At 72.3% G+C, this 56,806-nt stretch carries 52 protein-coding genes (2 of these 52 only partly in view); 29 read left to right on the plus strand and 23 right to left on the minus strand.

What is annotated here, in order from left to right:
• Both R3E98_02745 and R3E98_02750 read right to left on the minus strand, forming a co-directional pair.
• On the minus strand, positions 1–122 hold the start of the coding sequence (locus R3E98_02745; GenBank protein MEZ4422302.1) for a hypothetical protein. Its footprint begins 343 nt before the window's first position; 122 of the gene's 465 nt are visible here — the first part of the coding sequence; it begins with the start codon at positions 120–122; its stop codon lies off the left edge, out of view.
• A 431-nt stretch (positions 123–553) separates the two neighbouring features.
• Complete coding sequence (locus R3E98_02750) at positions 554–1,213, minus strand: hypothetical protein (GenBank protein MEZ4422303.1); 660 nt, start codon at positions 1,211–1,213, stop codon at positions 554–556.
• Positions 1,214–1,479: 266 nt separating this feature from the next.
• On the opposite strand from R3E98_02750, the gene R3E98_02755 reads away from it, so the two are divergent.
• The 9 genes from R3E98_02755 to R3E98_02795 all read left to right on the plus strand — a co-directional run bounded on the left by R3E98_02755 (position 1,480) and on the right by R3E98_02795 (position 10,338).
• A complete protein-coding gene (locus R3E98_02755; protein MEZ4422304.1) occupies positions 1,480–2,016 on the plus strand; it encodes a 3-hydroxyanthranilate 3,4-dioxygenase in 537 nt (178 codons plus the stop codon).
• A complete protein-coding gene (locus tag R3E98_02760; protein ID MEZ4422305.1) occupies positions 2,013–3,041 on the plus strand; it encodes an amidohydrolase family protein in 1,029 nt (342 codons plus the stop codon). The genes R3E98_02755 and R3E98_02760 overlap by 4 nt, the downstream gene beginning before the upstream one ends.
• Positions 3,038–4,333: a kynureninase gene (kynU, locus tag R3E98_02765; GenBank protein ID MEZ4422306.1), complete on the plus strand. Its 1,296-nt coding sequence runs from the start codon at positions 3,038–3,040 to the stop codon at positions 4,331–4,333. Before R3E98_02760 ends, kynU begins: the two co-directional genes overlap by 4 nt.
• A complete protein-coding gene (locus R3E98_02770; GenBank protein MEZ4422307.1) occupies positions 4,330–5,643 on the plus strand; it encodes an NAD(P)/FAD-dependent oxidoreductase in 1,314 nt (437 codons plus the stop codon). The genes kynU and R3E98_02770 overlap by 4 nt, the downstream gene beginning before the upstream one ends.
• A 5-nt stretch (positions 5,644–5,648) precedes the next feature.
• Positions 5,649–6,431, plus strand: a complete 783-nt coding sequence (locus R3E98_02775; GenBank protein ID MEZ4422308.1) for a tryptophan 2,3-dioxygenase family protein — start codon at positions 5,649–5,651, stop codon at positions 6,429–6,431.
• Complete coding sequence (locus R3E98_02780) at positions 6,431–7,060, plus strand: cyclase family protein (protein MEZ4422309.1); 630 nt, start codon at positions 6,431–6,433, stop codon at positions 7,058–7,060. The genes R3E98_02775 and R3E98_02780 overlap by 1 nt, the downstream gene beginning before the upstream one ends.
• 8 nt (positions 7,061–7,068) lie before the next feature.
• Entirely contained in the window at positions 7,069–8,268 is a 1,200-nt protein-coding gene (locus tag R3E98_02785; protein ID MEZ4422310.1) for a class I SAM-dependent methyltransferase, read from the plus strand.
• Between the two features lie 328 nt (positions 8,269–8,596).
• Positions 8,597–9,391, plus strand: coding sequence for a hypothetical protein (locus R3E98_02790; protein MEZ4422311.1), 795 nt, complete (start codon positions 8,597–8,599; stop codon positions 9,389–9,391).
• A gap of 101 nt (positions 9,392–9,492) precedes the next feature.
• Positions 9,493–10,338, plus strand: coding sequence for an HNH endonuclease (locus R3E98_02795; GenBank protein MEZ4422312.1), 846 nt, complete (start codon positions 9,493–9,495; stop codon positions 10,336–10,338).
• Positions 10,339–10,413: 75 nt separating this feature from the next.
• Here R3E98_02795 and R3E98_02800 read toward each other — a convergent pair whose 3' ends face one another.
• From R3E98_02800 to R3E98_02810, 3 genes are read right to left on the minus strand one after another with little or no spacing between them, the layout of a single operon-like run.
• Positions 10,414–10,641 (minus strand): DUF2905 family protein, encoded by a 228-nt coding sequence (locus R3E98_02800; GenBank protein ID MEZ4422313.1) that lies wholly within the window; start codon positions 10,639–10,641, stop codon positions 10,414–10,416.
• Positions 10,638–11,090 (minus strand): Rid family hydrolase, encoded by a 453-nt coding sequence (locus tag R3E98_02805; GenBank protein MEZ4422314.1) that lies wholly within the window; start codon positions 11,088–11,090, stop codon positions 10,638–10,640. Before R3E98_02805 ends, R3E98_02800 begins: the two co-directional genes overlap by 4 nt.
• Positions 11,087–12,532 (minus strand): aldehyde dehydrogenase, encoded by a 1,446-nt coding sequence (locus R3E98_02810; protein ID MEZ4422315.1) that lies wholly within the window; start codon positions 12,530–12,532, stop codon positions 11,087–11,089. Before R3E98_02810 ends, R3E98_02805 begins: the two co-directional genes overlap by 4 nt.
• Before the next feature lie 592 nt (positions 12,533–13,124).
• Here R3E98_02810 and R3E98_02815 point away from each other — a divergent pair.
• Entirely contained in the window at positions 13,125–13,349 is a 225-nt protein-coding gene (locus R3E98_02815) for a DUF4926 domain-containing protein (protein MEZ4422316.1), read from the plus strand.
• 9 nt (positions 13,350–13,358) lie between these two features.
• On the opposite strand, the gene R3E98_02820 is transcribed toward R3E98_02815, so the two are convergent.
• On the minus strand, positions 13,359–14,153 hold the full coding sequence (locus R3E98_02820) for an SDR family oxidoreductase (protein MEZ4422317.1): 795 nt from the start codon (positions 14,151–14,153) through the stop codon (positions 13,359–13,361).
• A 199-nt stretch (positions 14,154–14,352) separates the two neighbouring features.
• Here R3E98_02820 and R3E98_02825 point away from each other — a divergent pair, with 199 nt between their 5' ends.
• Positions 14,353–14,559: a type II toxin-antitoxin system HicB family antitoxin gene (locus R3E98_02825; GenBank protein ID MEZ4422318.1), complete on the plus strand. Its 207-nt coding sequence runs from the start codon at positions 14,353–14,355 to the stop codon at positions 14,557–14,559.
• Between the two features lie 2 nt (positions 14,560–14,561).
• Positions 14,562–14,789, plus strand: a complete 228-nt coding sequence (locus R3E98_02830; protein MEZ4422319.1) for a type II toxin-antitoxin system HicA family toxin — start codon at positions 14,562–14,564, stop codon at positions 14,787–14,789.
• A 37-nt stretch (positions 14,790–14,826) separates the two neighbouring features.
• On the opposite strand, the gene R3E98_02835 is transcribed toward R3E98_02830, so the two are convergent.
• From R3E98_02835 to R3E98_02850, 4 genes are all read right to left on the minus strand, one after another.
• Positions 14,827–15,861 carry a hypothetical protein gene (locus R3E98_02835; GenBank protein ID MEZ4422320.1) on the minus strand — a complete coding sequence of 345 codons (1,035 nt, stop codon included), beginning with the start codon at positions 15,859–15,861 and terminating at the stop codon, positions 14,827–14,829.
• A 249-nt stretch (positions 15,862–16,110) separates the two neighbouring features.
• The gene (locus tag R3E98_02840; GenBank protein MEZ4422321.1) at positions 16,111–17,316 is read right to left on the minus strand and encodes a serine hydrolase domain-containing protein; all 1,206 of its coding nucleotides are present in this window, start codon (positions 17,314–17,316) and stop codon (positions 16,111–16,113) included.
• 110 nt (positions 17,317–17,426) lie between these two features.
• Complete coding sequence (locus tag R3E98_02845; protein ID MEZ4422322.1) at positions 17,427–18,737, minus strand: M20/M25/M40 family metallo-hydrolase; 1,311 nt, start codon at positions 18,735–18,737, stop codon at positions 17,427–17,429.
• Positions 18,734–19,006 carry a hypothetical protein gene (locus R3E98_02850; GenBank protein ID MEZ4422323.1) on the minus strand — a complete coding sequence of 91 codons (273 nt, stop codon included), beginning with the start codon at positions 19,004–19,006 and terminating at the stop codon, positions 18,734–18,736. Before R3E98_02850 ends, R3E98_02845 begins: the two co-directional genes overlap by 4 nt.
• Positions 19,007–19,170: 164 nt before the next feature.
• Here R3E98_02850 and R3E98_02855 point away from each other — a divergent pair, with 164 nt between their 5' ends.
• Positions 19,171–20,142, plus strand: a complete 972-nt coding sequence (locus tag R3E98_02855; protein MEZ4422324.1) for an ornithine cyclodeaminase family protein — start codon at positions 19,171–19,173, stop codon at positions 20,140–20,142.
• A gap of 59 nt (positions 20,143–20,201) precedes the next feature.
• Here the strand turns inward: R3E98_02855 and R3E98_02860 are convergent, their stop codons facing one another.
• Positions 20,202–21,695 (minus strand): DUF222 domain-containing protein, encoded by a 1,494-nt coding sequence (locus R3E98_02860; GenBank protein ID MEZ4422325.1) that lies wholly within the window; start codon positions 21,693–21,695, stop codon positions 20,202–20,204.
• Positions 21,696–22,322: 627 nt separating this feature from the next.
• Positions 22,323–23,117: a DUF1207 domain-containing protein gene (locus tag R3E98_02865; GenBank protein MEZ4422326.1), complete on the minus strand. Its 795-nt coding sequence runs from the start codon at positions 23,115–23,117 to the stop codon at positions 22,323–22,325.
• A gap of 186 nt (positions 23,118–23,303) precedes the next feature.
• Here R3E98_02865 and R3E98_02870 point away from each other — a divergent pair, with 186 nt between their 5' ends.
• Genes R3E98_02870 through R3E98_02885 form a run of 4 tightly spaced genes read left to right on the plus strand, consistent with a single transcriptional unit; the run spans position 23,304 to position 27,745 of the window.
• The gene (locus tag R3E98_02870) at positions 23,304–23,831 is read left to right on the plus strand and encodes a sigma-70 family RNA polymerase sigma factor (protein MEZ4422327.1); all 528 of its coding nucleotides are present in this window, start codon (positions 23,304–23,306) and stop codon (positions 23,829–23,831) included.
• On the plus strand, positions 23,818–24,735 hold the full coding sequence (locus R3E98_02875; GenBank protein MEZ4422328.1) for a hypothetical protein: 918 nt from the start codon (positions 23,818–23,820) through the stop codon (positions 24,733–24,735). The genes R3E98_02870 and R3E98_02875 overlap by 14 nt, the downstream gene beginning before the upstream one ends.
• Before the next feature lie 8 nt (positions 24,736–24,743).
• On the plus strand, positions 24,744–27,029 hold the full coding sequence (locus R3E98_02880; GenBank protein ID MEZ4422329.1) for a TonB-dependent receptor: 2,286 nt from the start codon (positions 24,744–24,746) through the stop codon (positions 27,027–27,029).
• The gene (locus R3E98_02885) at positions 27,026–27,745 is read left to right on the plus strand and encodes a uracil-DNA glycosylase (GenBank protein ID MEZ4422330.1); all 720 of its coding nucleotides are present in this window, start codon (positions 27,026–27,028) and stop codon (positions 27,743–27,745) included. The genes R3E98_02880 and R3E98_02885 overlap by 4 nt, the downstream gene beginning before the upstream one ends.
• A 16-nt stretch (positions 27,746–27,761) precedes the next feature.
• Here the strand turns inward: R3E98_02885 and R3E98_02890 are convergent, their stop codons facing one another.
• Positions 27,762–28,871, minus strand: coding sequence for a hypothetical protein (locus tag R3E98_02890; protein ID MEZ4422331.1), 1,110 nt, complete (start codon positions 28,869–28,871; stop codon positions 27,762–27,764).
• Between the two features lie 170 nt (positions 28,872–29,041).
• Between R3E98_02890 and R3E98_02895 the strand changes: the two genes are divergently transcribed.
• Positions 29,042–29,644 (plus strand): DUF937 domain-containing protein, encoded by a 603-nt coding sequence (locus R3E98_02895; GenBank protein ID MEZ4422332.1) that lies wholly within the window; start codon positions 29,042–29,044, stop codon positions 29,642–29,644.
• A 37-nt stretch (positions 29,645–29,681) separates the two neighbouring features.
• On the plus strand, positions 29,682–30,164 hold the full coding sequence (gene lysM / locus R3E98_02900; GenBank protein MEZ4422333.1) for a peptidoglycan-binding protein LysM: 483 nt from the start codon (positions 29,682–29,684) through the stop codon (positions 30,162–30,164).
• Between the two features lie 175 nt (positions 30,165–30,339).
• On the opposite strand, the gene R3E98_02905 is transcribed toward lysM, so the two are convergent.
• The gene (locus R3E98_02905) at positions 30,340–31,119 is read right to left on the minus strand and encodes a DUF1295 domain-containing protein (GenBank protein ID MEZ4422334.1); all 780 of its coding nucleotides are present in this window, start codon (positions 31,117–31,119) and stop codon (positions 30,340–30,342) included.
• A 165-nt stretch (positions 31,120–31,284) separates the two neighbouring features.
• Between R3E98_02905 and R3E98_02910 the strand changes: the two genes are divergently transcribed.
• From R3E98_02910 to R3E98_02920, 3 genes are read left to right on the plus strand one after another with little or no spacing between them, the layout of a single operon-like run.
• Positions 31,285–31,548 carry a DUF4212 domain-containing protein gene (locus tag R3E98_02910; GenBank protein MEZ4422335.1) on the plus strand — a complete coding sequence of 88 codons (264 nt, stop codon included), beginning with the start codon at positions 31,285–31,287 and terminating at the stop codon, positions 31,546–31,548.
• A complete protein-coding gene (locus R3E98_02915; protein ID MEZ4422336.1) occupies positions 31,545–33,248 on the plus strand; it encodes a sodium:solute symporter family protein in 1,704 nt (567 codons plus the stop codon). Before R3E98_02910 ends, R3E98_02915 begins: the two co-directional genes overlap by 4 nt.
• A complete protein-coding gene (locus tag R3E98_02920; GenBank protein ID MEZ4422337.1) occupies positions 33,245–33,901 on the plus strand; it encodes a pyridoxamine 5'-phosphate oxidase family protein in 657 nt (218 codons plus the stop codon). Before R3E98_02915 ends, R3E98_02920 begins: the two co-directional genes overlap by 4 nt.
• A 114-nt stretch (positions 33,902–34,015) precedes the next feature.
• On the opposite strand, the gene R3E98_02925 is transcribed toward R3E98_02920, so the two are convergent.
• Positions 34,016–35,068 carry a lyase gene (locus R3E98_02925; GenBank protein MEZ4422338.1) on the minus strand — a complete coding sequence of 351 codons (1,053 nt, stop codon included), beginning with the start codon at positions 35,066–35,068 and terminating at the stop codon, positions 34,016–34,018.
• Positions 35,065–36,462: an amidohydrolase family protein gene (locus tag R3E98_02930; GenBank protein MEZ4422339.1), complete on the minus strand. Its 1,398-nt coding sequence runs from the start codon at positions 36,460–36,462 to the stop codon at positions 35,065–35,067. Before R3E98_02930 ends, R3E98_02925 begins: the two co-directional genes overlap by 4 nt.
• Before the next feature lie 209 nt (positions 36,463–36,671).
• On the opposite strand from R3E98_02930, the gene R3E98_02935 reads away from it, so the two are divergent.
• Both R3E98_02935 and R3E98_02940 read left to right on the plus strand, forming a co-directional pair.
• Entirely contained in the window at positions 36,672–37,508 is an 837-nt protein-coding gene (locus R3E98_02935; protein ID MEZ4422340.1) for a DUF4159 domain-containing protein, read from the plus strand.
• Positions 37,509–37,560: 52 nt separating this feature from the next.
• Positions 37,561–40,032, plus strand: coding sequence for a CehA/McbA family metallohydrolase (locus R3E98_02940; GenBank protein MEZ4422341.1), 2,472 nt, complete (start codon positions 37,561–37,563; stop codon positions 40,030–40,032).
• Positions 40,033–40,035: 3 nt separating this feature from the next.
• Here R3E98_02940 and R3E98_02945 read toward each other — a convergent pair whose 3' ends face one another.
• The 5 genes from R3E98_02945 to R3E98_02965 form a co-directional block, all read right to left on the minus strand.
• Entirely contained in the window at positions 40,036–41,079 is a 1,044-nt protein-coding gene (locus tag R3E98_02945) for an SDR family oxidoreductase (GenBank protein ID MEZ4422342.1), read from the minus strand.
• Positions 41,076–42,245: a PQQ-dependent sugar dehydrogenase gene (locus R3E98_02950; protein MEZ4422343.1), complete on the minus strand. Its 1,170-nt coding sequence runs from the start codon at positions 42,243–42,245 to the stop codon at positions 41,076–41,078. Before R3E98_02950 ends, R3E98_02945 begins: the two co-directional genes overlap by 4 nt.
• Positions 42,246–42,410: 165 nt before the next feature.
• Positions 42,411–42,848 (minus strand): flavin reductase family protein, encoded by a 438-nt coding sequence (locus R3E98_02955; GenBank protein MEZ4422344.1) that lies wholly within the window; start codon positions 42,846–42,848, stop codon positions 42,411–42,413.
• 68 nt (positions 42,849–42,916) lie between these two features.
• Positions 42,917–45,913 carry a hypothetical protein gene (locus R3E98_02960; protein ID MEZ4422345.1) on the minus strand — a complete coding sequence of 999 codons (2,997 nt, stop codon included), beginning with the start codon at positions 45,911–45,913 and terminating at the stop codon, positions 42,917–42,919.
• A 125-nt stretch (positions 45,914–46,038) separates the two neighbouring features.
• On the minus strand, positions 46,039–47,040 hold the full coding sequence (locus R3E98_02965) for an MBL fold metallo-hydrolase (protein MEZ4422346.1): 1,002 nt from the start codon (positions 47,038–47,040) through the stop codon (positions 46,039–46,041).
• 123 nt (positions 47,041–47,163) lie between these two features.
• On the opposite strand from R3E98_02965, the gene R3E98_02970 reads away from it, so the two are divergent.
• Positions 47,164–50,058, plus strand: coding sequence for a HEAT repeat domain-containing protein (locus R3E98_02970; GenBank protein MEZ4422347.1), 2,895 nt, complete (start codon positions 47,164–47,166; stop codon positions 50,056–50,058).
• Positions 50,059–50,086: 28 nt separating this feature from the next.
• Here R3E98_02970 and R3E98_02975 read toward each other — a convergent pair whose 3' ends face one another.
• Positions 50,087–51,184 carry a hypothetical protein gene (locus R3E98_02975; GenBank protein ID MEZ4422348.1) on the minus strand — a complete coding sequence of 366 codons (1,098 nt, stop codon included), beginning with the start codon at positions 51,182–51,184 and terminating at the stop codon, positions 50,087–50,089.
• A 211-nt stretch (positions 51,185–51,395) separates the two neighbouring features.
• Here R3E98_02975 and R3E98_02980 point away from each other — a divergent pair, with 211 nt between their 5' ends.
• From R3E98_02980 to R3E98_02995, 4 genes are read left to right on the plus strand one after another with little or no spacing between them, the layout of a single operon-like run.
• Positions 51,396–51,857 (plus strand): Rid family hydrolase, encoded by a 462-nt coding sequence (locus tag R3E98_02980; GenBank protein MEZ4422349.1) that lies wholly within the window; start codon positions 51,396–51,398, stop codon positions 51,855–51,857.
• 34 nt (positions 51,858–51,891) lie between these two features.
• On the plus strand, positions 51,892–54,087 hold the full coding sequence (locus R3E98_02985) for a DUF2723 domain-containing protein (GenBank protein ID MEZ4422350.1): 2,196 nt from the start codon (positions 51,892–51,894) through the stop codon (positions 54,085–54,087).
• Between the two features lie 44 nt (positions 54,088–54,131).
• Complete coding sequence (gene moeB, locus R3E98_02990; protein MEZ4422351.1) at positions 54,132–55,274, plus strand: molybdopterin-synthase adenylyltransferase MoeB; 1,143 nt, start codon at positions 54,132–54,134, stop codon at positions 55,272–55,274.
• Complete coding sequence (locus tag R3E98_02995) at positions 55,271–56,536, plus strand: NAD(P)/FAD-dependent oxidoreductase (protein MEZ4422352.1); 1,266 nt, start codon at positions 55,271–55,273, stop codon at positions 56,534–56,536. Before moeB ends, R3E98_02995 begins: the two co-directional genes overlap by 4 nt.
• Before the next feature lie 55 nt (positions 56,537–56,591).
• Here the strand turns inward: R3E98_02995 and R3E98_03000 are convergent, their stop codons facing one another.
• A protein-coding gene (locus tag R3E98_03000) for a dehydrogenase E1 component subunit alpha/beta (protein ID MEZ4422353.1) crosses the window boundary here: on the minus strand, positions 56,592–56,806 show its 3' portion. 1,924 nt of this gene lie beyond the right edge of the window; 215 of the gene's 2,139 nt are visible here — the last part of the coding sequence; its start codon lies beyond the right edge, outside the window; the stop codon is at positions 56,592–56,594.

The following is a 56,806-nucleotide window of genomic DNA, read 5'->3' on the forward strand; positions in this document are numbered from 1 at the left end:
GCGGAGGGCCCGGTGGGGGTCGGCGGAGGCGCACCACCCCCGTCGCAGCCGATCAGGAGGAGCGCCAGCCCGAGGGCCGACGTCCGCCCCATCCGCTGCGAAGGAAGACGTGTTGCGCGCAAACACCAACGTCCGTTGGAGGAAGGAAACAGGTGCGCGGCCTCGCAAAATCCAGACCCTGCGGAGACCACGCCACGAAGCGCGGATCCGTGGGGTGGAGGTGCTCCCGACGCCCGCATTTACAGGGATTTTCTTGCAGACCGGCAGGCACGACGTAGTGCCTCGAATCGGGGGACGGGTGGGCCGATTCGCGGCACGTACGGATGTGGCGTGCGCGCCTCGATCCGAGAAGGGTGACGCGGGGATCGTGAATCGCGCGCGAAGAGACGGCCGCGGGCGAGCCGCGTGTGCGTGGGCCTGCGCCTGGCTTCAGCGCGTCGTGACCCGAGCCGTCGCGGACCCGGGCCTCAGGGGCCTCAGCGCGCGGAGACCGCGCGCCGTCGGGGACCCTGGCCTCAGCGCGTGGTGACCGCGCGCCGTCGGGACCGCAGCCTCAGCGCGTCGTGACCCCGATGCTCAGCTGGATCAGGCTCAGGTTCACGTCCCGGGAGATGACGTCGCCCTCCTCGTTCTCCATGCGGCCGAACGAGCTGGCGTGCACGGTGATCGCGGGCGTCAGCACCCACGAGCCGCCGGTCGGCAACTCGTAGCCCAGCCCCACGATGGCCCCGAAGGAGCGCGAGCGGGCCTCGTTGTCGTCGTCGTCCGTGGCCCGGTAGATGAGCACGGACGGGCCCGCCTTGAAGAACAGGCCGCGCTGCCGGGGATGGAAGTACGTGGCCAGCGAGAGGGAGCCCACCTTCTGGTTGAGGCCCAGGTCATCCTTGAGCCACCCCGTCCCCTCGAGCCCCACCCGGGTCCGAGGAGACACGGTGCCCCCGACCTGCACGTAGGCGGCGAGCCCGGTGGCGCGCTCGGCCGTGCAGACCTGGCAGGTGATCCGCGTGGAGGAGCCCCCCACACCGCCGCCCACCCACAGACCGTCCCGCAGGGACTGCCCGGCGAGGGGGGCCGGCAGCACCAGCAGGAGCGCGAGGATCGGCAGGACGGGCACGAAGATCCGCGGGACGCGCGCGGCGAGCGGATGAGGCCGCGCGGACCCCGGCAGGGCGCGCGCCGGGAGCGGCAGCGGACGGGCGATGGACACGGGCATCGAGGCTCCGCGGAAGCGGGGGATCTGGCGACCCCGGAGCACGATCCAGACCGCGGGGCCCCCCTGCGGCGCCGCCGCCGCGCTCCCCCGGCGGCTCGGCCCACACCGATCCCCGCGCTCCACGCCATCGCGCCGTTCCCCGCCGCCGCGCTCCCCCCGCCGCTGCGCTGCTCCCCCCAGCCCGTTCGGTTGACGCTCGAAACGGCGGATCGGTACAATCCGGCCCAGCCGCACCCGGTTCCGCACCCCAGGAAGGGAAGCCGCCGATGTCGACCCTCGGACGCTCGTTCAACCTCAACGAGTGGATCAACGCCAACCGCGAGGAGATGAAGCCTCCGGTGGGCAACAAGGTCATCTGGAAGGACTCCAAGATGATGGTCATGCTCATCGCCGGACCCAACCAGCGGAACGACTACCACATCACCCCCAGCGAGGAGTTCTTCCACCAGCTCCAGGGGGACATGATCCTGAAGCTCATCGACCCCGAGACCCAGGAGCGGATCGACATGCCGCTCCGGGAGGGGGACGTGTTCATGATCCCGCCGTTCACGCCCCACCGGCCGGTGCGGAAGGCCAACACGATCGGGCTGGTGGTCGAGTACGCGCGACCGGAGGGTCAGAACGACCACTTCGTGTGGTACTGCGACAATTGCGACGAGCTGATCTACGACGTGGAGTGGCACCTCACCCAGCTGGACGAGGAGATCAAGCCGCGCATGGAGGCCTTCTACGCCTCGGAGGAGCTCCGGACCTGCAAGGCCTGCGGCACGGTCAAGGAGCTCCCGACGGAGCCGGTCTTCTGAGGACGGTCGCGCCCAAGATCGACCTGCACACCCACATCCTGCCGGAGCGCTGGCCCGACCTGAGCGCGCGCTACGGCTACCAGGGCTTCGTGCGCCTGGAGCACACCGGGCCGGGCTGCGCCTGCATGATGATCGGCGAGCACCGCTTCCGGGAGGTGGGCGCCAACACGTGGGATCCAGGCGTGCGCCTGGGCGAGTGCGACCGCGACGGCGTGCGCGTGCAGGTGCTCTCCACGGTGCCGGTGATGTTCTCGTACTGGGCCAAGCCGCGTGACACGCTGGACCTGTCGCGTCTGCTGAACGATCACCTGGCGGGCGTGGTGGCGGAGCATCCCACGCGCTTCACCGCGCTGGGCACGCTGCCCATGCAGGCGCCGGAGCTGGCCGCGCAGGAGCTGGAGCGCTGCGTGAAGGAGCTGGGCTTCCCGGGCGTGCAGATCGGCAGCCACGTGAACGACTGGAACCTGGACGAGCCGGCGCTGCTCCCCTTCTACGAGGCCGCCGAGGCGCTGGGCGCCGCGGTCTTCGTGCACCCGTGGGACATGCTGGCCCCGGAGCGGATGCGCCGGTACTGGATGCGCTGGCTGGTGGGCATGCCCACGGAGACCACCATCGCCATCTGCTCGCTGGTCTTCGGCGGGATCTTCGAGCGCTTCCCGAAGCTCCGTGTCGCCTTTGCGCACGGGGGCGGCTCGTTTCCCGGCACGATCGGTCGCATCGAGCACGGCTTCCAGGTGCGCCCGGACCTGTGCGCCACCCAGACCCGGATCCCGCCCACGGACTGGCTGGGTCGCTTCTGGGTGGATTCGCTGGTGCACGAGCCCGCGGCGCTGCGCATGCTGCTGGAGGTGGTGGGCGAGGACCGGATCGCGCTGGGCTCGGACTATCCCTTCCCGCTGGGGGAGCACGTGCCGGGGAAGATGATCGAGGAGATGGCGGACCTCACGCCCGAGGTGCGTACGCGCCTGCTCACCACCAACGCGCTCGAGTTCCTGGACATCCCGGTGGAGCGCTTCACGCAGTGAGCACGGACGAACGCTGGGCCACGGGCAGCGCCGAGGAGCGCCGCGCCCGCGCGCTGGACGCGGCCGATCCGCTGGCGCGCTTCCGCAGCCGCTTCCATGTCCCGCTGCACGAGGACGGGCAGCCGGTCGCCTACTTCTGCGGCAACAGCCTGGGCCTGCAGCCCGTGGGCGTGCAGGCGGACGTGGTGGCCGAGCTGGAGGACTGGCAGACCCTGGCGGTGCGCGCCCACCTGGAGGGCCGCGATCCCTGGTATCCCTACCACCGCCAGTTCCGGGAGCCCATGGCGCGGCTGGTCGGGGCCCGTCCGGAAGAGGTCGTGCTGATGAACGGCCTCACCGTGAACCTGCACCTGATGATGGTGAGCTTCTACCGGCCGGAGGGAACGCGCCGCCGCATCCTGATGGAGGACGCGGCCTTCTCCTCCGACCGCTACGCCGTGGAGACGCAGCTGCGCGTGCACGGCGTGGACCCGGCGGACGGGCTGATCGCCGTGCCCGCGACCGACGGCGCCTGCCTGGACGAGGCCGAGATCGAACGCCGCATCGAGGACGCCGGCGACACGCTGGCCCTGGTGCTGCTGGGTGGCGTCAACTTCCTCACCGGGCAGCGGCTGGACCTGGCGCGCATCGCGCGCGCCGCGCACGCGGTGGGGGCCCGGGTCGGGTTCGATCTGGCGCACGCGGCCGGCAACGTCCCGCTCTCCCTGCACGACGATGGGGCCGACTTCGCGGTGTGGTGCACCTACAAGTACCTGAACGCGGGGCCGGGCGCGGTGGCGGGGTGCTTCGTGCACGAACGACACGCGCACGACCGCGCGCTGCCGCGCTTCGGGGGCTGGTGGGGCTACGATCCCGACACGCGCTTCCAGCTCCACCTGCGGCCGGACTTCGTGCCGGTGGCGAGCGCCGACGGCTGGCAGCTCTCCAACCCGCCGATCCTGGCGCTCGCGCCGCTCAAGGCCTCGCTGGCGCTGTTCGACGAAGCCGGCCTGCCCGCGTTGCGCGCCAAGTCGGTGGCGCTGACCGGCTACCTGGAATCGCTGCTGGACACGCTGCCCGCCGGGCGCTTCCGCGTGCTCACGCCGCGCGATCCGGAGCGGCGCGGCGCACAGCTCAGCCTGCAGGTGGAAGGCGGCGGGGCCCGTGCGCTGGAGCACCGCCTGATGGCCCAAGGGATCGTGTGCGACGCGCGCGAGCCCGACGTGCTGCGTGCCTCGCCTGCGCCGCTCTACAACACGTTCCAAGACGTGTGGCGTCTGGCGGCGGCGCTCGCGGACGAGGCGGCCGCTTGAACGGAGGCGGCCGGCCGGTCGCGGTCGCCGGGGCCGGGCTGGCCGGCGCCATGATGGCCTGCTACCTGGCCCGGGACGGGTACCGGGTGCGGGTCTACGAGCGCCGGAGCGACCCGCGCCGCAAAGGCACCGAGGGCGGCCGCTCCATCAACCTGGCGCTGTCGCACCGGGGGATCCGGGCGCTGGCCGAGCTGGGGCTCGCGGATGAGGTGCTCGCGCACGGCGTACCCATGCGCGGCCGCATGATGCACGCGCCGGACGGGGACCTCTCGCTGCAGCCCTATGGCACGGAGGCGGACCAGGTCATCCACTCCACGTCCCGGGGGGACCTGAACCTGCGCCTGCTGGACGCCGCCGAGGCGGCCGGCGCCAAGCTGATCTTCGACGCGCCGGTGGTGGACGTCGAGCCCGAGCACGGGCGCATCCACCTGGAGGGCGGCCGCACCGAGGAGTTCGACTTCATCGTGGGCGCGGATGGCGCCTATTCCGCGGTGCGGGCCCGGCTGCAGCGCACGGCGGGCTTCGACTACGCCCAGACCTACCTCACGCACGGCTACAAGGAGCTGACGCTCCCGGCCGCGCCGGACGGCGGCTTCGCGCTGGAGCCCCACGCGCTGCACATCTGGCCGCGCGGTGGCTTCATGATGATCGCGCTGCCCAACGAGGACCGCACGTTCACCTGCACGCTGTTCTGGCCCCTGACGGGGGAGGCACCTTCGTTCGCGGCGGTCCGCACGGACGAGGACGTCCTCGCGGTCTTCCGCACCCACTTCGCGGATGCGCTGCCCCTCTTCCCGGACGTGACCGAGCAGTACCGCACCCATCCGGTGGGGACCCTGGTCACCGTGCGCTGCGGCCCCTGGGACCTGGGCGGCCGGGTGATCCTGATCGGGGACGCGGCCCACGCCGTGGTGCCGTTCTACGGGCAGGGCATGAACGCCTCCTTCGAGGACTGCCGGCTCCTCGCGGAGGCGCTCCGGGCCCACGCCACGCCGGCCGAGGCGTTCCGGCGCTTCTACGAGGACCGCAAGGCGGACGCGGACGCGCTCTCCGAGCTGGCCATCGAGAACTACCGGGTCATGCGCGACCGGGTGGCGTCCAGGGGGTTCCTGGCGCTCCGGGCCCTGGGGCGTCTGGCGCACCGGGTGCTGCCGGGCGTCTTCGTCCCGCTCTACACGATGGTTACGTTCACGTCGACGCCCTACGCCGAGGCGGTGGCCCGCTGGGAGCGTCAGGTGCACGGGGTGCGCAGGGCCGCGACCGTGCTGGCGATCCTCCTGGGAGTCCTGCTGCTCCTCGCGCTCCGGTGACGTCGATGTCCCTCACGTACTCGTCCTATCTCGAGCTGGAGCGTCTGCTCAAGCTCCAGCATCCGGCCTCGGATCCGCCCGAGCACGACGAGCTGCTGTTCATCGTCATCCACCAGGTCTACGAGCTCTGGTTCAAGCTGCTGCTGCACGAGCTGGACAAGACCAAACGCGACCTGTCCAGCGGCGCGCTGTTCGACGCCATCGCCACGTTCAAGCGCATCCGCATGGTCATGAAGACCCTGGTGGCGCAACTGGACGTGCTGGAGACCATGTCTCCACTCAGCTTCAACAGCTTCCGCCACCGCCTGGACACCGCCTCGGGCTTCCAATCCCCGCAGTTCCGGGAGATGGAGTTCCTGCTGGGCCACAAGCGCCGGACCATGCTGCGCCATCACGAAGGCAACCCGGAGGCCCAGGCGCGTCTGGAGCAGCGGCTGCAGGAGCCGTCCATCGTGGACGCGCTCTACGACTTCCTGCGCGGCTTCGGGATGGAGATTCCGCAGGAGTTGAAGAACAAGCCGCCGGAGGAGCCCACCCGGCCGCATGAGGAGATCCAGCGGGCGCTGCTCCAGCTCTACGAGACGCGCGCGGACGTGCGCATCCTGTTCGAGATCATGACGGACGTGGACGAAGGCCTGCAGGAGTGGCGCTACCGGCACGTCATCATGGTGCAGCGCACCATCGGGGATAAGTCCGGCACGGGCGGCTCCTCGGGCGTGGACTTCCTCAAGGGCACGCTCTTCAAGCCCATCTTCCCGGACCTCTGGGCCATCCGCGGGCAGGTCTGATGGCACGCCGGATCTGGGACATCTCCCCGCCGCTCACGGCGGATCTCGCGGTCTTCCCGGGGGACACGCCGCTGTCCCGCGAGGTGCTGCTGGACTTCGCCCGCGGGGACGCGCTCCGGCTCTCCACGCTGCGGAGCACGGTGCACGTGGGTGCGCATGTGGACGCGGAGAGCCACTACGCCGAGCCCGGGCTGTCCATCGAGGCGGAGCCGCTGGAGCGCTTCATCGGCCCCTGCGACGTGCTGCGCGTGCGCGCCGCCGACGGGGAGCACCTGCGCGTCTCCGACCTGCCGCGCGCGCCCCGGCACCCGCGTGTGCTGCTGGCCACGGGCAGCGCGCCCGATCCCGCCCGCTTCGACGGGACGTTCGTGGCGCTGGATCCCGCCGTGGTGGATCACCTGGCGGATCAGGGCGTGCGCCTCGTGGGGCTGGACACGCCGAGCGTGGACCGGGCGGACTCCAAGGAGCTGCCGGCCCATCAGCGCTGCTATGCCCGCGACGTGCGCATCCTGGAGGGCGTGGTGCTGACGGACGTGCCCGAGGGGGAGTACGAGCTGATCGCGCTGCCGCTCCGCCTGGTGGGCTTCGATGCCAGCCCGGTGCGCGCGGTGCTGCGCGCGCTCGGATGACGGACGCGGTGTCCCGCCCCCTGCCGCGCGTGCTGCTGGCCCCGGGTCGCGAGCGCTCCCTGGAGCGCCGCCACCCGTGGATCTTCAAGGGCGCCATCCGCAGCGTGGAGGGGGAGCCCGGCGTCGGCGACACCGTGGAGATCCGCGCGCACGACGGCCGCTGGCTGGCGCTGGCCGCGTATTCCCCCGCGTCCCAGATCGCGGCGCGCGTGTGGACGTTCGAGCGGGACGCCACGGTGGACGAGGCCTTCCTGGAGGCGCGCGTGCGGGCGGCGCTGGCGCGGCGCGCGGACCTGCTGACCGAGCCCGACGGCGGATGCCGGCTGATCTTCGGCGAGGCGGACGAGCTGCCGGGGCTGATCGTGGACCGCTATGCGGATCAACTGGTGCTGCAGGTGCTGGCCGCGGGGGCCGAACGTTGGCGGGACGCCCTGGTGGCCGCGCTGCAGGCGGCCCTGCCGGATGCACGGATCTACGAGCGCTCGGACGCGTCCGTGCGCGGGAAGGAGGGCCTGCCCCAACGAACAGGACCCGTGGTGGGGGACGCGCCCGCGGGGCCGGTGGAGATCCAGGAGGACGGAGCCCGCTTCCAGGTGGACGTGGAGCGCGGTCACAAGACCGGGTTCTACCTGGACCAGCGGGATGCGCGCGCCTGGCTCTCCGCGCACGCCAGCGGGAAGGACGTGCTGAACGTGTTCGCCTATACGGGCGCGTTCGGTGTGGTGGCCCGGACGGGCGGTGCGGCCGGGCTCACCCAGGTGGACAGCTCGGCGGACGCGCTCGAGGCCGCGGAGCGGCACCTGGCCCTGAACGGCGTGGCCACCCCCGAGGACGAGCTCGTGCGGGGCGATGCGTTCGAGGTGCTGCGCCGCTTCGCGGAGGAGGGCCGGCAGTGGGACGTGGTGGTGCTGGACCCGCCCAAGTTCATCGAGTCCAAGGCCCAGCTCCAGCGGGGCGCGCGCGGCTACAAGGACATCAACCGGGTGGCGCTGGCCTGCGTGCGGCCCGGCGGCACGCTGCTGACGTTCTCGTGCTCGGGGCTGCTCGAGCCCGACCTGTTCCAGAAGATCGTGGCGGACGCCGCGCTGGACGCGGGCCGCACCGGCCGGATCCGGGCCCGGCTGTTCCAGGGCCGTGACCATCCCGTGCTGCTCCCGTTCCCGGAGTCGGCCTACTTGAAGGGGCTGGTGGTGCGGGTGGAGGGCTGAGGCGGGCGTAGGCCAGTCGACGCCAGACGCGGGTTCCCGCGGGCGCGGTCCTGCCTTAGAACGCCTCACTCCTCTGGCGCGTCGCCAGACCTGACCCGGAAGCCTGCTTCCGGTCGGCAGGACCGGAGTGCCGGATGTGCGGCGGTGCCACGGGCGGGGGAGGGGCCGACGTTCCCGCGGGAACGCGGCGGGTTCCGGGGGCCCGGCTTGCCAGGCCGGCAGGGGGAACGGAGCTTGCACACCGGCGGGCGCGCTGCCGGGCGTCTCCCGACCGACCCTTCCGGCCGCGCGACAGCCCCAGTCCCCCCGTTTCCGGATCAGTGACCTCGTGACCAAGACCGTCGAGACGACCTTGAACGGACCTCCGGGCACGCCCCAACGGGAACGGACCAACCCCCCCCACATCGAGCACATCCGCGAGCACCTGCTCCGCGTCGAGACCGGACACATCGCCGTGACCGATCCCGAGGCCGTGTACCTCGGCCATGCCGAAGGGGACCGCTTCTGGGAGGTGATCGGGCTGCGCCTGGCCGGGCACCCGAGCCCCATCCTGGGGGCCGTGCCGTTCCGGCGGCACGAGCTGCCCGGGGTGCTGCACTCCCGGGAGCCGCTCGCGTCCTTCCTGTCCTCGCCGGCCACGCCGGGTCGGGGTGGGGGGCCGCTGCTGGCCCCTCCGGGGTGGATCCCCATGCTGCTGCCCCGGGCTCGGGAGACCATTCCCGCCTTCCTGCGCTCCCTACGCGCAGGCAAGGTCCCCAAGCCGGTCCTGATCGATCCCGGCACGATCGAGCTGGCCTTCGACTTCCGCCTGGAGAACCCGTTCGGGATGGCCAGCCTCCGGCGCCCCCTTCTGCGACACCTGATCCGCACCGAACGCGGACACCTCATCACGGGCTATTGTCACGACCCCATGGAGGGGTCCACCCAGCCCGCCTTCCTGCACGTGAAGGACCCTGTCCAGCACACCGCGCAGGGTTCCCGCCGCTTGCTCCCTCTGGCGATCCGCCGCAGCTTCATCACGCTGATGGTCGACATCTCGGATGACGAGACCCGGATGGCGGCCGCGCAGTGGGTGCCGTTCAGCCCGGCGTCGGCGACGCCGCATCATTTGTTGTTGCGGTAGGGGGGGGACGTTCTTCCGCGGTTCCCCAAGCTCACTGCTCCCTCCTTGAGAGGGAGTCATGGAGAACGCCTCAACATCTCTACTGGGCGGTTCAGAGCCGAATGCCATTCACGCTTGATGTTCTTGAGCTGGGTCGCCTCTATACACGGCCCGAGTTGGCACGTCTCTGGGGATATCAGGGATTTGAAGCGATCTCGCGCGGGGTCGTTACGCCTGCCGATAGCGCAACGATCGTCTTGTTCGTTACCCGGGAGAAGCAGCAGAGTCTTACTCAATACCGTGACTTCATCAGCGGGGACCGGCTCTATTGGGAGGGCCAGAAGCGCCACGGAACCGACGACCGGATCGCGAGGGCTCACGAGAGCGGCGAGCAGATTCACCTCTTCTATCGCGATGTGCACCATACCCCGTTCCGCTACTACGGTCAGCTACTCGCTACCCGCTTCGTCCGCAAACGAGACAAACCGAGCGAGTTCACCTTTCAGCTCGTGCATGATCTGTCAGCAGAGGATGACGTGCGTTCACACGAGTCGGAGCTCGCCGCGATAGAAGAGACGGAGCGAAGGGAGATCGTTCGCGCTCGAGTCGGCCAGGGTAGGTTCAGAGCCGATCTACTCAGGGTCTGGGGCGAGTGCGCAGTAACGGGGGTGGACCGAGCCGATCTCCTGCGCGCCTCTCATATCAAGCCGTGGCGCTTCAGTTCCAATCGGGAACGCATGGATCGGTTCAATGGGCTGCTCCTGCTCCCCCAGTACGACCATCTGTTCGATCGCGGATACATCACGTTTCACGACGACGGGCGCTTGGAGCCGTCGCCGGCGATCACATCCGTGCCGGCAGACCGACTCGGCGTGGAGCTCAGATCCAGGCTCCGACGCGTGGAGGACCGACACTTGCCATTTCTGGAGTATCACAGAGAACAGGTCTTTGTAGCACGACGAGGGTAGCCTGCTGGCCAGAGGGCCCAGATGACCAAGGCGGAGCCGGAGGCCTGAATGGCCCGAGGCCCCACGTCCCCCCCCCTACCGCCCCACCCACCGCCCCACCACCGCGAGGATGATCCCGAGCAGGAGTGCCAGCACCACCAGTGACGTGAACGGCACGTAGATCTGCACACCGTCCCGGACCGCGTTGATGTCCCCGGGCAGGTGGCCGAACCACCGGAAGGCCCCCCGCCACACCGCCACTCCCAGCAGGATGGCCAGCACACCGAGCTTCCCCAGCAGGGGAGCGAGGCGGGTGCGGCTCACGCGTCCACCGTGGCGATCACCTTGAGCTCGACGTGGATCGGGGTGGGAAGGCGTCCCACCTCCACCGTGGTGCGGCTCGGCTGCACGTGGCCCAGGATCTCTCCGTAGACCTGGTTGAAGGCCTGGAAGTCGCGCCCGATGTCCGTCAGGAACACCGTCACGTCCACGATGCGCTCCAGGCTGGAGCCGGCATCCTCCAGGATCACGCGCAGGTTGTCGAACACCGCGCGCGCCTCCACCTGGATGTCCCAGTCCAGCACGCGGCCATCGTCGTCGAACGTGATGCCGGGGATCTGCTTCTCGCCGCGCCGCCGGGGTCCCATCCCCGACACGAAGATCAACGAGCCGACCCGTCGGGCATGCGGGTAGGGTCCCACCGGCTCGGGCGCCCGCGCGCTCACGATGATGTCGGGACGCGCCGTCCCGCCGCCTTGCTTCTGCTCGCTCACAGCTTCACGCACACGTTCTTGGGTTCCGTGAAGAAGCGCAGGGCCTCCTCGCCGCCCTCGCGCTCCATGCCGCTGTTCTTCATGCCGCCGAACGGCACCCGGAGGTCCCGAAGCAGCCAGCAGTTGATCCACACCGTGCCGGACTCGATCCGCTCCGCCACCCGGTGCGCCCGCGTCAGGTTCTGGGTCCATACCGTGGAGGACAACCCGTACTCGCTGTCGTTCGCTGCCTGGATCGCCTCGTCCTCCGTCTCGAACGGCTGCACCGTCACCACCGGCCCGAAGATCTCCTCCTGGTTGGTGCGGCAGCGCTGATCCAGCCCCGCGATCACCGTCGGCTCGAAGAAGAACCCGTCGCGGCAACGGGTGGGCAGCCCACGCGGCCGCCGGCCGCCCGCCAGCACGCGTCCGCCCTCGTCCCGCGCCAGCGCCACGTACGATTCCACCTTGGCCCGGTGCTCGGCGCTCACCAGCGCGCCCTGCTCGGTGCCGGGCTCGAGTGGATCGCCCACGCGCAGTGCTTTGGCCCGCCGCACCAGCGCGTCCACGAAGCGCTCGTAGAGCGGCGCCTCCACCAGCACGCGCGATCCGCACAGGCAGATCTGGCCCTGATTCGTGAACGCGGCGCGGACGGTCCCGTCCACCGCGGCGTCGAAGTCGGCGTCCGCGAAGACCAGGTTCGGGTTCTTCCCACCCATCTCCAGCGCCACCTTCTTGAACATCGGCGCCACCCGCCCGGCGATGTCGCGGCCCGCGCGCGTGCTGCCCGTGAACGACAGCGTGGTCACGTCCGGATGGCTCACCAGCGCGGTGCCGGCCTCCGGCCCGCGGCCGTGCACCAGGTTGAGCACGCCCGCGGGCAGACCCGCTTCCTCCGCGATCTCGGAGAGCAGGTACGCCGTCATGGGCGTCACCTCGGACGGCTTGGCCACCGCCGTGTTCCCGGTCGCCAGCGCGGGCGCCACCTTCCAGCTCAGCAGGTAGAGCGGGAGGTTCCAGGGCGAGATGAGCCCCGCCACGCCGCGCGGACGCCGGAGCGTGTAGTTGAGCGCCGCGTGGTCTGTGACGTGCGCCTCGGAGCGCGTGTGCAGGATCGCCGTGGCGAAGAAGCGGAAGTTCGCGACCGCGCGCGGGATGTCGATCGTGCGCGCGGTGGTGAGCGGCTTGCCCGAATCGATGCTCTCCGCGCGCGCCAGCGCCTCCAGCCTGCGCTCGATGCCGGCCGCGACCGCGAGCAGGATGCGGCTCCGCTCGGCCGCCGGCGAGGCGGACCAGCCGGGGAAGGCGGCCCGGGCGGCGTCCACCGCGCGGGCCACGTCCGTGGCGTCGGAGGCGGGCACCCGGGCGTAGACGGCGCCGGTGGCGGGCTCGACGCACTCGAGCCAGGCCCCGGAGGCGGGCGTGGCCAGGCGGCCCCCGATGTAGTTCCGGATGTCGATCACCGGCGGCTCGGCCGCTCCGGCATGGGGCGTCTCCGGTGGGGAGGGGAAGGACGGGCCGGAAGCTGGAGAAGCGGGGCGGGGCGAACAAGGGTGAGGGAAGGCGGCCGGCCCAGTCTGTCATGGATCGGCCCCGGCCGAGGCGGAACTTGGTCCTCGGCCGAGCCATCGTCGACGGCGGCCCTCTCGGCCGGAACGGCGGTTCGGAGGGGCTGTCGCCATCAGGGTCAGAAGGAGTACCCATCGAGCGCCCGCGCCTCCCAAACGCGTCATCGGCGTATGTGGCCGAGGCAAAGCTCCGCGCCTACCTCCTCTCGGAGGAGCACCCGACAGGACGAGCCAAGGCCGCCTTCTTCAACCGCCTGGGCTTCCGGCGGGAGTCACCCATTGAGCTGCGGGCGGCCCTGATCGCCGTAGGCGAGGCGGGTGAGCTTGTCGCGCGCATCCTGACCCGCTACGGGATGAAGTACGTGATCGACGGGCACCTGGCAGGTCCAACGGGGGTTTCAGCGACGATCCGAACCGTATGGATCATCGAGTGGGGGTCCCAGCGCCCACGTCTCGTGACTGCCTACCCGGCGCCTGGGGGGGCCACATGAAGGAACACGATCTGGTGGTGCTGAAGGGGCCGGTCGTGGAGCACGGCCTCGTGGAGGGCGATATCGGGACCGTTGTCCACCTCTACGAGGACGGCGCGGCAGCCGAGGTAGAGTTCGCCCGTGCCAACGGGACCACCGTGGCGGTGGTTACGCTCGACGCAGCTCAGCTTCGCCCCGTCGGCGACTCGGAGATCCTCCACGTCCGCGAGCTGGCTTCGTAAAGATCCTCCCTACAACGGAACCTGCACCGCGATCCGCCCGCCGTCGACCGGGAGGTCGATGCCAGTGATGTAGCTGGCGGCCGGGGAGGCCAGGAAGCGGATGGCCGCGGCCACCTCGGCCGGATCGGCGAAGCGACCCAGCGGGACGTTGCCGCGCCAGCGGACGGCGAGCTCGTCGTCCGAGACGGACAGCCGTTCGGCCCGGTCGTGCAGCAGCTCGCGTAGCGCGCCGGTGTCCGTGTAGCCGGGCAACACGTTGTTGACCGTGATGCCGTCCGGTCCCAGCTCCGCCGCCAGCGTGCGCACCCACGCATGCACGGCGGCGCGTACGGTGTTGGAGACGCCCAGCCCCGCGATCGGCAGACGCACGGACGTGGAGGTGACGTTGACGATGCGCCCGTAGCCGTGCTCGCGCATGCCCGGCACCAGGGCGCGCGCCAGCCGGTGACTCATCCCCAGGTGCTGATCCAGCGCCGTGAGGAAGTCCTCCGGCTCCGCCTCCGAAAGCGGGCCGTCCGTGGGGCCACCCGTGTTGTTGATGAGCACCTCGATGGGGCCTTCGCGCTCCAGCAGCCCCTTCACGCTCGACTCCACGTTGTCGGGATCCCGGAAGTCCGCCACCAGCGTGTCGTGGGCCTGATCGAACGGGGCGGGGAGCTGCCCGCGCACCGCCTCCAGCGCGGACGCGTCCCGGGCCAGGACGACCACGGTGGCGCCCGCCTCGGCCAGCGCGACGGCGGCCGCCTGGCCGATCCCGTGGCTGGCTCCGCAGACGAGGGCGCGGCGACCGCGCAGCTCCGGCATGGGTGGGGCTCCGGCTCGAAGAGGGGTGGGGAGGGGCGGGGCCGGAACGCTAGAGATGCCGGGCGGGTGGAACAAGGGTGGACCGAGGGGCGGTGGGCCGGACCTGTCATTGCTCGGCCCCCAGCGACGACCGACATTGCAGGGTGCCTGGTCGGGTCCTGCTCCCGCGGCAGGCGGGATCGATGGAGGGTGACGACACGTGCGATACCGGGTATTGATCGATCAGGATGAGGACGGGGTCTTCGTCGCGCAGGTCCCCAGTCTTCCCGGCTGTGTCAGTCAGGGCCGCACCCGCGCGGAGGCGATCGCGAACGTAAAGGAAGCGATCGCCGGATACCTCGAGAGTCTGGACGCGCACCGGGATCCCGTGCCGCCAGCGATCACGGAAGAGATCGTCGAGGTCTAGGCGTGGGCCGCCTTCCGGTCGTCTCGGGTCAAGAGTTGGTCCGAGCGCTGGGGCAGATCGGCTACGTCGTGGACCGTCAGAAGGGCAGTCACATCGTCCTCCGCCAGACCAATGAGCCCTTCCGGCGGGTCACTGTCCCGGATCACCGCGAGATCGCCAAAGGCACGCTCCGCGCGATCCTTCGCTCGGTCGGTCTGACTCCCGATGAGTTGGACGACCTGCTGACGTAGGGCGCGACCTCCCTCGCTACGGTCCCCCCGCCGGCTTCTACCGCTCCGACCAGGCCAGGAAGACGTGCGTGGTCTCGTCCCCACCGGCCGCCACCACCACCACCGAGCGACCTTCGCGCTCCGCCACCAGCGTGCCCTGCACGGTGCGGCGGTTCACGTCCAGGTCCTGGGTGCGCACGGTGAAGCCGTCGTCCTCCAGGACGTCGCCGTAGTAGCCGAGCACGGAGGCCAGATCGTCGCGGAGCTCGAAGCGGACGGCGCCCGCCTCTCCGGTCTCGGATTCCGCCGTGTACACCGTCCGCTCGCGGACCCGGCTGGGCGCGCGCGGCAGCCACCCGGGCGCCTCGCCGCCTTCGCGCATCCCGGTCAGCGTGGTCTCGCCTTCCGGGGTGGTGATGGTCAGGCGGGCATCCTCGTCCTGACCCTGCACGTCGAAGCGCACCAGCTCGCCTTCCTCCGTGCGGATCGTCAGCGAGCCGCGATCGTCGGCACCCTCGGCGTCGAAGCGCAGCGTGCTGCCCTGGCCGCGGATCACCAGCGCACCATGATCGTCGTGTCCGCGCGCGTCGATGCGCAGCACCTCGCCGTCCCCGGTGGTCACGGACAGACGGGCCTGACCGTCCTGACCGGTGGCGTCGATGCGGACCACCTCGCCGTCCGGCTTCTGGATCACCAGCGCGCCGCCGTCCTCACCGCCGGTGAGGTTGATCCGGAGCTCGCCCTCGTCGGTGGAGATGCGAAGGCCTCCCTCGAAGATCTCGTCCACGTCCGCGGTGCGCACCTGCCCGTCCGACCGGGTGCGGAAGGTGATGGTGCGCGCCTCCCGGTTCATGGAGACCAGCTCCAGGTCCGGGGAATGGCGGACCATCCGTTCGGCCACGGCGATCTGCGGATCGAGCGCGATATCGTGCATCTCTTCCTGCACGCGCTTGGTGATCACGACCGCCACCACCGCCACGGCCGCGAAAGCGAAGACGCCGAAGAGCGCCAGCCCGATGAACACCTTGGCCAGGGGCCCCATCCCTTTGGACTTGCCACCGACCGCCCGCTCGAACTCGTCGTGGATGCTCATCTGCCCGCGTCTGCCTCCTTGGGGGTCCGCTCCGCCTCCATACCCGATCTACGACGGCCGGGGCCGCCGCCTTCAGGCGCACCCTGGTCAGGACGGGACCGCGGGGGCCCAGGTTTCAGGGAGCGGGGCGGGTCCATGGACATACGAGACCGGCCCCCCCGGGACGCGCCGGGGTCCCGGGGAGCGGGGCCAGGAGGAGGCCCCCCGGGCCTACCGCCTCGCCTGCCCGTCCTACCGCCCGCCTGCCGCCTACCGCCTCGCCTGCCCGTCCTCCCGGAACAGCGGGAAGATCCGCCCGAACAGGTCGGCCCGGACCTCCTGGAGTACCTGGCGGGTGTGGGCCCGGGGCTCGGCGCCCCGGCCGTCCGTGTTGAAGACGGCGATGGTGGCCGCGCCGGTGGCGGGGTCCAGGTAGAAGAAGCTCAGGAAGCCGAGCTGGCTGCCGGTATGGCCCACGTAGCCATGGCCCTGGAACGAGGGAAGGAAGTACCCGAGCCCCATCGCCTGCTCGATGCCGTCCTCCTGGCCGATCCGGATCTGCTCCCGCCACATCTCCTCCAGGGAGCTTCGGGCCAGGACGGCCTCGGCCGTGGCGTCGGGCGCGGATCCCACCAGGAAGGCCAGGTAGCGCGCCATGTCGGGGATCGATGCGTTCAGCCCACCGTTGGAGACGGTGATGCCCGTGTCGAAGTCGACGCCGTTCGCGGTGCGCGTGCCGGCCTCGATGAAGTAGTTGTTGGAGCGGTGGGGGAGCAGGTGATAGGGCGTGCGGTCGAAGTAGGCGCTGCGCATCCCCAGCGGCCGCAGCACGTTCTTCTCCATGTACGTCTCGTAGTCCTCGCCGGTCAGCGTCTCGATGACGCGGCCGAGGAAGATGATCCCGGGGTTGGAGTACTGCCAGCGGCTGCCCGGCTCGAACTCGAGCTCGGTGTACGGGAACATGGCCACGAGCTGCGACCACTCCGTGGGCTCGTACGGGTGCCAGGGCTGATCGCCGCCCCAGGGCCAGGTCCCGCTCCGGAAGCCCGCGCTGTGGGACATGAGATGGCGCAGCGTCACGCGCCCGATGGGGCCATGCACCGCGCGCAATTCGGGCACGTAGTCGAGGATGGGATCGTCCAGGTCCAGCAGCCCGCGGTCGCGCAGCTGCATCAGCGCGATGGACGTGAACGTCTTGGTGATGGACGCCCAGTGGTAGATGGTCTCCCGGTCCACCGCGCGCCCGCTCTCCACGTCGGCGAAGCCGCGCGTCTCGAACGCCAGCTCCTGCCCGTCCTGGTAGAACGCGAGGCTGGAGCCCACGATGCCTTCCCGCTCCAGCCGGTCGGCGTAGTCGCGGACGACGGCGTCCCAGGCGGCCTCGAATCCGCGGGGCGCCTGCTGGGCGTGGACCGTGTCCATGGGCAGGAGCAGGGGGAGGGTGGCGGCGAGCAGCGGAAGCGAAGCGCGGCGCATGGCGATCTCCGGTGCGGTTCGCTCGGAACATGCGCCGGAAACGCCGGTGCCGCGAGGGCGACGTGGCCCCCGCGGCACCGGGTCGAGCGAGCTGCTGGCGGTGGCGCGTGTCAGCTCACCGGCCGGCCCAATCCCGCCTCGGCCACCAGCAGCAGCAGCGCGTTCTGGATGGCCAGGTGGCCGTCCCGGTTGATCCACCACTCGCCGGGGGCATGTCCCTCGCCGCCCACGCCGCCGCGGCCGATGGTCACGGCCGGGACGCCGAGCGCGATCGGGATGTTGGAGTCGGTGGAGCCGAAGCCACCCTCCGCCTCCTCACCGAAGACGGCGGCCGCGGCCACCGCCCGCTGCACCAGCGGCAGGTCGTCCGGGTGCTCCCCCGACGGGCGGTTGCCCACCTGGTCGAGCACCAGCTCCAGCGCCGGCCCGTGCCGGCGCACGGCGTTCTCGTCCTCCAGGCCGCGCTGCATGGCGGCGCGGAACGCGGCGTCGATGCGCTGCAGGGCCTCGGGGCTCTCGGAGCGCATGTCCACCTCCATCGACACCTCGAAGGGAATCGAGTTGACGGACGTGCCGCCCGTCAGCGTGCCCACGTTGTAGCTGGTGCGCGGCCCCGAACGCGTGAGCGTATCCGCGACGTTGGCGAAGTGCGTCACCGCGCGCGACAGCGCGTGCGCGGGATTGGCCATCCCGAACGCGCCCCAGGAGTGCCCGCCCGGCCCCTTGAACGTGGCGCGATAGCGGTGCGAGCCCAGCGCCTTTGTGACGAGGCGGCCGAGGCCGCCGCCGTCCACCTCGATCCAGGCATCGATCGGATGCGCGCCGTCGCGGAACAGGTGCTTCATGCCGCGCAGGTCGCCGAGGCCCTCCTCGCCGACCACGCCCACGAACCACACGTCCGCTTGCGTCTCCAGGCCCACCTCTTCCATCGCGCGCAGCGCAGTCAGCACCACCATCAGACCGCGCGTGTCGTCGCCGATGCCGGGCGCGAAGAGCGTGTCGCCGCGCTGGCGCACGGTCACGTCCGTGCCCTCCGGGAAGACGGTGTCCAGGTGGCCGCCGAGCGCGATCGTGCGTCCGCCCGTGGTGCCGCGCCGGAGCGCGATCACGTTGCCCTCCTCGTCGATCCACACGGAATCCGCGCCCGCGGCCCGCAGCCACTCCGCGTAGAACTTCGCGCGTTCCTCCTCCATGAACGGAGGGGCCGGCACCTGTGTGAGCTCGATGTGCTCGGCGCTGGTGCGTTCCTCCATCGCCTCGATGGCTGCGAACGCGCGCTGCACGACGGGCTCGCGCGCGAGGCCCGCCACGCCGTCGGCCGCCACCTGCGCGCTCAGCGGCGCGGCGAGGGCGAACGTGCACGCGAGCAGCGCGGGCGCCGCGGACCGCGCGATGCGCGGAGAACGGACGAGGGACGTCATCGGGTCTGGCTCCGGGTCGAGGGCGTCACCGGTCCGGGTGCGGCCGGACCGAAGGAACGGATGTGGTCCAGGCGGATGCGCTGGCCCGTGGAGAGCACGGCGTATTCGGCGCCGTCGTCCGTCAGGAGGTCCTGGATGGCCGCGTCCACCGTCTCGGACGTGCCGTCGGGCAGCTCGTAGCGGATGCGGCAGACGGCCCCGCGGACGGTGAGGTGCTCGAGGCGGTCGTGGACCGCGCAGGCGATGGGTCGGTACGGCAGGTCGGCCATGTCGCTTCCGGCGCAGGAGACCGCGCGGGTGCTGCCGGCCTTGCCACCGGCGCCCCGCGAGGCCCATTACTCGGCGGATCGCGGGAGGGTTCCTGGCAGTGCCCGGACCTCACCCGTGTCCCGCCGCTCCGCGGCCCGCGACGCCCCGCACCCCAGGAGACTCCGTGGCCGACTCGCTGCTCTACCTGTCCCGCGCCGACGTGGAAGCCGTGGACCTCCCGATGACGGAGATCATCGAGGCCGTGGAGGGCGCGTTCCGCGAGAAGGCCCTGGGCCGGACCGAGATGCCGCCCAAGCCCGGAATCCACCCGAGCCGCGACGGCTTCATCCACGCCATGCCCGCCTACCTGTCGGGCACGGGGGGCGCCGGCCTCAAGTGGGTGAGCGCCTTCCCCGAGAACCGCGGGCGCGATCTGCCGCAGATCACGGGGCTGATCGTCCTGAACGACGCCACCACCGGTCTGCCGCTGGCCGTGATGGACTGCACGTGGATCACGGCCACCCGCACGGCCGCGGCCAGCGCCGTGGCCGCCCGCCATCTGGCGCGGCCCGACGCCACGAGCGTGGGGATCGTCGCGTGTGGCGTGCAGGGCCGCACCCACCTGGAGGCGCTGGCCTGCCTGTTCGGGATCGAGCGCGTGCACGCCTACGACCATCGCCGCTCCAACACCGAGCGCTACAAGGCGGAGATGGAGGCCAGGCTGGGCCTGCCCATCACGATCGTGGAGCGGGCCGAGGACGCCGTGCGCGACCTGGACCTCGTGGTGACCAGCGGACCGATCCGGAAGGAGCCCGAGCCCGTGATCGAAGCGGACTGGCTCGCGCCGGGCGCCTTCGCCTCCGCGGTGGACTTCGATTCCTACTGGACCGGGCCGGCGATGGCGCAGATGGACGTGATCGCCACGGACGATCGCGCGCAGATGGAGTACTTCCGCGGGCTCGGCTACTTCAAGAGCACACCCGCGCCGCACACGGAGCTGGCCGAGCTGGTGAGCGACGCGCATCCGGGCCGCACCGACGCGCGCCAGCGCACGCTGGCGATCAACCTGGGCCTGGCCATCGAGGACATCGTCACCGCGCAACGCGTGGTGGGCCGCGCGCGGGAGCGGGGGATCGGCGTGGAGCTGCCGCTGTAGAGGCACCGCGGGCGTCTCCCCGACCCCTGCACCCCGACCCGTGCACGCCGACCTCTGCTCTACGCCTCCTCCCGTAGCCCCCGGAACGCGCGCACCGCCAGAGGCAGATCGAGCGGCTCACCGTTCCAGCGTGAGGAGGAGGTCCACGGCGTCATCACCAGCCCCTCGCGGGTGTGCGTCCACCCGCCGGGGTCCAGCGCGTCCCAGTCGGGGGCGAGCGCGGGCAGCGGGGGTGCATCCCGGAGCTCCCGCGCGTCGGGCGCGGTGAAGCGGAAGGACCCATCGTCCAGCCGCTCCACCTGGACACCTTCCTCGTGCACCGCGCGGTGGTGGTGCCGACAGAGCAGCACCAGGTTCTCCAGCCGCGTCTCGCCTCCGTCCGCCCAATGCCGGATGTGGTGCGCGTCGGCGAAGCGATTGCCGCACCCCGGGAACCGACACCCGCGATCCCGGTGGCGCAGCGCCCTGCGGATCGCCGGCGGCACCGTGCGCGTGCGACGACCCACGGTGAGGGCGGCGCCGTCCGCACCGTGCACCATCGTCACGGTGCTGGCATCGCACGCGAGTCGGCGGAACGTTCCCGCGGGAACGTCCAGGTCGGCGCCGAGGTGTGTCTCCAGGCTCGCCCCGCCGTCCGCGGCGTCTTCCGCCAGCTCCGCCGCGTCCACGTGCACCATGACCTGGAAGCGATCCGCGCGCGTCGCCCCGCTCGACCGCGCGAACCCCGCCGCCAGGGCACGCTCCGCAAGGAATCCGAGCGCGTCGGCGCGCCGCTGGGTGGCGGTGGGGCGATGGTCCGGTGGGGGCTGATCGGCTTCGGTCGTCTCCCCTCCGGTCGCCTTGGCCCCGCTCGCCTCGGGTCCGCTCGGGTTCGCGTCCATCGAATCACGCGCGGGCTCGCGCTGGAACAGCGCGTCCGCGGCGGCCTCCAGGGCACGCTGCAGCACGGCCGCCACCTCCGGGTCCAACAGCCCTTCGATCCGGACAGCTCCGGTGTGGTCGGTAGACAGCTCCAGGTAGCGCTGCCGATGGCGCGCGCGCTCGTCGCGCGCCGCCTCGAGGCGATCCACACGGCGCCAGCCCCGCACCACCCGCTCGACGTGCGCCGCGGTGCCCGTCAGCGCGAACTCCAGGAGCTCGGCCTCGTTCGCCGGGGTGGCCACGCGCGTGATGGCCCGCACCTTCGACCAGGACAGCTGCCCGCGCCGCATCGCATCGGCGACCCGCGGGAGCGTGGCCAGCGCGCGCGCCACCCGCACGCGTTCCCGCGCCGGCCCGGGCGCGATGCCGGTCCGCCAGCTCAGCCACTGCGCGCAGCTCCGGAAGCCGGGATGTCCCCAGCCCTCGCGCATGTCGAACTCGCGGAGCAGCGTGAGCAGCTGGTATTCGGCCGCGTGGAGATGCGCGGAGATCTCGGCGATCCGGTCGGCCAACTCCTCGGTGGTGAGCGCACGAGAGGGTGGGATCGCCGGCGAGGACGTTCCCGCGGGAACGTCGAGCGTGGGGATGGGGAGTTCGGACGAGGCGACGAGGGCGAGGGCGGCGGGAGACATCGAACCTCCAGGAGCGAAGCGGTGGGTCGGTGAGGCGGCGCGCACGCGGTCGATCGTTCCTGTGCGCCGGACGCCGTGACGACGCCGGAGCATCGGTAGAATCGGTACAGGTGTGTGGGCGTCGCGCGCGCACGGACACGGAGGGCACGGGCGGGATGAGCGAGCCCGCCCCGATCCCGTGCGCGTCCGGAGCGATGGTGTCTTGAAATCTAAGGAGGGATCGGGGCGCTTCCTGGGCCCTCCTGGGACGCGCGAACGACGTGCGGAAGGTCGCGCGGATCGCCACGCCGCGGCGGAGGCGGCGACGAGGGCTGCCAGGGGCGTTCAGAAGGAAGAACAGGCGGCGCCCGCCCCGATCCCGACCGGGGCGGTCGGAATGCTGTCCATGGAAGAATGGGACAGCTTCTGTCGGGGCTCTGCATGACGCCGCGTCCCGCCCCGCCACACGTTCCCGCGGGAACGTTTCCTCGTCAGGGGTCGCGCGTTCTCGCCTTGGTCGCGCATCCTCGGCAGGGTCGCGCGTACTCGGCAGGGTCGCGCGTACTCGGCAGGATCGCGTGTACTCGGCAGGATCGCGCGTACTCGTCAGGGCCTCGCGCGTCCGTGTGCGCGTCGCGCCCGTCCGGCTCACACCGTGAGTCGGATCGCCAGACCGTACCAGCGCAGCATGCGATCGAAGAACTGCCCGTGCGGGGACGGTCCGTCGTAGTAGTCGAAGAGGATGGCCCACGGGCGGGTGCGTCCCAGCTCGATCCCGCTCCGGAGGGAGATGCCGGTCGCGCGCTCGGCGCCGAACTCTCCCGCGCGCAGGTGCACGGCGGCCAGCCCACGCGCGCCGAGCAGGCCCGGTGGTGTGCGCGCCTCCGCACCGAGGTGTCCGACCCACGTCGGCAGGCGGCTCGGGACGCGCGTGAACCAGAGCTCTCCGCCGGCATAGACGCGCCCGTAGCGGTGCTCGCGCGCCGCGAAGAGGTCCACCGCGCCCAGTGATACCTCGAAGCGCTCGATGCCGGACGACAGCAGGAACTCGTCTCCCAGGTGCGAGCTCCAGTGGTAGAGGCGCGCGCGCGCCGACCACGGCCCCGAGCGGACGGAGACCGGAAGCCCGACGATGAAGTCGGCGTTGAAGAAGTCGAACGAGCGCTTGCTTCCGTCGAACTGGGCCAGCACCACCGCCGAGACCTCGGCGTCGATCACGCGGCCCGCTGCGTCGGTGCGGCGGAACAGGTCGAACCCGTCCCCGATCCCCACCGCCACCACCCGCGCGTCCAGCTCGGGTTGATCCCACCAGAGGTACGCGATGGAGGAGCCCACCTCGCGCGGGTCGGCCACGAGGGGCCGGAAGGCAGGGGCGGCCTGGGCGGCGAGCGGCGCGGTGGCCAGGAGGGCGGCGGCGAGCGCGAAGAGCGCTCGGGCGCCCAAGCCAGATCCGGCCGGGCGGCCGGAATGGGAAACGGTCGGGAAGGCCATGGGACTCCGTGCGCGGGGGCTCGAGACCGCTCAAGCTAGGGAATCGGCGGCCGAGCGGGGTACCCGGGTGCGCAGACGCCCGGTCGCACCGCCCGACAGCCCCGTCACACACCCCGGCCCCCGATCGTTCCCCGCACGGTGAAGGTCACAGGAGACGAGCCCGAGCCCGTGGACGTCGAAGCGTTGTACGCCGAGGTCCATCCGGGCCTCTACCGCTACTGCCATCGCCTGACCGGCGATCCGGACGCCGCCGCCGACGTGGCGCAGGAGGCGTTCGTGCGCCTGGTCGAGCGCGACGTGCAGGGCGCCCCGCACGAGCTGCGCGCCTGGCTCTTCAAGGTGGCCACGCACCGCATCCGCGACCGCTTCCGGACGCGGGAGAACCGGAGACGACTGTTGGAGATCCATCCCGTGCTGCCCGGCGCGGCGCCCGACCCCGACGACGAGGTCGAGCGCGCGCAGCGGGTAGGACGGGTTCGCGAGGTGCTGGAGCGTCTGAACCTCCGGGACCGGGAGCTGCTGCTGATGCGGGAAGAGGGATTCAGCTACAAGGAGATGGCCGACGCCGTGGGCGTCGCGCCGGGCTCGGTGGGCACGCTGCTGGCGCGGGCGCTCGCGCGCTTCGCCGACGCGCTCCGCGCGGAGGGGATCCATGCGACCGGATGACGGTGGAACGATGCCGGATGACGGGGGAGCGATGCCGGAGGACGGTGGGACGATGCCGGAGGACGGTGGGACGATGCTGGACGACGGCACCCTCCTGGCCCTGCTGGACGGCGAGCTGGAGGCCCGCGAGGCCGCCCGCGTCCGGGCCGCCGTGGAGGCCGAGCCCGAGCTGGCCGCGCGTCTGGCCGCGCTCGAGGCCGACGCTGCCCTGGTCTCGGAGAGCCTCCTGCTGCTCGATGCGCCTCCGCCGGCGGCCCGCTCCGCGGATGTGCTGCCGTTCCGCCGCCCGGACCCGGCCCGGTCGGCGCCGGCCCGCCGGCGCCCGCACGGGGGCTGGGCCCGGGCCGCGTCCATCACGCTGCTGATCGCGGCCGGGGCCGCGGCCGGCCTGCCGGGCTCGCCGGTCCGGGGGTGGTTGCGGCTGGGGTGGGACCGTCTGGCGGGCGGGCCCGAGCCGGCCTCCGTACCCGCGGTCGCCGCCCCGGAATCGGCGGAGCCGGCCCTCGACGGGCCCGCCGGCATCCGCATCGAGCCCGACCTGGGCCGCCTGCGGCTCGTGCTGCGCGACGTCGCGGCCGGCACCCCGGTGGAGGTGGCTTTCGTGGCCTCCGGTCCCGCCGGGGCCTTCGTCACGGGCGAGGCCCGCTTCCAGGCGGGCGAGGGGCGCATCGACGTCACCGGCCCCACGGGGCCGGTCCGCCTGGAGGTGCCGGCCGCGGCCACCGAGCTGGTGCTGGTCGTGGACGGCGTCACCTGGCTGACCCGCACCGGGGAGCGGGTGGAGGTGGCGGGGCCGGTGGTGGAGCGCAGCGAGGACGGCGTGCGCTTCGTGGTCGGCGGCGGCGGGAGCGGTGCGGGCGGCGGCTCGGCCGCGTCCGGCACCCGTAGCCCGTCCGGCGTGTAGCGGCGCACATGCTCGCTCCGCTGCTCGCCCTCGCGTTGGCGGTCGCGCCCCTCCCGCAGGCGGCGCCGCGCGCCACCGTGGAAGGCGGCGTCTACACGGTGCGCGAAGGCGCGCGCGTGGCGCTGCCCTTCGCGAGCGTGGAGCTGGTGGACGGGCAGGGTCGGGTGCGCGGCGCGTCCGCGGACGATCAGGGCCACTTCCGGCTCGTGGACGTGGCCCCCGGTCCGCACGCCGTGCGCGTGACGCACGTGGGCTACCGCACGGTGCGGCTGGAGGTGGTGGTGCCGGCCAGCGGCGTGCTGCGCGTGGACGTGGAGGTCGGAGCCGATCCGGTGCGTATGCCGGGCGTCACCGTGCGCGGCGAGCGCGAGCCCGTGCCCACCGCCGGTGAGGCCGGCGGAAGCACGGCCGTGGATCCTGGCGCCGCCGTGCGCATCCTCGAAGAGGGGTCCGGCATCGCCTCGTCCGGACTCCTGGACGCCGTGCGCGGGCTCCCGGGCGAAGATCCGCCGGACGAATCCGACGCGCTCTTCATGCGCGGGTCCGCGCTCGATCTCAAGCGGGTGCGGCTGGACGGCGCGCCGGTCTTCACGCCGTTCCATGTGGGCGGTCTGATCCCGAGCTTCGACGAGTGGCTGCTGGGTCGCACCGACCTGTGGGTGGGCGCCGCGCCGGCCCGCTACGACGGCGGGCTCGACTACGTGCTGGACCTGCGTACGCGGAGGCCCGACCGCGATCGCACCAACGGCAGCGCGTCGGTGGACCTGCTGGGGGCGCGCGCGGCCGTGGCGACGCCGGTGGGCGAGCGGGCGGGCGTGCTGGTGGGCGGACGCATCCTGCACGGTGCGCTGGAGCGGCTGCTCTCACGTGGCGCCTCACCGTACGGCTACGCGGACGGGCTCGCGCGCGCGGACATCGATCTCGGCGAGCGCGCCACACTGCGGGCCACCGGCTTCTGGAACCGTGAGGACGTATCGCTCGACTACGCCGTCGCCGGTAGCGTCGCGGCGCGCGCCGGTCTGCCGGAGCGTGCCGAGTGGGGCAACCGCGCGGGCAGCGTGTCCCTGGAGCTGCCGGTGGCCGGGGGGCGGCTGTCCCTGCTCGCCGCGGGCGGGCGCTACGACGCCGGGCTGCCGCTCGCGGGCCAGCAGCCGGCCTACGCCAGCGGACACACCACACGGCAGGACGCGTCCGTCGACTGGTCGCGTCCGCGTGAGGGCGGCGGTGCGCTGACCTTCGGCCTGGACGCCGAGCGCATCGAGGCCGTCTACCAGGCGCGCGGGCTCGCGTCCGACGGGAGCGTGCGCCTCTTCGACAACGCGGCCGACTCCTGGCTCGCCGCCGCCTACGGCGATGTCCGGATGCCCGTGGGCGAGCGCACCACGCTGCAGGCGGGGCTGCGCGCCACGCACGCGGAAGGGCAGGGCGTGCTGCTGGCGCCGCGCCTGGGCCTCGCGTGGCTGCTCACGGACCAGGCTGCGCTGTCGCTGTCCGTGGGCCGCTACCATCAGCTCGTGGCCACCGCGGACGAGCAGATCCCCGAAGGGCTGGCCGCCGCCGTCACGGACTCGACGCCCGCGCCGCCGCTCGGCAACGCCACGCTGTTCCGGCTGGCGCGCGCCAACCACGTGGTGGTCTCGCTGGACCAGATGCTGTCGCCCACGACCCGGCTGGGCCTGGACGGCTTCTACAAGCGCTTCGAAGGCCTGTTGTCCGCGCCGGGTGCCGTGTTGTCGTCCTCCGGGATCGACCTGCGCGTACGCCGTTCGGGCGCGCGCTTCGATGGCTGGGCCGGCTATTCGCTCTCGTGGCACTGGCGCCAGGGCGCGAGCAGCGCCACCAGCGAGCAGTTCGTGGGCCGGCAGCTCCTGAGCGCCGGTCTGGTGGGCCAACTCACGCCCTGGAGCGGCCTGGACGTGCGCCTGTCCTACGGCGACGGACTGCCGCTCACGGCCGTCGCCACGGCCACGGACGGAGAGTTCGCTCCCGGCCTGGAGAACGCGATCGCCAGCCCGGATCCCACGACGGTGGCGGTGGGCGCCGCGCGCGACGAGCCTGCGCTGACCGGCGGACCCTCGGGCGACTTCCTGCGCCTGGACGCGGAGGTGTACGGCCTCTTCGAGCGGCGCGTGGGCTCGCGCACCCACCAGGTGCGGCCCTACGTGAAGGTGCTGAACGCGCTCGATCGGCGCGATGCCCTCTTCTACTACTTCGAGCGCTGGCGTGGCGAGGATGCACGACCGCTGGCGGAGCTGTCCGTCCTGCCGGTGATCGGGATCGAGTGGCGGTTCTGAAGGACCAGGGGTCCGGGGACGATCGGGCCCGCGCGCTCGCCGCGCTGGGCGATCAGATCTCCGCGTGCCGGCGCTGCCCCCGCCTCGTGGCCTGGCGCGAGGCGGTGGCGGAGGAGAAGCGCGCCGCCTACCGCGACGAGACGTACTGGGGCCGCCCCGTCCCGGGCTTCGGCGATCCCCACGCGCGTGTGTTGATCGTGGGCCTGGCGCCCGCGGCGCACGGGGCCAACCGCACCGGCCGCATGTTCACCGGCGATCGCTCCGGGGAGTGGCTCTACCGCGCGCTGCACCGCGCCGGCTTCGCCAACCAGTTCAGCTTCGAGCGCGCCGACGACGGGCTCGTGCTCACGGACGTGTGGATCACCGCCGCCGTGCGCTGTGCCCCGCCCGCCAACCGACCCACCACGGAGGAGCAGCGCATCTGCGCCGGATGGTTGGACCTGGAGCTCGGTCTGCTGACCCGCCTGCGCGTGGTGGTGGCGCTGGGGGGGCTGGGCTGGAACGCCGCCTGGTCGGCCCTGGCCCGCACGGGCGGGTGGTCCCCCACGCCGCGTCCGCGCTTCGCGCACGGCGCGGAGCGCGCGCTGCCCGGTGGGGGTGTCCTGCTGGGCTCCTACCATCCCAGCCAGCAGAACACGTTCACGGGCCGGCTCACCGAGTCGATGTTCGATGGGGTGTGGGCGCGGGCGAAGGCGCTCGCAGAGGGACCGGCGTGAGCGGAGGCCGCTCCCCTCACCCCCCCGGCGTCCACCCCGTGAAGAGGTCGTAGACCGGCCGCTTCGCGCCCGTGGCGGTGCGCAGCGAGATGCTGCCGAACACCTTGTGCGCAATCGGCGCGTTCGCGTCGAGCGTCATCGGGTGCAGGAAGAGCCAGTTGATCAGGTCCACCTGCACGCCCGACAGCAGGCTGTCCAGCCGACCCAGGAAGGCCACCTGCTGGTCCTCTCCCGTCTCCCAGGGCGCCCCGCCCACGAGGTCCTCCGCGGGCCAGCCCGTCTCGGTGATCGCCAGCGGGATCCCGTTCAGGCGGGACAGCAGCGGGGAGAGGTAGTCGCCGGGCAGCTCGCTCGCGCGCGCGTGCCCGAAGAACGGGTAGAGCGTGAGGCCCACGACGTCCATGTGGTCCCCGCCGTGCGCGTCCAGCGCACCCCAGTTGGAGGTGCTCCAGCCGTTGAGCCCGCCGGCGCCCGCGAGGTGCTCGAAGTTGAAGACCGGCCCCACCCGGGTGCCGGGCGAGACGGCCTTGATGGCGTCGTACATCTGCTCGTAGGCCGCGACCCAGCGCGCGTAGTCGACCGGATCCTCGGCGTAGTAGAAGTCGCTCTCGTTGCCCAGGAACAGGAACGGCGGCGTCCAGGTGCGCGCCACGTCGACCACCATGGCCTGGAAGGCCTGCGCGGCGTCGGTGTTGGTCCAGTCGTTGGCCGGGTGGCCGGGCAGCGAGAGGAAGTTGCCCCCCTCGCTCCTCCAGCCGAAGACGAGCACGGGCCGGTAGCCGTGCGCGGCGGCGCGCTTCAGGACGGCGTCGTGCCCCGCCGGGATCTGTCCCGCGTCCGTGCCGCCGACGAGGTCGTCCCGCCAGGGCCCGTTCTGCATGACCGCGCCGGTCGCGAGTCCGCCCATCTCGGCGAAGAACGTCTCGATGCCGTTGAAGTCGGCCGGGAAGCCGGCGGGCGACAGCCCCACGCCATGCCACAGGGTATCCGCGGGCGCGGGCGTGCCGGGAGGATCGGGCGTGGGCTCCACGGGGTCCGGCCCTCCGTCGCTGCAGGCGGCGACCCCCGCCAGGACGGCGAAGCCCACGGCGAACCGGTGGCGGTGGCAAAGGCGCAGCGGTGTCATGGTGCCGGATCTCCTCCCTCGGGTCAGGGCCTGTGCCCCCGTCCGCCCGAGCACGGATGGTGCCAGGGCGCCGGGGAGCGGCGGCACCCTCGCGCCCGAGGGGGCGGGACGGTACCTTCCGGGCTCTTTGCGCGACCCCACGGAGCACGACCGGCGGAAAGGATCCCGACATGTCGTCCCTGATCGAAGCCCTCGCGGGCCAGGTCCTCAACCCACAGATCACGCGCCAGCTCGGCCAGGCCGTAGGCGCTGACGAACAGGCGACCCGCACCGCGGCGGCCGCCGCCCTTCCCATGATCCTGGGCGCCCTGGCCAAGAACGCCGGGCGGCCGGAGGGGGCCAGCTCCCTGCTGGCGGCGCTGGACCGCGACCACGACGGCAATGTCATGGACGACCTCGCGGGCTTCCTGGGCCAGGGTCGGACGGACGACGGCGAGAAGATCCTGGGCCACGCCCTGGGAGCCCACCGGGCGCCGGTGGAGACGGCCGTCGGTCAGGCCGCCGGTCTCGATCCGCAGCAGATCACCAAGCTGATGGCCATGCTGGCGCCCGTGGTGATGGGCGCGCTGGGCAAGGCCAAGCGGGAGCGGCAGCTCGACACGGGCGGGCTCAGCGACATGCTGCGCGGGGAGGAGAAGGTGATGCGCCAGAAGGCGCCCGAGATGGGGCTCATGGGTTCCCTCCTGGACAAGGACGGGGACGGCTCCATCGTCGACGACGTCGTCGGACGGATCGGCAAGGGTGTCCTGGGCAGTCTGTTCAAGCGCCCCTGACCCCGGGGTCGGGAACGCGAACCGGAAGGAGAGACGGGTGGGACTGATCGATTTCGTGAAGGATGCGGGAGCCAAGGTCTTCGGCGGCGGTGACAAGGCCGCGGCCAGCGAGGCCGCCAAGGACGAGCAGCTCGAGGAGCTGCGCAAAGGAAACGAGCTGCTCCGCTACGTGAAGGGGATGGGGCTGCCGGTCGACGATCTCAAGATCACGTTCGACGACGGCACCGCGACCATCACGGGTACGGTGCAGAGCACGGCGGTCCGCGAGAACATCGTGATCGGTGTGGGCAACGTGCACGGCGTCGCACGCGTGGACGATCGCCTGACGGTGGACAACCCCACGCCGCCCGCACGCATGTACACCGTGAAGAGCGGCGACACGCTGTCGAAGATCGCCAAGGAGCACTACGGCGACGCCATGAAGTACCCGACCATCTTCGAGGCCAACCGGCCCATGCTGTCGGATCCGGACAAGATCTATCCGGGTCAGGTGTTGAGAATCCCCGCGGTCGACGCCTAGGCGCCCCCCTTTTACGTCGGGCGTCGCGGCTCGTCGCCTCCGTGCGGCGGGACGGCGCGGGATCGGGGTCGGTCCGAGCAATCGGGCCGGCCCCGTGGTCGTTCCAGGCGGTGGGGCCGGGGACGCGGTCGTTCCAGGCGCCAGGTCCGTGGGACGCGCGCCGAGCGGATCCGACTCAGCGCGGGAACCAGGGGAAGAAGGCCGACGTCTTGTCCGTGTAGTGACGGTAGTCGGGCTTGGTCTGCGAGAGCGTCTCCTCCAGCAGCGGCACACCGGAGACGCGCATCAGCAGCAGCGTCATCAGGACCGGGCTGACGAACGTCCACCAGCCTCCCGGCGCACCCATCCCGATCAGGTAGAACCCCCACCAGAGCACCGCGTCGCCGAAGTAGTTCGGATGGCGTGAGTAGCGCCACAGGCCCTGGTCCAGCACCTGTCCCGCGTTGGCCGGATCGCGCCGGAACCGCGCGAGCTGTCGGTCCGCCACCGCTTCGAAGAAGAAGCCCGTGCCCCACAGCACCACGCCGATCAGGTCGAAGATGCCGAGCGGCGCGCGCGCATACCCGCGCTGCGCCTGCCACAGTGGGAAGGAGACGACCCACAGGAGGACGGCCTGCAGCCAGAAGACGGTGAAGAGGCTCACGATCGGGAAGGCCCTGCCCCAGCGCTGCCGCATGGCCGCGTAGCGGAAGTCCTCGCCGCGGCCGAGGTTCCGGCGCGCCAGGTGCACGCTCAGCCGGAGCCCCCAGACGGACACCAGGACCAGGAGCAGGATGCTTCTCGACGTGGCCGGCCCGCTCACCGTCGAGTACCAGCCGGCCACCAGCACGAAGCCCAGGCCCCAGAACAGGTCGATGAGGCTGGCATCCCTGCGGACCAGGCTCAGGAGCCAGAGCAGGGTGGAGCCCGCGAGAAGTCCCGCGAGCGCCGGCAGGAGCAGGTGGAGGGTCGTCATCGGCCGCGGAAGGTACCACGGGGCCCAAGGCCCGGGCTACGCGCGCGGGGTTTGGGCGGTAGGGCCGCACGCGCGCGGTCCGCTCCGGGAGAGCGTCCAGGCGTCGGGGTGGCGACGACCCGGGGGCCGCTCCATCTTGCCGCCTTCCCCGACCGGAGGGCAGGCATGGTGGCACCCGGCGCCCGGGCCTACTGGAAGACCCACCTGCGGTACCTGGTGGTGCTCCTGGTCGTCTGGTTCGTCAGCTCGTACGGCTTCGGCATCCTGTGGGCCGAGCCCCTGGACCGCATCCGCATCCCGGGCACCGGCTTCCCGCTGGGCTTCTGGTTCGCGCAGCAGGGCTCGATCTACGTGTTCGTGGCGCTGATCTTCGTCTACGTGGCCCTGATGAACCGGCTGGACCGCCGCCACGGGGTCGCGGAGGAATGAGCGTCCAGGCCTGGACCTTCCTGATCGTGGGGCTGTCCTTCGCGCTGTACATCGGTGTGGCCATCTGGGCCCGCGCCGGCTCCACGCGCGAGTTCTACGTCGCGGGCGGTGGGGTCTCCCCGCTCGCCAACGGCATGGCCACCGCGGCGGACTGGATGTCCGCGGCGTCCTTCATCTCGATGGCGGGGTTGATCTCCTTCCTGGGCTACGACGGCTCCGTCTACCTGATGGGGTGGACGGGCGGCTACGTGCTGCTGGCGCTGCTGCTCGCGCCCTACCTGCGCAAGTTCGGGCAGTTCACCGTGCCCGACTTCGTCGGGGACCGCTACTACTCGCAGGTGGCCCGCGTGGTGGCGGTGGTCTGCGCCATCTTCGTGTCGTTCACGTATGTGGCTGGCCAGATGCGCGGGGTGGGGATCGTCTTCAGCCGCTTCCTGGAGGTGGACATCACCACGGGCGTGCTGATCGGCATGGCGCTGGTGTTCTTCTACGCCGTGCTGGGCGGCATGAAGGGCATCACGTACACGCAGGTGGCGCAGTACTGCGTGCTGATCTTCGCGTACCTGGTGCCCGCCATCTTCATCTCGATGCTGGTCGCGGGCACGGCCATCCCCCAGCTCGGGTTCGGCGCGCGCGAGGTGGGCGGCTCCGCGTTCCTGCTCGACCGCCTGGACGGGCTGCACGCCGAGCTGGGCTTCGCGCCCTACACGAGCGGCGCCAAGTCCACGCTGGACGTGTTCGCCATCACGGCGGCCCTCATGGTGGGGACGGCCGGCCTGCCGCACGTGATCATCCGCTTCTTCACCGTGCCGCGCGTGCGCGATGCGCGCATCTCGGCCGGGTGGGCCCTGGTGTTCATCGCCATCCTGTATACGACGGCGCCCGCGGTCGCGGTGTTCGCGCGGCTGAACCTGCTGGACACCGTGGCCGGGCAGCCCTACGCGGAGATGCCGGGCTGGTTCTCCACCTGGGAGGACACGGGCCTCATCGCGTTCGACGACGCCAACGGGGACGGGCTCATCCAGTACGTGGGACCCCGGGCGGACGTCCCCAACGAGCTGACCATCGATCGTGACATCATGGTGCTGGCCAATCCCGAGATCGCGGGCCTGCCCGCCTGGGTGGTGGGGCTGGTGGCCGCGGGGGGCCTCGCGGCCGCGTTGTCCACCGCGGCCGGGCTGCTCCTGGTGATCTCGTCCGCGGTCAGCCATGATCTGCTCAAACGCGGTTTCGCGGCGCAGATCACCGAGCGGTTGGAGCTCATCGCCGCCCGGGTGGCCGCCGCGGTGGCCGTCCTCGTGGCCGCCTGGCTCGGCATCAATCCGCCCGGCTTCGTGGCCGAGGTGGTGGCCTTCGCGTTCGGGCTCGCGGCCTCCTCGTTCTTCCCGGCCCTGGTGCTCGGCATCTTCTGGCGACGCATGAACCGCGAGGGCGCCATCACCGGCATGATCGTAGGGATCTGCTTCACGGCGGCGTACATCGTCTGGTTCAAGTTCGTCGATCCCGCCAGCAACACCGCCGAGCACTGGTGGTTCGGGATCTCCCCGGAGGGCATCGGGACGGTGGGCATGGTGCTGAACTTCGTCGTGGCGGTGTCGGTGGCGCTCGTGACGCCCCCTCCTCCCGCGCACGTGCAGGAGATGGTGGAGCATATCCGCGTGCCGAAGGGCGCGGCGGCGCCGCAGGATCTGCACGCGTGAGCGCGCGCGACGAGGTGGGCCCCGGGCCGGACGGCGAGGGAGCGGGAGGGCTGGCCCCGGAGGAGGACCCCCGGCCGGAGGACCTCGGTGCCGACGACACCGCGTCCGACGGGCGCGCCCGGGTGCGCCGTCGCGACCGGGCGCTCGAGGACGACTGGATCCGCAGCGCGCTCCGGCGCGCGCCCTGGGGGTTCCTGGCCACCGTCTCCGACGGTCAGCCCTTCCTGAACTCCAACCTGTTCGTGTACGACGAGGACCGGCACGCCATCTGGATGCACACCGCGCGTCTGGGCCGGACGCGCACCAACCTGGACGGCGACGACCGGGTGTGCTTCGCGGTGGCCACGATGGGGCGGATGCTCCCCGCCGACGAGGCCCTCGAGTTCAGCGTGGAGTACGCGGGCGTGACGGTGTTCGGGCGCGGGCACGTGGTGGAGGATCCCACCGAGAAGGAGCTGGGCCTGCAGCTCCTGCTGGATCGCTACGCTCCGCATCTGCGGCCCGGGCGCGACTACCGGCCCATCGTGCCGGAGGAGCTCAAGCGCACCGCGGTCTACCGGATCGACATCGAGGCCTGGAGCGGCAAGCGCAAGCAGGAGGACCCCGACTTCCCGGGTGCGTTCACGGTGCCGGACGGCGGGTTCCCCTGGTAGGACGGGCGGTGTGCCCGGCGGGCGCCCACGCACGCCGCCGACACGATGGCACCCACGGAAAACGCCCGGGCCGCGTGCGCGACCCGGGCGTTTGGCGTCCACGCGCGGAACGCGTCAGCGCTGGCTGACCCTCCGCCCCCGCACCGGCGGCAGCGTGGCCCGTCCGATGGTGTTGGCGTCGCTCCCGAACCAGACCACGTGTTCGTCCGCATCATAGTACATATGCCGGATGGTCCCGCCGCCGCTCGGCACGTCCGCAGCGCTGAAGAAGCGCTCGGTCGCCGGATCGAAGCCGACGAAGCGGTTGGGCTGCACCCCCGTCTCCACGAACCAGATGCGGTCGCCGGCGTCGATGGCCATGCCGTAGGGCCGCGCCTCCGCGCCGGACGGGTTGTCGTACTCCTTCACCGCGCCGTCCGCGGGGTCGAACCGGCCCAGCTTGCCCCGCGCGTAGTCCACGTACCAGAGGATGTCGTTGGAGTCGATCTCCAGGCGCCGGGGCCGCGCGCCTTCCGGAAGCTCGAAGGTCTTCATCTCGAACGTGGCGGGATCCACCGTCGCGATCCGATTCGTGTTGAACAGGACGATCCAGGGGTTCCCCTCGCTGTCCATCTTGATGCCGTAGGGCCGGCTGGAGCCCATGCCCCGCGAGGTCTGCGCCTGCGGCGCCTCCACCAGGCGGACCTCCCGGCTCTCGCGGTCCAGGAAGCCCACGAAGTTGCCGTTCTGCACGCTGAACCAGATGTCGCCTTCCTCCGTCCAGACCAGCGTGTGCGGGTCGCGCGCGCGCTCGTCCGGCATGGGGATCGTATCGATCCGGGACGTGGCCGGATCCAGCACGCCGATGTGGCGCACCAGGTTGCCGGCGTACCAGACCTTCCCGTCGTCGGCCACGATCAGGTTGTGCGGGCCCGCCGCCTCGCCCAGCTCGAACCGCTCGAACTCACCCGTTTCGGGGTCCAGCACCGCGGCGTAGTTGCCCACCTGTCCCACGAACCACACGCGCCCGTCCGGCCCCACGTAGGGGTCCCGGGGCCGGGAGCGCTCCCACGGCACCTGCCACTCGTCGATCGACAGCTCCTGCGCGCGCGCGTCCTGCGGCGGTGCCACGGCCCCGAGCGCGGCCGCGCACAGCACCAGCCCCAACGTCTCCGTTCGTCCGTTCATGGCGCGTATCTCTCCCCGATGCGTTCGAGTTGCCGGGCGATCTCCTGCTCCGGGATCCACCGTCCCCGGACAAAGACGCCTGCCATCCGTGTCACGTTTGCGACGGTCTCGCGAGGATCGGCCTCCAGCAGCAGCAGGTCGGCCCGCTGACCCGTGGCCACCGTGCCGAACGTGCCGTCCCCGCCGAGCGAGCGGGCCACGTAGTCGCCGACGTTGCGCGTGCCCGTGACCAGCACGTCCTCGGGGGACATCACCTGCTCCATGAGGCGCATCTCGTGGTGCAGGGCGAAGCCGGGCACGTTGTACATCTGGGGCGAGTCCGTGCCCATCAGGAGCGGCACGCCGGCCTCGTGCAGCATGCGGAGCAGATCCAGCCGCACCTGCGCCATCTGCTCGCCCACCGCGGGGCTCTCGGCCGGCATCCCGGCCTTCTGCCGCACCCAGCCCTGCCGCATCGAGGCGGGCACGTAGCGCATCTCCGGCAGCGCCAGCATCGAGTCGGGATCGAGGGGGCGGTAGAAGTTCTCCCACAGGTAGGAGGTCGGGACCACCCAGGCGCCCTCCTCCCGGGTCCGCTGCACGAGCTCGCGCAGCCGGGCGTCGTCCACGGCGTCCAGGATGCGCGCGGTGGGGATGACGCCCAGCTCGGCGGCGAAGCGCCGCTGCACGTCCTCCGGGATGGCGGCCTGCAGGAAGCCGTCCATGTGGTCCACGGTGGCGATGCCGGTCTGCAGCGCGTGCTCCAGGCCCACGTCCTCAGGCACGTGGCCGCCATACGTGAACCCGACCTCGCGCGCCACCTCCACCATGCGGTTCCAGGCGTCCAGCGGCACGCCCGGGTGGATCTTCTGGAAGTCGTAGCCCGCGGCGGCATGCTCCCGGATCAGGCGCTCGGCGTCCGCCGGCGTGGGTGCCGTGTTCCCGTTCAGCGACGGTGCGCCCACCAGGAACGTGGGCCCGAGCAACGCGCCCGACGCGATCTCCTCCCGCCAGCCGAGCTGCTCGGGCGCGCCCAGCATGCCGCGGATCGTCGTGATGCCGTTGGCGACGTAGAGGAACAGGATGTCCTCGAGCAGCTGCCGGGGTGCGTTGCCCCCCGGCACGTGGGCATGCATCTCGGCCAGGCCCGGCATGAGCCAGCGGCCGCTGCCGTCGATCCGGGTCGCGCCCTCCGGTACGGAGACCTGCGTGCCGGCGCCCAGCGCCACGATGCGATCGCCCTCGATGAGGACCGTCTGGCCCTCGAGCGCGGGGGAGCCGTCCATCGGGAGGACCGCCACCCCTTCGATGGCGTAGTCCGCCGCGACAGGCGGCGGCGCTGCCTCGGCAGCGCAGCCGGCCAGGGCCACGAGCACGAGCGGGGTGAGGCGGGGGAGCCCACGGAGATCGGCCATGCGACACCTCGTTCAGCCGGAGAGGACGGGAACGCAGAATGGCGTGGCCGATACAATCTACGGGTCGGGGGGCGGCCGCGCCTCCTGGGAGATGCGCGGGGGCGCGCCTCGGGATGCCCGAGGCCGGTGCGGGCGGAGCGTCGCTTGCCGGGCAGCGTCTCCCCCACCGATCATGCGGAACACGACCGGGCTGGCCCCGAGGAGGACGCATGCTGCGACGCCGCAGGACCGCGCTGGCGCTGGGAGGGCTCCTGGTGCTCGCGTGCGCCGCGGCGGCCACCGCCCAGGACTACGGCTGGGGCTTCCGGGGTCCGCGCTCCCGCGTCTTCAAGCCCTCCGACGCTCCCCGACCGGGGTGGACCTTCTGCCGCGGCGTCTACCGCAGCGTGCGTCGCGAGTGGATGGGGCAGGGGTGGTACACGGACTACCCGGACTCCGACCGCAACTTCATGCTGCGCTTCTCGCAGCTCACCACCACGCAGATCGCGCGCTGGGAGAACGACGAGCCCTTCCACTCCGTGGTGGAGCTCACGCACGCCGACCTCTTCCGCTGCCCGTTCCTGTTCATGTCCGACGTCGGCACCATGGGCCTGTCCGACGACGAGGTGCGCGCGCTGCGCACGTACCTGCTCAAGGGTGGCTTCCTGTGGGTGGACGACTTCTGGGGCGAGTTCGCCTGGGAGCAGTGGGAGCAGGAGATCGGGCGCGTGCTGCCGCCGGCGGTCTATCCCATCCAGGACATCCCCATCACGCACGAGATGCTCTCCACGCTCTATTCGGTGGATGCGCTGCCGCAGGTCCCCTCCATCCAGTTCTGGCGGCGCAGCGGGCGGACCGAGACGTCGGAGCGGGGGCGCGAGAGCGCCGTCCCCCACCTGCGCGGCATCTACGGCGAGGACGGCCGCCTCCTCGTGGTGATGACCCACAACACCGACATCGCCGACGGCTGGGAGCGTGAAGGCGAAGACGACCAGTTCTTCTATCTCTTCTCGCCGGCCGCCTACGGCATCGGTGTGAACGTGGTGCTGTACGCGCTCACGCACTGAGCACACGATTCCCGACCCACCTCGCTCCTCGCGCACGGACCCGACCACGCCCATGCACATCCCCGTCCCCCGCGTCCTGTTCGCCCTCGTGCTGTCCGTCCCGCTGCTCCCGCTTCCGCTGTCGGCGCAGTGGACGAACCGCTATCCGAAGGTCCGCGGCTACGGGCACCACGTGTATCTCGAAGGCTACGAGCTGCCCACGCTCACGACCGGTCCCATCGACGCCGCTCCCGCGCCCGACGGTGCCGGCCTCGCGGTCGCCTCGGAGGGGTGGCTGTGGCAGGTGGACGCGGAGGGCCGCGCGCGCCGGCTCACGGAGGGCGCCGGGATCGACGCGCGGCCCGCGTGGTCCCCGGACGGCCGTCGCCTCGCCTTCGTGCGGGACGACACGCGTGCGCTCCGGATCGTGGAGCGCGACCTCGAAGACGGCAGCGAGCGCGTGCTCGTCGACGACGGCGCCATCGTGCTCGATCCCGCGTACGCCCCGGACGGACGCACGCTGTACTTCTCGTCCGCCCGGGCGGGCGACCTGGACCTGTGGCGGCTGGATCTCGCCAGCGGCACCACCGAGCGCATCACCGAGGGCCAGGGGCTCGAACGCGCGCCCCGGCCCCATCCGGACGGCCGGCGCCTGGTCTACCTGTCCAAGTCGCGCGCCGGCGGGGACGAGATCCGCGTGCGCGATCTGCAGGACGGCACCGACACGTCGCTGCTCCGGGGCAGCATCGCGTCGCAGGCGTCCCCGGCGCTGAGCCCCGACGGCCGGCTCGTGGCGGTGAACTGGCCCACCGAGGACGGGTGGGAGCTGCGTCTGCTCGCCACCGACGCGCCGGGCCCGACGGTGCGGTTGACGCGCGCGCGCGGGTTGCCGCTCACGCCATCCTTCTCGGCGGACGGTGCGCACGTCTACTTCAGCGAGGCGTCCGACGACGAGGCCATGCAGCTCTTCCGCGTCGGAGCGGGAGGCGGACCGGTCGAGCGCGTGGAGATCCGCGCGCGCGACTGGGGCGTGCCCACCGGTACGCTGCGTGTGCTGACGAGCGTGCGTGGCGAAGAGGGCCTGGCCGCGGCGCGGCTGTCCGTGACGGACGGGAACGGACATCCGCTGGTGCCGCCCACCGGCCAGCCGCGCTTCGACGGTCAGACCGGGCAGGTGTTCGTCTACAGCCCGGGCGTGCTGGAGTGGACGGTCCCGGCCGGGGTGGTGCGGATGAACGCGGTGCATGGCCTGCTCACCCCGGACTACCCGACCGAGACCGACGTCGAGCCGGGTGGCCTGACGGAGGTCCAGCTCGGGCTGGTCCCCGTGGCCGACCTGCGTGCCGAAGGCTGGTGGTCGGGGGAGCACCACTTCCACCTGAACTACGGCGGGACGTACCGCCTGGACCCGAGCGACCTGATCCCCATGGCGCGCGCCGAGGACCTGGACGTGGTCACGCCGCTGCTGGCCAACCTGCACAACCGTTTCGAGGACCAGGCGCTGTGGGAGACGCGCGCCGGGGGCGCGCCGCCCTACGCGGTGTTCGGACAGGAGGTGCGCTCGCATTTCCTGGGGCACCTGGGTCTGGTCGGCACCCGCACGCTCTTCTGGCCGTGGGTCTGGGGACCGGGCTACGAGGTGTATGGCACGGACGACCGGCCCAACGCGGAGGCCCTCGCGCACTCCCGCGCCGAAGGCGGTCTGGCCGTCTACGTGCACCCGGTGTCGGGGCCGGAGCCGTTCGCGTCGGCCGAGAGCGCGGGCGCCCTCCCGGTCGAGATGATCGCCGACGCGGTGCTCGGAGACCTGGACGGTCTTGAGGTCGCGTGCCTGTGGAGCAACGAAGAGGGCACCACGGATCTGTGGCACCGCTTCCTGGACGTGGGGCTGCCGATCGTTCCCACGGCCGGCACCGACGTGATGAACAACTTCTATCGCACCATGGCGGTGGGCACGACGCGCGCGTACGTACGCCCCGTGGACCGGACCGGTGCGCCGGTGCAAGGGCGGGCGCCGGACCTGCAGGAGTATCTCCGCGGGTTGGCGGAAGGACGCAGCTTCGTGACCACCGGGCCCATGGTGCTGCTGCGGGTCGGGGACGCCCAGCCCGGGGACGTCGTGCCCTCGGGTCGCACCCCCTGGACCCTGGACGTGGCCAGCGCCGTACCCGCGGAGCGGGTCGAGCTGCTGGTGAACGGAGAGGTGGTGTGGTCGGAGCGGGCCCCCGACGGCGTTGGGCGGCGCCGGTACGAGGGCACGCTCACGTTGCCCGCCGGCGGGTGGGTGGCCGCGCGCGTGACCGGCCCCGCCGTGACGGCCTGGCCGGCCATGAACACGCACGCGTTCGCGCACACGGCGCCCGTGTGGATCGAACGGGTGGGCTCCACGGATCCCGAGGCGCGCCGCCGCTCGGCGGCGGTGCTCCTCACGGCGCTGGACGCCGCGACCGCCAGCCTGCGTCGGGGCTACGGCAGCACGCCCACCCCGCGCCTGGATGCGCACTTCCAGGCGGCGCGGGCGCGCCTGGTGGAGTGGAGCCGGTAGGCGTCACACGCCGGCCGGTCGCACGTGCGGCCGCTGGTTGTTGCGATCCGCAGCCTCGTCGCCGAGATGGGTCACCCACGACGGCACCGGGCTGTCGGCGCGCGCCTCGGTGCCTTGGCGCCGTTCGCGCGCTTCGACGCCCCGGGCGTCGGGCAGCAGGCTCGCGGCCTGGCGCAGCGCGAATGCCACCGCGCCGGGTGCAAGCGCGCCCAGCACGTCCAGCAGCCGCGCCTGCGGCGTCAGCACCAGGCGTGCGCGTCCGCTGCGCGCGGCGTCCACGATCTTCCGTGCGGCCCGCGCCGCATCCATCGCCAGCAGCGGTGCCGACGCCGACGTGGAGAACCAGCCGTACTCCTTCCCGTGCTGCCCCTTGAACTGTGCGTGCAGGTGCGAGCCGGTGCGCATCAGCCCGGGACACACCGTCGTGACCCGGATCCCCAGCGGCGCCAGCTCGGTGTGCAGCCCGTCCGAGAAGCCGGTCAGGGCGAACTTGCTGGCGACATACGGCAGCAGGTGCGGGATGGCCACCAGACCGCCGATGGAGGAGATGTTGACGATGTGGCCGCGGCCACGACGTGCCATGCCGGGCGTGACCGCGCGCACCAGGTGCAGCGGGCCCCACAGGTGCACGTCGAAGGCCTCCTCGAAGTCCTCCACGTCCATGAGGGGTGCGGGACCGACCTGGATGACGCCCGCGTTGTTGACGAGCACGTCCACCCCGCCGCGCTCCTGCTCGATGGTCTCCATCACCGCGCGGATCCGCTCCGGGTCGCGCAGGTCGCACTCGAGGGTCTGCACGTCGGCGCCGTCGTCGGAGAGCGCGCGCGCCGCGCGCCGCAGCTCCTCCCCATCCCGCGCGATCAGCGTGAGTCGGGCGCCCTCGGCGGCGAATACGCGGGCGAGCTCCAGACCCAGCCCGCGCGAGCCCCCGGTGATCAGGACGGACGCGCCGGTGAACCGCGTCCGGTGGGCCCGCGCCACGGCCACCGCGGCCAGCGCACCGCCGGCGGCCGCGCCGAGCAGCAGCGCGCGTGTGCGGCCGCTCATCGACCGGCTCCGGCCTCGGCCCCGCGCGCGGGTGCGAGGCGCCACAGATCCCCGTCCTCCTGGTCGGTGAGCACGTAGAGGGTGCCGTCGGAGGCCACCTCCACGTCCCGGATGCGCGCGCCCAGCGCGATGCGCTCGACCTCGGTGGCCGCGTCGCCGTCGATCGTCACCCGGACCAGGCCCTCGGCCGTCAGGCCGCCGATCAGCGCGCTTCCCTCCCAGGCGGGGAACGCGTCCCCGCGGTAGAAGGCCATCCCGGACGGGGAGATCACCGGGGTCCAGTGCACCGCGGCATCGGCCAGCTCCGGCCGGGTCGGCGGGTCCGGGATGTCACGCCCGTCGTAGTGCCGGCCCCAGCTCACGAGCGGCCACCCGTAGTTGCGGCCCGCTTGGGGTTGGTTGAGCTCGTCGCCGCCGCGCGGGCCCATCTCCGCGATCCACAGCTCGCCCGTCTCCGGATGGAGCGCGGCCGCTTCGATGTTGCGGTGTCCGTACGACCAGATGGCGTCGGCGCCCGCGCCGCCCACGAAGGGATTGTCCTGCGGGATGGACCCGTCCATCTGCAGGTGGACCACCGTTCCCAGGTGGTTGGTCGTGTCCTGGGCGGGATCGAACTGGAACCGCTCCCCGAGCGTCAGGAAGAGCGTCCCCCGATCCGTGAAGACGATGCGGCCGCCGAAGTGGTTGGGGCCTTCGATCCAGGGCTCCTCCGTGAAGATGCGCTCGAAGCCCGTCAGACGGTCGTCCTCGAAGCGGGCGCGACCGAGCGCCGTGGCCGCACCCCCATCCGGGCCCGGTCGGGCGTAGGACAGGTAGACCAGGCGGCTCGTCTCGAAGTCGGGCGCGAGCGCGACGTCGAGCAACCCGCCCTGGCCGTTGGCCCAGACCTCGGGGATCCCGGCCACCGGCTCCGACAGACCGGCGTCGGCGCTCCATACGCGCAGGCGTCCGGCGCGCTCGGTGACGAGCAGCCGCCCATCCGGGAGCAGCGCCATCCCCCACGGGTGGACGAGCCCGCTGGCCAGCGGCTCCACCACCGTGCGACCTGCGTCCGTCTCGACGGTGCGCGTGTCCTGCTGCGCGGCGGCGGCGCAGGCGGTCGCGCCGGCCAGACCGACGGCCACGAGGGAGAGAAGCGAAGCATGGGGTGTTCGGACGGTACGCATCGGGGCCTCCTGCGCGGCTCCAGGGACGGGGTCGGCGGGGGAGCAGTCCCTGGGGCGCAACGGGCATGCCGACCCGCGGAGGCCGTGGAGGCGCCACCGCGGCCGGCGGCGCGTCGCCCATCGTGTTCCGGCCGCCGGTCGCCTGCACGACCGGCCGCGTCCGAGCTACGGCGCCGGGTGCACCGTCCGGTAGGCGCGCCGGAGATAGAGCAGGGGAGCGCCGCCCGTCGTCGTGACGGCGTCCACGCGTGCGCGTAGCAGGCGCCCGTTGCCGGGCACCGGGTCCACGTCGGTGACGGTGCAGTGCAGGTGGGCCACCGCGCCGGCGACGACCGGAGGACCCTCCCGCGGGAACGGGCTGGGACCCACCGGGAACGGATCGGCGAAGTCGGCGGCCACGCGGCGTTGACCCTCCGCGAGGAGGCTCACCGCGCAGGACGACCCGACCGCGAGGAAGGGCAACACCTGGGCGCCGGGCCCCAGCGCCCAGGCGACGGTGGGCGGCTCGGCCGCCACCGGCATGAAGGACGTGGCCGTGGTGGCGTGCACGCGGTCGGGGGTCCGCACCGCGATGACCACGACGGTGGAGGCCCAGTGCGACAGCGCCTCCCGGAAGGCGTCCGCGCCGCTCCCGGCCGGTGGACCGGGAGCGGCGTCTCCGGCGCGCGCGGCTACCGTCCCACCTCTCCGCCCAGCGTGCGCAGCATGCGCTCGTAATAGGCGCGCTCGCTGGCCTGGTCGGCGGTGAGCGGACCGACGCGGTCCTCCGCCTCCCCCACGAGACCGCTGATGCGGCTCACGAGCTCGTTGGTCTCGGCGCGCAGGCGCTCGTTGCCGTCGGCCACGCGGCCCTGCAGCGCCTCCGCCTCGTGCCGGAGCGCGTACAGGTCGAGCAGCATCTGCGTCCACGCCGTCCGCGTCCCGATGGACGCGTCGATCCGGGGATCCTCGCGCACCTCCACCTGCGTCTCGCTGGTGGTGCCGCCGCTCTCCAGCCGCACGGTGTAGAGGCCCGGCACCACCAGCGGGCCGGACGGGCCGCGGCGTGCCCGACCCTGCGGCGCGGCCGGCCGCTCCGCCGTGTGCCGCAGGTCCCACTGCAGACGGTTCAGGCCGCGCTGGCCGGTGGACGTCACACGCGCCACCTGCGTGCCGTCGCGATCCAGGACGGTGGCCACGACCTGTGCGCTGTCGGCGCCCAGCCAGTAGTCGACGAGCGCCGCGGCGGGCGGGTTCTCGCCCTGGTAGAAGACGTCCCCTGTGTGCGGCAGCTCCGAGCGGTAGCGGATCTGCCGCGCCGGCACGGTGGGGAAGGCGTGCAGCCGGGCGCCCATCACGTCCGGCGTGAGATGGGACAGGGCCAGGTTCTGGTCGAGGATCCAGATCCCGCGCCCGTGCGTGCCCAGGATCAGATCGCGCTCGTGCGGATGGATGCGGATGTCGTTGATGGGCTGCAGCGGCAGATTGGAGCGCAGCTCCACCCAGTGCGCGCCGGCGTCCATCGAGTACCACAGACCGAACTCGGTGCCGAGGTACAACACGTCGCCGCGGTCCAGGTCCTCGCGCAACACGCGCACCACGCGCTCGGCCGGCAGATCCCCGGTGATGGCGCGCCAGGTGCGTCCGAAGTCGTCCGTCCGGTACAGGTAGTTGGCGTAGTCGTCGTTGCGGTAGTTGTTGGCGGACACGTACGCGCGGCCGGGCGCGTGTCGCGACACCTCGATGTCGTTGATCCAGGCATCGTCCGGCAGTCCCGGCAGCCGGGCCGACACCTCCTCCCAGCGCTCGCCCGCGTCGCGCGAGACCTGCACCTGGCCGTCGTCCGTGCCGACGTACAGCACCCCGGGCAGGAGCGGCGACTCCGCGATGGCGGAGAGGGTCGGGTAGTACGGGATGCCATCGTCCAGCGAGAGCGTGCTGGAGTCGGGCATCTGGCCCATGATGGGCAGCGTCTGCCGCTTCACGCCCGTGGTCAGATTGCCGAGGTGCTCCCAGCGCTCCCCGCGGTCGCGGCTGCGCCACAGCACGTCGGTCCCGGCGTAGATCGTGGCGGCGTTGTGCGGCGAGATCAGGAACGGCCCCTCCCAGTTGGCGGGCGCCATGGCGTTGCCGAGACGCTCGTCCGGCAGCGTGGGGTCCGGCCAGGTGCTCCAGTTGCGCCGCCCACCGATCGCGCCGATGGAGTCGCCGGGGCGGATGGACGTGCGCTCGCCGCTGATCAGGTCCACGCGGTCGAGCCCCAGGTACTGCGACTCGGTGTAGAGCCAGCGGTTGGTGGTGGTGTCCACCAGGTTGAGGAAGCCGTCCCCGCCGCCGTAGCGCTGCCAGTCGGCGTTGATGATCCCTTCCGAGCGGAAGACCTGGTTGGGCCCGCCCCAGCTGCCGTTGTCCTGCAGGCCGCCGTACACCCGGTAGGGGTCGTTGAGGTCGTACGTGACGCGGTAGAACTGGGAGACCGGCAGGTCGGAGATGTAGAGCCAGGTCACGCCCCGGTCCCAGCTCAGGCCGAGTCCGCCATCGTCCGCCTTCATGACGTGGTTGGAGTCGGTGGGGTCGACCCACACCAGCCGATCGTCGCCGTGCAGGCTCTGGTCCGGCACCGTGAAGGTCTTCCCGCCGTCATCCGACCACGAATACGTGTTGACCATGTAGATGCGCTGGTCGTCACTGGGGTCGACCAGGATCTGGCTCGCGTACATCGGGCGCGGATTCCAATCGCCCATGTGTGTCCACGTCGCGCCCCGGTCCTCGGAGCGGTAGATCCCCGCCGCGCGTTGCTCGTAGGCCGTGGACGCGTTGTAGCGCTCGCCCTGCTCGATGGACACATACACGATGCGGGGGTCGCTCCGGTAGACGGAGATGCCGATGCGGCCCATCTCCCCGGTGGGCAGCCCGTTGTCCATCCCGCTGCCGGTCAGCCGGTTCCAGGTCTCCCCTCCGTCCGTGGATTTCCACAGCGCGCTGCCCGGTCCCCCGCCGTTGAAGCCGTAGGGCCGGCGCCGACGCTGATAGCTGGAGGCGTAGAGCGTGTTCGGATCGGAGGGATCGAGGGCCACGTCCACCACGCCCGTGTCCCGGTCCACGTTCAGCACCCGCGTCCACGTGCGCCCGCCGTCCGTGCTCTTGTAGAGGCCGCGCTCCTCGTTGGGACCCCACAGGTGTCCCATCGCCGCCACCCACACGATGTCCGGGTTGTCGGGATGCAGCACGATGCGGCCGATGTGCTTGGAGTCCGACAGCCCCATGTGCGTCCACGTGGTGCCGCCGTCCGTGGACTTGTAGACCCCGTCGCCCCACGAGGACGACTGCCGCGAGGCCCGCTCCCCCGTGCCCACCCAGACGATGCTGGTGTCGCGCTGGTGGACGGTGATCGCTCCCACCGAGTGCGTGTTCTCGTGCTCGAAGACCGGCGTGAGCGTCACCGCGCGATTCGTGGTCTTCCACACGCCTCCCGTGGAGGTGGCCACGTAGAAGACGTCGGGGTCGGACTCCACCACCGCCAGGTCCACGATCCGGCCGCTCATGGCGGCGGGACCGATGGTGCGGAAGGGAAGCCCGGACAGGTGCTCCGACGCCAGCGACTGTGCGGTCAGCGCGTCCGGGGCCGCGAAGGCCAGGGCCAGCACGGCGAACAGCAGGGTCGAGCGCGGGGAACGGAACGGATGCACGGCGATCTCCGGAGGAAGGTGCGAGCGGATGCGTGGAGAAGATGCGAAGCGGGGGTGGAGCCGTCCACGCGGGCGCGGGAGCCCCGCAGCAGGAGCGTGAGCGCTCGAGCGGAGGGCGGCGCCCATCAGAAGACGTCCAGGTCGTTGCCGAAGTACACCGGACCCGGGTAGTGGGTGCGTACCTCGGCGAGCACGGACGCCTCGGTGGCGCCCCAGAGCAGATGGTGCGTCAGGACCAGCATACCGGCGCCCCCCTCCGCGGCGATGCGCCCCACCTCCGTCGCGGAGGTGTGGAAGGCGGAGTGGTAGCGCTGCCAGGGACCGGGTCGCGTCCCGAAGCCGTCGCTGGCGTAGACCTCGTGGACCAGCACGTCACAGCCGGAGCAGGCCTGCGCCACCGCGTCCGCCGGCCCGGTGTCCCCGGACACCACGATGGACCGGTCCGGCGTGTCGAACCGGTAGCCGTAGGCGGCCTGCCAGGAGCCGTGCGGGACCCGGAAGGCCGTCACCCGCACGCGCTCGTCCTCGAAGACCACGCCCGGCTCCACGTCGTGGGCCCGGGTCTCCCAGCCCGTGGGGTTGGCGGGCTCGAGGCCCTCCAGGCGCACGCGCACGTCTTCGGCGTAGGCCTGCTGGAGATGCCCGGCCATGGCGGCCGTGCCGGGCGGCCCGAGCAGGGTCAGCGGCTCGGTGCGCTCCAGGGTCCAGGGAGACAGCATGACGTCCGGGACGCCCACCGTGTGGTCCGAGTGCAGATGGGTCAGGAAGAGGTGGGTGAGCCGGGGCGGGGTGAGCCCGGTCAGACCATGGCGGGATGCGGCGGCTGCGGCACGACGCACGACGCCGGGCCCGGCGTCCACCAGGTAGGAGGCCGAATCCACGACGATCGCCAGCGCCGGGCCCGACCGCTCCGGATCGGCGTTGGGCGTCCCCGTGCCGAGCAGCACGAGGCGCGTCCGCCCCGGGGTTTCCAGGGGGTCGGGAGGCGCGGGCGCGCCCGCTTCGCAGCCGACGAGCAGCACGACCAGCAGGGCCGCCGCGGCCGGGGTGTGGCTCCTTCGCGTCGGTGTGGCGCCGATCTTGCCTCTGGGGCCTTTCCGACGGGGTCGGATGGGTGGTCCTGACACGGGCGAACCCTCCGGAAGTCCTTGTGTTTCGGGCCGTGACCGGCGCGACCCCCGGCGCCCGGGCGGCACGGGAGGACGAGGCAGTCGGCTCCTTCTCCCCGGCCCATAGATGGAGTGGAGTGCATGGGAGCGCTACGACCGCTGCATGGATCGCAGGGGAGCCAGGTGTCGGACATGGGTGCCGACGACCTGGTCCTGGCGTTCGCGCGGGCGTACACGCTGTCGGAGATCTTTCCGATCCGGCACGCCACCGTGCAAGAGGCCATCCGCGACGTCCGGCTCCGGGCCACCGTCCGGGTGGATGTCGACGTGGCCGTGGCGGGGCTCCGCATCGGAGGCCGCGCCCTGGGCGACCGGCACGGGTACCTGCGGGAGCTGGGCCGGGACCTGTTGGGCGTCGGTGTCACGGCGCTGCGCCTGCCCGCCTCCCTGGACGAGCGGCAGATCGAGGCCTTCCTGACGGGGCTGCGTCAGGCGCACCTGGACCCGGAGCGGTCCCTGGACGCGCTCCTGGAGGAGGAGTCGGCCTCCCGGATCCAGGTGGCGTTCGACGGCGCCGCGCTGCCCGAGCCCACCGAGGAGTGGACCCCCGCGGACGCATGGGCCGACCCGACGGGACCCACCGAAGAGCCGGGGGAGCCCGTGGTCGAGGAGGCCCTGGAGGACATGGCCCTCCACGCCCCGGACGGGCCGTCCCTGTACGGGGCCGAGCCCCTCCTGCTGCTGCCGCCCGGCGCCGACCCGTTCGCGCTGCCGGCGCCGGCGGCCCCTCTGCCGGCCGGCCCGGCCCACCCCCTCGACCCCGTGGACGAGCGCCTCGACCTGGAGGCCCCCTCCCCGGAGGACGAGCAGGCCGACGACGACGTGTGGGACGCGTTCGCGGAGCCCGTACGCGAGCCCCTCGACGGCCCCTTCCCGGAGGCGGAGTGGCTGCACACCGCCGCCCCCTTCCGTGAGGACGGGGACCCCGAACCGGAGCCCGCGCCGGCGGTGGATGCCCGCGAGGACGGGACGATCGAGGCCGATCCCACCGACATCGAGTCCCTGGCCCCCGATCCGGGCGACGATCCGTTCGTGGAGCCGACACCGGCCGACGGGTGGATGGAGGACGCGTCCGCCGATTGGATGGACGGCCTGGACGCGGACTGGAGCGCCGACGAGGCGCCCATGCCGTGGGAGGACGTCGACGGGTTCTGGTCCGCTCCCTCGGAGCTGGAGGACGAGGTCGCGCCCTACGAGGACGCGTCGGAAGCCCCTGGCGAAGCGGAGCCGGCCGTCCCCGCACTGGACGGCGAGTCCGATGTGGACCTGGTCGAGGAGACCTGGACCCTGCTCGGCGCCGCGGAGCTGGCCGAAGGCTCGGACGAGGACGCGCTGATCCTCCCGCCCGAGGCGGTCGTGCCGTCGGAGGAGCGTGTCCCCGAGCTCGACGCGGCCCCCGAGCTCGACGCGGCCCCTGGGCTCGACGCGGCCCCCGAGCTCGACGCGGCCCCTCAACTCGACGCGGCCCCTGAGAGGGACGCGGTCCCCGGGCCCGATGCGGTTCCCGGGCCCGCCGCGCCGGTCTCCGCGGTCCTGCCCCTGGATCTGCCGGAGCGCGAGGACCCCGCGGTCCCCGCGGCGACGGACGGCACCACCCCTGCGCTGCACGACCTCCCCGACCGGGAGCGGCTGGGCCGGGACCCGTGGTCGGGCCGGATGATCCGCTCGGACCGCGATCTTGCGCAGATCGCCGCCTTCCGGCGCGCGATCGCCGAGCTGGAGGAGCCCCGCGGCACCCCCTCGTTCGACCCGCTGGGCGGATTGGGGCAGGGCGTTCCGGTGCCCGGTCCCGCGTCCGAGCGGCAAGAGTCCATCGAGCGCCTCGACGAGGTCGAGCCGGCCGCGCGGCCCCGTCCGGTGCCGAGCGCGAGCGCGGCCGTGCCCATCGCCAGCCTGGCGCCCGATCCGGCACCCGTGGCCGTGCTCGAGCCCGTGCTGGATCTGGCCGCCGACCTGCCCGCCGTGAGCGCCGCTCCCGTGGAGCTGAGCGCGCCCTTCCTGGCCGACAGCTACCAGACGCTGGCCGAGCTGGCCATCGCGTTCCTGACGGCGCCCGCGGGACGGCGTCCCGCCGTGCGGGCCGCCATCCTGGAGCGGGCCGACCGCCTGGCGGCGGATGACGGACACGACGCGGTGTGCGACGCGGTGGAGGCGCTGCTGCTGGGCGGCGAGGCGAAGCCGGAGGGCTCCGTCACGCTCGCGCGGTCGCTGTGCCGGCCTCCGGTGGTGCGGGCCCTCGTCCAGCGCCTGGGGGACGCCAAGGGCGACGACGATCGGGCGCGTGGCCTGGCCATCGCGCGGCAGCTCGCCGACCTCATGGCCGTGCCTCTGGCCAACGAGCTCTCCGAGGTCCCACCGCGGGCGGCCCGCCGCAACTACCTGGACGCGCTGTTCACCATGGGCGAGCACGGCCACGCCGTCGCCGTGCCCATGCTCGAGGACTCGCGCTGGTTCATCGTCCGCAACGGGGTCGACATCCTGGGCGAGGTGGGCGGGCCGGGCGCGGTCGATCGCCTCACGCCGGCGCTCGCCCACCCCGACGCGCGCGTGCGCCGGGCCACCGTGATGGCCATGGCCCGGATCGGCGGGGAGGAGGCCGGGACGCGGCTGCTGTCCATCGTCGAGGATCCCGACGCGCAGGTACGCGAGGCCGCCGCCATGGCGCTCGGCCATCTGCGCGTGCCTCGCGCGCTGCGCCCGCTGCTGGAGCTCCTGGACGCCGAGAAGAGCGACGACTTCCAGATGGTGATCCTGCGCTCGCTCGGGCAGATCGCCGATCCTTCGGCCGTGCCCGCGATCGAGAAGCGCGCGCTCGGCAGCTTCTTCTTCCGTCCCGCCACCGCCGTGCGCATCGCCGCCTACCGCGCGCTGGCCGGGATGGGCACGCCCCACGCCAGCGATCTCATCCGGCAGGCGGTGGACGACAAGAACGCCGAGGTGGCCGCAGCCGCCCGGGCGCTCGTGGGTCGTCTCTGACCTCTCCGGCGCCCCGCGCCCGCGCGTCTCAGACCGCGCCCAGCACCCCCGCCAGACCCCGCAGGAGCCGCAGCGCCTCGACGGTGCGCCGGCCCGACCCCTCGCCCTCGCCCGAGTGCGCGAACAGGCCCGTGATGGTCACGCGGGCGTCCCGGTGCCCGGCCCGGCTCAACGCGCGCCCCGCCCGCAGCGTCTCCGTGTACGGGATCAGCGCGTCCCCCGAGCCGTGCAGCAGACGCACAGGGGTCCGGAGCGCTTCGATGTGGTGGCGGGGCTCCAGGCCCACCGCGTCCGCCCGGATGGCCTCCGCCAGCCCGTGGGCCAGCGGGGCGGCCTGCTCCTGCGTGGGGTCGCCCCCGCCCGCCGGTGCGAACACGTCCCAGACCGGCCTCAACTCCGCGGGCAGACCGGCGCGCAGCGCGTCCTTCACGGGGTCGTGCGCGGGGTCCCAGGACTCGATCTGCCGCTCTCCCGCGGCCACGGCCAGCGTGTGCAGCGCCTCTGCCAACGGACCGGCGCGCTCGTAGCCGGGCACGGCCGTCAGGTAGTTGGCGCCCACGACCCAGCGGCCGTAGGGATCGGGACGGCGGTGCAGCGGACGGCCCTCCCAGGCGTGGTGGCCCGTGAACAGGAAGCGCAGCGTGGCGTCCAGGTCGAAGAAGCCCCCGAAGCCGGCCACGCAGCCGAGCGTGCCCTCCACGGCGGGATCGGTGGCCGCCAGCAGCGCCTGGGGTGCCCCGAACGAGAAGCCGAGCAGGCCCGCGGGGCCCTCCGTCTCCGGCCGCCCGGCCACGGCGAGCACGGAGGACCGGATGATCGGCTGGGCCTCCCGGGGCGCCAGGCGGAGCTCCCGCCACTCGGGCACCTCGGGGCAGAGCACCACGGCCGGGCTGGACGCGAGCGCGCGACAGAAGCGGAGCAGGGAGGGGTGGGCGCGACCCGGGCGGGTCAGGCCGTGCAGCACCACCCAGCCGGGCAGGGGGCCGCGCGGCCGGGCGGGCACGAACAGCGTGGCCGGGACCGAGCGCGGCCCCGCCGCCACGGTGATCTCGTCCTCCCGCAGCGGGATGGGGTTCCCCGCCCAGGCGCGGCTGTAGCGCATCGCGCGTCGATAACCCGACAGCATGGCGCCGAACCTGGCGGGGGGCCCGGGGCGCCGCCAGGGACGGGGCGGGCGGCCACCCGTGGACCGGAACGCCCGGCACGCGGGATGTCGGAAGGCACTCCGACGCGCCGGGCGCGGCGCGCGCGCGAGCGCCCCGCCGCCTTGCGCGCGGCGGACCTCGGGGGGACTATCCGGGGTTTTCCGTCTGACCTCTCAACCCGGAGCCGATGCCATGCGGGCCACGCACGTCCTCGCCCTCGTCACGGTGCTGGCCGGATGCCAGGCCGAAGCCCAGTCGCCGCCCGCGCAGCAATCCGCCTGCGAGGCGCGCGAGTCCATCAACCCGAGCAGCTCGCTGCCGTACAGCCAGGCCGTGCGCGCGGGTGGGGCCATCTACTTCGCGGGCAAGGTCGGCGCCACCCAGGAGACGCGGGCCATGACGGAGGGCCGCATCCAGGCCGAGACCCGCAACGTCATGGAGAGCTTCAAGACGCTCTTCGAGGAGATCGGGGTCGGCTTCGAGGACGTGGTGATGGGCAACGTCTACCTGACGGACATCGACGACTACGCCGGGATGAACGAGGTCTACGGCGAGTACTTCCCGAGCGATCCGCCGGCGCGCGTCGCGCTGGCCGTCAACCAGATCCCGGCCCAGGGCATCGTCGAGATCGCCTTCATCGCGGCCTGCCGGTAGGCATTCCGCCCGCTTCTCCCCGAGCCTTCGACGGATGACCGATTCCCGGCCTCCCTACGGGTCCGCGGCGCTCATGGCGCTCGCGGTCCTGGTGCTCTACGTCGTGACGCTGGCACCCACCACCGCCTTCTGGGACACCAGCGAGTACATCGCGACCGGGTACATCCTCGGCATCCCGCACCCGCCCGGGAATCCGCTGTTCGTCATGCTGGCCCGCACCTGGGCCTTGTTGCTGGCGCCCACCGGCCTCAGCCCGGCGGTGCGCATCAACCTGTTCGCCGCCGTGACCAGCGCCGCGTCCGCCGGGCTGTGGTTCCTGGTGGCGCACCGGCTGTTGCTCCCCGTCCTGCGCGACGACCGGCGCGCGAAGCTGGGTGCCGTGGCCGCGGCCGTGCTGTCCGCCACCGCGTACACGGTCTGGAACCAGTCCAACGTCAACGAGAAGGTCTACACCGTCTCGACGTTGATCATCGCCTGGGTGACGTGGCTGGCGCTGCGCTGGCACGACCGGCGCTCCGAGCCCGGCAGCGAGCGCTACCTGGTCGGGATCCTGTACCTGCTGGTGCTGGGCTCCACCAACCACATGATGTCGGTCCTGCCGCTCCCGGCCGGGCTGCTGCTGATCGCGCTCACCATGCCGGCGGTCCTGACCCGGCCGCTGTTCTGGGCGCGCGCGCTGCCCGCGGTGGTCCTGGCGCTGTCGGTGAACTTCTTCCTGCCCATCCGCTCCGCGCAGGATCCGATCATCAACGAGGGCGAGCCCTCCTGCGAGAGCGTGGCCGGCGCGGCCGTGGCCGTCTACACGAACGGCAAGGCCGGGTGTCCCGCGCTGGCCGACAACCTGCAGCGCGTGCAGTACGCCAAGCCGCCCATCAGCCAGCGCAACGCGCCGTTCTCGCACCAGCTCCTCAACTACTTCCAGTACTTCGACTGGCAGTGGGCGCGCGGACTGGACGCGTCGGATCTCCCCGGCAGCCGCCGCCTGCCCGTGACGTTGCTCATGCTCGTGCTCGGCGGCTTCGGGCTGTGGACGTTGTGGCGCGCCGACCGGCGCCTGTTCGCGTACATGGCCACGCTGACCGGGACGCTCACGGTCGCGCTGGTCTTCTACCTGAACTTCAAGTTCGGGTATTCGCTCGCGCCCGAGGTGACGGATCTCAACCTGCACGAGGTCCGCGAGCGCGACTACTTCTTCGTCGCGAGCTTCTCGTTGTGGGGCGTGCTGGTGGGGCTGGGTCTGTCCGGCGTGTGGCGTCTGCTGGGCGAGCGACGCTCCACGGGTCCCGCCTCCTGGGCCGCGGCACCCGTCCTGGTGGTGGCCGTGCTGCCCCTCGTCATGAACTGGACGTGGGCCAGCCGCGCAGGAGACTACGCCGCCCGTGACTGGGCGCACGACCTGCTGATGTCCGTGGAGCCGTATGGCGTGCTCTTCACCAACGGGGACAACGACACGTTCCCGCTCTGGTACGCCCAGGAGGTGGAGGGCATCCGCAAGGACGTCACCGTGGTGGTGGTGCAGTACCTGTTCACGTCGTGGTATCCGAAGCAGCTCCAGCGGCATTCCGCGCCCGCGCGCCAGCGTGCCTTCGAGCCCGGCGCCGCGGACGGCGTCTACGACGCATCCGCCGTGGCTCTGCCGGATGCACCGATCCTGTCGCTCCCGCCGGAGGACATGGACCGCGTGCAGGGAGGCCCGGTGCCCCAGAACTTCGTCATGGGGCTGGGCCCGGTCGCCGTCTCCTACGAGGCCGGGACGTTCCTCAATCGCGGACAGCTCCTGTCGCTGTTCATCATCCGCGACAGCCTGGGCAAGCGACCCATCTACTTCGCATCCTCCGCCGGCCTGATGGGACAGCTGGGGCTGGACCAGTGGGCCGTGCGCCACGGGCTCGCGGTCAAGCTGGATCCGCGCCGGCCGGACGCGGACCCCGAGCCCGACCTGGTGGAGCTTCCCCCGCAGATGGGCGGGGGACGCGTCAACGTTCCCGCGTCGCTGCGCCTCGCCGAGGACGTACTCTCCGCACGCAGCCTGGGCGACCGCGAGCTGTGGCAGGACCGGGCCACGCTCAACATCCCGCTGCAGTACTACATCTTCTACGCGCAGCTCGCCGAAGGTGCCGCGCGCGCCGGGCTTCCGGAGGCGCAGGTGGAAGCGTTGCGCGAGAAGGGGGATGCGTTCCTCAGCACGTGGGAGACCGGGCGCAACCGCATCGGCGCCGGCGGGGGCTGACGCCCCTCCCGGAACCCCCCGCACCGGGACGGGGTCGTGGAGGCATGGACGCGCACCCCACGGACCTGACGCCGGACGAGCTGGCGCGGTATGCCCGTCACCTGGTCCTCCCCGAGATCGGACGGGCGGGGCAACGCGCGCTCAAGGACGCGCGCGTCCTCCTGGTCGGCGCCGGTGGCCTGGGCTCTCCGGCGGCGATGTACCTCGCGGCCGCGGGCGTGGGCACGCTCGGACTCGTGGACTTCGACGTCGTCGACGCCACCAACCTGCAGCGCCAGATCCTGCACGGCACCTCCGACATCGGGCGCGCCAAGCTCGCCTCGGCCAGCGACCGGCTGGCGGACCTGAATCCCCACGTGCGCGTCGAGCGGCACGAGGCCCGCCTGAGCAGCGCCAACGCGCTGGAGATCCTCGACGGGTACGACCTGGTGCTGGACGGCACCGACAACTTCCCCACGCGCTATCTCGTCAACGACGCGTGCGTGCTGCTCGGGATCCCCAACGTCTACGGAGCCATCCTGCGCTGGGAGGGGCAGGCGTCGCTGTTCGCCGCACCGGGCGGGCCGTGCTACCGCTGCCTGTTCCGTGAGCCCCCGCCGGCCGGGCTCGTCCCCAACTGCGCCGAGGCCGGCGTGGTGGGCGTGCTGCCCGGTATCGTGGGCTCCATCCAGGCGCTCGAGGCCATCAAGTGGATCGTGGGGGCGGGGGAGAGCCTCGTGGGTCGGTTGCTCCTGTTCGATGCGGTCGGTCTGCGCTTCCGCGAGATCGCCTTGCAGCGCGATCCCGACTGTCCCGTCTGCGGCGATGCGCCCACCGTCACCGCGCTGATCGACTACGAGCGCTTCTGTGGCGTGAGCAGCGACGTGCCGGGTGTGGACGTGGACGCGCTGCGCGCGGAGCTGGATGCCGGAGCCACGCCGCTCCTGCTGGACGTGCGCGAAGCCTTCGAGTGGGAGGCGGGCCACCTCGGCCATCTGGGCGCGCGCTGGATCCCGCTCGGCGAGCTGGAGGCGCGGGCCGGGGAGCTGCCCGTGGACCGCCCGCTGGTGGTGTACTGCGCCAGCGGAGTGAGGAGCGCGCAGGCCGTGGAGATGCTGCGGGCCCGCGGCTACCACGACGCGCGCAACCTGGAGGGCGGCTACCGCGCCTGGACGCTGCGGCACGGCGCAACGCCGGCCACGCCATGAGCGCGCTCCCCCGCGTGGTGATCGTTGGGGGTGGCTTCGGGGGCATCGAGGCGGCGCGCGGGCTGGCCGGCGCGCCGCTGCACGTCACGCTGCTCGACCGACACGCGTACCACACGTTCTATCCGCTGCTCTACCAGGTGGGCGCCGCCGAGCTGGGGCCCACGTCCATCGCGCATCCCATCCGCTCGATCCTGCGGGGGACCGGCGTGCAGTTCTGCCAGGGTGCGCTGCAGCACGTGGACCTGGAGCGGCGCCTCCTCACCACGTCCACCGGCACGCTGGCGTACGATCGCCTCGTGCTCGCGGCCGGCAGCGTGGCCCACTTCTTCGGCGTCGAGGGCGCGCGCGAGCACGCCTTCCCGCTCCGCACCATGCCGGAGGCGATCCGCCTGCGCGCGCACATCCTCGATTGCTTCGAGCGGGCCTCGCGCTCCACCGACCACGCGGAGCGCCGTCGCCTGCTGACGTTCGCGATCGTCGGCGGTGGCCCCACGGGCGTCGAGTACGCGGGCGCGCTGGCGGAGCTGGTGTTCGGACCGCTCCACCCCGACTACCCGGAGATCCCGCTGCGCGAGCCGCGCGTGCTGCTGCTCGAGGGTGCGTCGCGCCTGCTGCTGGCCATGCCGGAGCGGCTGGCGCACTACGCCGACGAGCGCCTGCGCGACCGCGGGGTGGACGTGCGCTTCGGCGCGGTCGTGGACCGCGTGACGGCGGACTGCGTCCGCCTGAAGAGCGGGACGGAGCTGGACACCGCCACCGTGATCTGGACGGCGGGTGTGGCCGGCGACCCCGCGGCGCCCACCTGGGGACTGCCGGTGGCCCGGGGAGGCCGCGTGCCGGTGGAGCCCACCCTGCAGGTCCCGGGGCATCCGGAGGTGTACGTGGTGGGCGACCTGGCCTGGTTGGAGCAGGACGGGCAGCCGCTCGCCCAGGTGGCCCAGGTGGCCCTGCAGCAGGGCGCGCACGCCGCCCGCAACCTCCTCGCCGAACAGGGCGGGCGGCCGCTCACGCCGTTCCGGTACCGGGACTACGGCATGATGGCCGTGATCGGCCGCAACGCCGCCGTGGCGGAGCTGGGGGGCGCCACCTTCACGGGCTTCGTGGCCTGGGTGATGTGGCTCGTCATCCACCTGGCCAAGCTCATCGGCTTCCGCAACCGCGCCCTGGTGCTGCTCAACTGGGGCTGGAACTACCTGTCGTTCCCGCGATCGGTGCGCCTGGTGGTGCCGGGCGCGGGGGAACGCGAACGGCCGGAGCGGTAGTCCGCCCCGGCCGTCCCCCGCGCGGCCGACCGGGCCGCGCCGTCTCCTTCCGTGCCTACCAGCGCGCCAGCGAGACGATCCCCTCCAGCACGTTCTCGGTCTGGGGCAGGATGACCTCCTCCACCTGGGGCGCATAGGCCACCCAGGTGTCCAGGGAGGCGATGCGTCGGACCGGCGCGTCCAACCACGGGAACAGCTCGTCCGCCATGCGGGCGGCGATCTCGGACCCGATGCCCCACGAGAGCGAATCCTCGTGGACGATCAGCGCGC

The sequence above is a fragment of the Gemmatimonadota bacterium genome, from assembly GCA_041390125.1.
GTDB lineage: Bacteria > Gemmatimonadota > Gemmatimonadetes > Longimicrobiales > Gaopeijiaceae > JAGQIF01.

Excerpts from the sequence above, each read along its gene's own strand:
- R3E98_02750 (MEZ4422303.1), bottom strand. The coding sequence starts at position 1,213 with ATGCCCGTGTCCATCGCCCGTCCGCTGCCGCTCCCGGCGCGCGCCCTG.
- R3E98_02755 (MEZ4422304.1), top strand. The coding sequence starts at position 1,480 with ATGTCGACCCTCGGACGCTCGTTCAACCTCAACGAGTGGATCAACGCC.
- R3E98_02775 (MEZ4422308.1), top strand. The coding sequence starts at position 5,649 with ATGTCCCTCACGTACTCGTCCTATCTCGAGCTGGAGCGTCTGCTCAAG.
- R3E98_02780 (MEZ4422309.1), top strand. The coding sequence starts at position 6,431 with ATGGCACGCCGGATCTGGGACATCTCCCCGCCGCTCACGGCGGATCTC.
- R3E98_02795 (MEZ4422312.1), top strand. The coding sequence starts at position 9,493 with ATGCCATTCACGCTTGATGTTCTTGAGCTGGGTCGCCTCTATACACGG.
- R3E98_02815 (MEZ4422316.1), top strand. The coding sequence starts at position 13,125 with ATGAAGGAACACGATCTGGTGGTGCTGAAGGGGCCGGTCGTGGAGCAC.
- R3E98_02820 (MEZ4422317.1), bottom strand. The coding sequence starts at position 14,153 with ATGCCGGAGCTGCGCGGTCGCCGCGCCCTCGTCTGCGGAGCCAGCCAC.
- R3E98_02835 (MEZ4422320.1), bottom strand. The coding sequence starts at position 15,861 with ATGAGCATCCACGACGAGTTCGAGCGGGCGGTCGGTGGCAAGTCCAAA.
- R3E98_02840 (MEZ4422321.1), bottom strand. The coding sequence starts at position 17,316 with ATGCGCCGCGCTTCGCTTCCGCTGCTCGCCGCCACCCTCCCCCTGCTC.
- R3E98_02845 (MEZ4422322.1), bottom strand. The coding sequence starts at position 18,737 with ATGACGTCCCTCGTCCGTTCTCCGCGCATCGCGCGGTCCGCGGCGCCC.
- R3E98_02850 (MEZ4422323.1), bottom strand. The coding sequence starts at position 19,006 with ATGGCCGACCTGCCGTACCGACCCATCGCCTGCGCGGTCCACGACCGC.
- R3E98_02860 (MEZ4422325.1), bottom strand. The coding sequence starts at position 21,695 with ATGTCTCCCGCCGCCCTCGCCCTCGTCGCCTCGTCCGAACTCCCCATC.
- R3E98_02875 (MEZ4422328.1), top strand. The coding sequence starts at position 23,818 with ATGCGACCGGATGACGGTGGAACGATGCCGGATGACGGGGGAGCGATG.
- R3E98_02880 (MEZ4422329.1), top strand. The coding sequence starts at position 24,744 with ATGCTCGCTCCGCTGCTCGCCCTCGCGTTGGCGGTCGCGCCCCTCCCG.
- R3E98_02890 (MEZ4422331.1), bottom strand. The coding sequence starts at position 28,871 with ATGACACCGCTGCGCCTTTGCCACCGCCACCGGTTCGCCGTGGGCTTC.
- R3E98_02895 (MEZ4422332.1), top strand. The coding sequence starts at position 29,042 with ATGTCGTCCCTGATCGAAGCCCTCGCGGGCCAGGTCCTCAACCCACAG.
- R3E98_02905 (MEZ4422334.1), bottom strand. The coding sequence starts at position 31,119 with ATGACGACCCTCCACCTGCTCCTGCCGGCGCTCGCGGGACTTCTCGCG.
- R3E98_02910 (MEZ4422335.1), top strand. The coding sequence starts at position 31,285 with ATGGTGGCACCCGGCGCCCGGGCCTACTGGAAGACCCACCTGCGGTAC.
- R3E98_02915 (MEZ4422336.1), top strand. The coding sequence starts at position 31,545 with ATGAGCGTCCAGGCCTGGACCTTCCTGATCGTGGGGCTGTCCTTCGCG.
- R3E98_02925 (MEZ4422338.1), bottom strand. The coding sequence starts at position 35,068 with ATGAACGGACGAACGGAGACGTTGGGGCTGGTGCTGTGCGCGGCCGCG.
- R3E98_02930 (MEZ4422339.1), bottom strand. The coding sequence starts at position 36,462 with ATGGCCGATCTCCGTGGGCTCCCCCGCCTCACCCCGCTCGTGCTCGTG.
- R3E98_02935 (MEZ4422340.1), top strand. The coding sequence starts at position 36,672 with ATGCTGCGACGCCGCAGGACCGCGCTGGCGCTGGGAGGGCTCCTGGTG.
- R3E98_02940 (MEZ4422341.1), top strand. The coding sequence starts at position 37,561 with ATGCACATCCCCGTCCCCCGCGTCCTGTTCGCCCTCGTGCTGTCCGTC.
- R3E98_02945 (MEZ4422342.1), bottom strand. The coding sequence starts at position 41,079 with ATGAGCGGCCGCACACGCGCGCTGCTGCTCGGCGCGGCCGCCGGCGGT.
- R3E98_02950 (MEZ4422343.1), bottom strand. The coding sequence starts at position 42,245 with ATGCGTACCGTCCGAACACCCCATGCTTCGCTTCTCTCCCTCGTGGCC.
- R3E98_02970 (MEZ4422347.1), top strand. The coding sequence starts at position 47,164 with ATGGGAGCGCTACGACCGCTGCATGGATCGCAGGGGAGCCAGGTGTCG.
- R3E98_02975 (MEZ4422348.1), bottom strand. The coding sequence starts at position 51,184 with ATGCTGTCGGGTTATCGACGCGCGATGCGCTACAGCCGCGCCTGGGCG.
- R3E98_02980 (MEZ4422349.1), top strand. The coding sequence starts at position 51,396 with ATGCGGGCCACGCACGTCCTCGCCCTCGTCACGGTGCTGGCCGGATGC.
- R3E98_02985 (MEZ4422350.1), top strand. The coding sequence starts at position 51,892 with ATGACCGATTCCCGGCCTCCCTACGGGTCCGCGGCGCTCATGGCGCTC.
- moeB (MEZ4422351.1), top strand. The coding sequence starts at position 54,132 with ATGGACGCGCACCCCACGGACCTGACGCCGGACGAGCTGGCGCGGTAT.
- R3E98_02995 (MEZ4422352.1), top strand. The coding sequence starts at position 55,271 with ATGAGCGCGCTCCCCCGCGTGGTGATCGTTGGGGGTGGCTTCGGGGGC.